Genomic DNA, 52,632 nt, shown 5'->3' on the forward strand with positions numbered 1-52,632 from the left:
CTGGACGCTGGACGCTCACGGCCACGAGGACGTGGGAATCTTCGCCAGCGGCGGTCTGGGACCGACGGAGCTGGCGCGGCTGTCCGGCGTCGTCGAGGGGTTCGGCGTCGGCGGGTACGTCAGCAACGCCGATCCGGTCGACTTCGCGCTGGACATCGTCGAGGTAGAGGGCGAGCCGGCCGCCAAGCGCGGGAAGCTCACGGGCACGAAGCAGGTGTACCGGACGCCCGACGGCGGCCACCACGTGGGGCTGGCCGACCGCGACGGCCCGGCTGGCGGGGCGGCACTGCTCGAACCGCTCGTGCGCGACGGGACCGTCGTCCGCGAGTTCGATCTGGACGCCGCCGCCCAGCGGGCGGCCGACGACGCCGACGCCGTCGGGTTCGAGCCCGTCGACGGCGGGACGAAGGCTTAATCACGCCCACCGGCTAGGTTCCGGTGGCAGAGGGAGACCGGCTTCCGTGAGCGCACACCGTGCGCGCATGAGGAAAGTCCCCCCACCCGCTGGGCGGGTGACCGGGCGCAAGCCCGGGGCGGGAGACCGTCGGCGCTGGAACAGAAACGAGACCCCTCCACCCGACCGATGAGGCGTGCGAACCCGGACCGACGCGGCGCGAGCCGATAAGGAATGGGGAGTTGACCCGCCGAGGGCCGGGCCGTTCCGCGAGGAACGGCCAACGGGCGAGCGGCAGACGCCGCTGGCCCGCCGCGTCGCGCTTTCCGGCGCGACGCAGACGGTGGAGAACGGATGGAACGGCGAATCCTCACCGGTGCAAGTCCGTGCCGACAGGTAGCCCGGCACCGCGCGAACGCGCTGGGCACGGACGCTGAGCCGAATGCCGAGAGAACAGAAGGGGGCTTACTCCCCTCAGCCACGAACTCGCCAGCGACGCCACCGGCCGCCGATCTGTTAGCCAGGTGTCTTATCTGCGAGCGGCATGTTACTACGAGACATGAAAGGGCTGCTCAACGAGTCGACGGCGACGGTCCACAAGTATGAGCCACAGCGTGACCGCGGCGTCACCGAGTGCGGTGCGACGACGACGGCCACCCACGATCAGATGCGGGTGCTACCGGTCGAACGGGCCATAGACGAGCGAGACGCGAGCAAGTGCGGTCGCTGCTTCGGCGACGGCGGCGGCTACTGACGGTGTGGGCGACCGAGTGTCCGGACGGGCGTGTCGTCGGAACCGAACGCGGACCGCCAGTACGTTCAAGACAGTCCAGACTAGAGGGCCGGTGTGGACAGACAGGCACTCGACGAAGCGCTGGCCGATCGCTACGACGCCGACGAGCGGAGCCGGCGGATCGTCTCGCGACAGGCCCAGGATCTCGCGGACTCGTGTCGGATCGCGCGGGACCTGGGCTATCCGCTCTCCGTCGAGGACGTGCTGGCGAACCTCGACGACGCGCCCGAGGAGCACACGCTCGTCGAGCGGTGGAACTGGTGGCTCGGGGCACTGGACCTCTCGCACGGCGGCTACGAACGGTTCCGCGTCCGCCCGGACGTTGCCGGGCTCGATCAATCCGAGTGAGACGCCGATCCACCGTCGGTCGGCGTCGCTCGTCGATTCGGCGTCGAAAAAAGCGGTATCGCTGCCAGCGACCTCAGAATACCGAGAGGCCGTGTGCTTCTCGCGCGTGTTCGAGAAGCGCGTCCGTGCTATCGAACTGCTCGCCACAGCTGCACGTGTGATACGTCGGCGTCGTGGTCGACTGGCGTGTCGCCATACCTACCCAATAGGGCGTATCCATAATGAATGTTTGTGGAGAATGTGTAACATACGCACGGGTGGCGCTACGTCGACACGCGCCGCTCGCCCGCCCAGTCACTCTGTCAGACGGTTGTAGTCGTCGGCCGTCAGCTCGATCGTCGAAGCGGCGACGTTCTGTTCGAGGTGGTCGACGCTCGACGTGCCGGGAATCGGAAGCGTCACGTCGGAGTGGGCCAGCAGCCACGCCAGTGCGATCTGGTACGGCGTCGCATCGTGTGCCTGGGCCACGTCCTCGACGACCGACCGCTTCTCGCCGAGGTCGCCGGCCCCGAGCGGGAACCACGGGACGAAACCGACGCCCTTCTGCTCGCAGGCTTCGAGGACCGCCTCGTCCTCGCGGTTGGCGACGTTGTACTCGTTTTGGACCGTCGCGATCTCGACGATCTCCTCTGCGAGTTCGAGTTGCTCGACGGTGACGTTCGAGAGCCCGACGTGGTCGATCATACGGAAAGTTGTAGGTCTTTACCAGATCGACCGCACGCTGTCGTGCGGTCGATCTGGTAAACGCCTACAACCGTCCGTATGAGCGTTCGTCTCACGACACCCATATTGTGGCCCCGAAGCGCGCGAACGCAACACGAACCACCGCGGAGAACTCGGCCGTACCGCTCGACAGTCAGTCGGCCGGGTTCACGTACGCGTCGAAGCGGTAGAACCGGTCGTCGTACTTCAGGTAGACACCGCTCTCGAACCGGGAGCGCTGGCGCTCGGGGTCGGCGTCCAGCAGGTCGTGGCGCTCCAGGGCCCGGAGCAGGCCGCGGTACTCCTCGGACAGCGGCGTCGTCTCTTCGTACTCGCCCGCGGAGGCCCGCTGGAACAGCCGCCGCTGCTCGTCCGGGAACTGTTCGTCGACGCGAACGTCGACCAGCGCGCCGTCGAGGGCCCGCTCGAAGGCCGCCTCTGTGTCGGCGATCTCGATCGCCATCGCCGTGTAGACCGGTTCTTCGAGGCGTCGGCGAGTGACCGACACCGCCAGGATCGTGTCGTGGACCGAGACGTACCGGTGGTCCGGGTCGGGAGCCAGCTCGCTCTCGCTGTCGTCGAGGAACCGGTAGACGTAGCCCCCCTCCTCGGCGATGTCGTGGGGGTAGCCGCCGCCGTGCTCGCGAGCGCGGGCGACCACGTACGCCGGGAAGACGGCGCGGGCGTCGATCGGCGGGAGGTCCTCGCGCTCGATCGCCGCGGGCGGATCGTCGAGTTCGTCGCGCCGGCCGCTCCACTCCAGTCGCAGGACCGACCGCTCGACCTCGCGCAGGTCGGTCGGCGTCGAGTGGAGTTCGTAGTAGGTGCCCTCGTGTTCCACGTAGGTCTGCTCGTCGGGGACCAGATCGTAGCCGACAGTGGTGTATCGCTCGCCGTCGACGACCGCGTCGTAGAGGCGGCGTTGCTCGGCCGCCCAGGGCGCGTCGCCGTCGTCGGGCGACCAGCCGACCCTGTCGAGCAGCGTCTCACCGATCTCGTCGACCGAGAGCGTGTAGGACAGCTGTGGAGCGTCGACGGTCGATTCGAGCGCGCCACAGCCGGCCAGCGAACCGACGCCAGCGAGACCGACGGCTGTCAGGAGGGACCGGCGGGACCAATGGGACATACGCGAGCCTGGCACGCCGACCGGCAAATGCGTTGTGACCGATCTCGGCCGGAGAATCTGGGCGTCCGAGTCGCGCTGCTCGCACGCCGGAGTGCGCCACCCTTAATTCGCCGAGGCACCCACTCTGGGGCAATGACTGTCATCGAGGGCGTTCACGAGGATCGCGGCGCGACGTTCCGGACGGTGGGCGGGAACCGCGTCGTCGCCAACTACGGTCGCCCCGAACGAGTCCACCGGGCGGTCCGGCAGGTCGTCGGCGTGATCGAGATGGGGTACGGCGTCGTCACGGTCAGCGGCGACGACCGGGTCGACTTCGTCGACAACGCCGTCTCGAACCGCGTCCCGACCGCCGACGGCGACGGGGTCTACTCGCTGCTGCTCGACCCGCAGGGCCACGTCGAGACCGAACTCTACGTCTACAACGCGGGCGAGCGACTGCTGCTTTTCGTCCCGCCGGCCCGCGCCGATCCCCTCGTCGAGGACTGGCGCGAGAAGACGTTCATCCAGGACGTGACGATCGCCGACGCGACCGACGAGTTCGCGGTCTTCGGGGTCCACGGCCCCAAGGCGACGGAGAAGATCGCGAGCGTGCTCAACAAGACCGCGACGCCCGAGACGCCCCTCTCGTTCGTCCGCGGGTCGATGGTCGACGCCGGAGTGACCGTCGTTCGCAGCGACGGGCTGGTCGGCGAGGAGGGGTTCGAGGTCGTCTGCAGCGCCGACGTTGCCCGCGACGTGTACGACACCCTGGAGAACCGCGGTCTCAACGCCGCTCCCTTCGGCTACGACACGTGGGACGCGCTGACCCTGGAGGCGGGGACGCCGCTGTTCGACACCGAGATCGAGGGCCAGATTCCGAACGTCGTCGGCCTCGCGAACGGCGTCGACTTCGAGAAGGGCTGTTTCGTCGGCCAGGAGGTCGTCTCGCGCGTCCACAACCGCGGCCGACCCTCGAAGCGACTCGTCGGCCTCACCTGTGGTGCCGTCCCCGAGTCGGGGGCCGCGGTCTTCGTCGACGACGCCAGCGTCGGCGCGGTGACGCGAGCCGTCGAAAGCCCGACCCGCGAGGAACCGATCGCCCTCGCACGGGTCGACTACGAACTCCCCGACGGGACGCTGTCGGTCCGGGTCGACGGCGGCGAAGTGGACGCCGAGCTGGCCGCCCTGCCCTTCGTCACCGGCTCGGACGAGTCCGCGCGGCTCCCGCGGTACGAGAGATAGGATAGGACCAGCGGACGACCGACTGGAGAGAGGAGATCAGTACGACTCGGTTTCGAGGGCAGAGACCCGCTCGAAGTGTTCGTCTCGCGTGACGAGCGACGCCCCGTTGTGTCGGCAGACGCCAGCGACGAGCGTGTCGCCGAGATTGATTCGCTCCCCGGCATCGAGGAGTTCGGCTTCGATCAGAGCGGCCTCTCTCGTCACTGGTTCGGACAACGGGAGCGGTTCGAGCCAGTCGAGCGCGGACGCAACGCGCTCGATCCCGTCGACACCGTCGGTTCGAGCGGCCCCGCGATACACCTCGAAGAGCGCCAGCGACGGCGCGAAGAGGGGCTTGTCTTCGTGGGCTTCGAGGTACGCCCCGGCAGCGTCGACGCCGTCGAGGTAATCCAGGAGAAAACAGGTGTCGAACGCGATCATCGCTCGGATCGTTCTCGGAGGTCGCCGTCCAGATCGTCACGCGTCGCCGTGACGGCTTCCCGAAAGCCGTCGACGCCGCTCATCGCCCCGAACCCCTTCATCACGTCGCGATCACTCCCGGTGAGACGGTTGATCACGTCGGTAAAACTCTCGTCCTCGCGTTTGTGTTCCCGTAATCGCTCGTACGCTTCGTCCGTGATCGTGAGACTCTTGGTACCCATAGACGTACGTGTGGGTGTACACCCAGTTATATTTTCCGCGCTCGCACGGCTGGGCAGGCGATGAAAACAGCGGCTCTCATACGGACGGTTGTAGGCGTTTACCCAGTCGACCGCACGACGGCGTGCGGTCGATCTGGTAAAGACCTACAACTTTCCGTATCATACGGTTTATTGTAGTTGCTTGCCGGTGATCGTCGCCACGGAGTAGACGATCACCGGTAAATCGCTACAATAATCCGTATCAGTCATGGAGCGCCTTCAGGACCGGGTCAGCAGCGCTTTCAGTTGTTCACGAGAGAACAGCGTCGACGGGCGATCCATGTGGACGCCGATCTCGCCCTCGAAGGCTTTCATGCCCGCCTTCTGGACCGCGCCGGGCAGCGAGTAGCCGGCGCGGACGAGGTGTCCCAGCCGGATGTCGGTCCGGAGGTCGTCGCGCCAGGCCCGCTCGTAGTCGCCCAGCGTCCCCGGCCTGTCGGGATCGATCTCGCGGGCCGCGTGGTCGGCGGCGGTCATGCCATAGAGGATGCCGCCACCGGTGAACGGCTTCGTCTGGGCCGCGGCGTCGCCGATCAGGAACGAGCGGCGGCCGGTCACGCGCTTCGGCGGCCCGATCGGGATGAGCCCCGAGCAGCGCCGGTCCGTGTCGACGCCGTAGTCCGCGGTGAACGCCTCGAAGCGCTCGCTCACGTCGTGGCCCGGCGGCGTCGCCAGCCCGTACTCGACGCCGGCCTCGCCGCGGGGAATGCGCCACGCGAAGAAGCGCGGCACGGAGAGGTGTACGTCGACGAACTGCTGGCGGTCGACCGCCTCGGTGAACCCGAGCACCCCGTGGAGGAGTTCGCCGGGTTCGGGCAGGTCGAGCGCGCGCCGGACGCGAGACTGCGGGCCGTCACACCCCGCGACCATCCGCGCGTCGTGGGTCTCCGTCCCGTCGGGACCGCGGACCTCGACGGTGACGTGGTCGGTGCGTTCGGTCACGTCGAGCACCGTGTGCTCCTCCCGCAGATCGACGCCGGCCTCGCGAGCGCAGTCGGCCAGTCGCCGATCCAGCCCGACGCGGTCGATGACGTTCGAGATCGCCTCGTCCTTGTAGAAACGGTGGGCCTCGCTGTCGGGGCCACCGCGATGGAACCGGGCACCGCGGATCTCGTTTTGAAAGAGGTCGTCGCGGGCGTCGTCGGGGACGAACTCCCAGATGTCGGTGCTGACGTGGCCCGAGCAGGCGAGTGGCTCGCCGACGGTCCCCTGCTCGAATGCGAGCACGTCGTGGCCGGCCTCACTCGCCCGCCGGGCGAACCGCGCGCCCGCCGGCCCGCAGCCAACGACGACGAAATCGTGCATACCGACAGGTCGGCCAGCCGAGACAAATAGCTTGTCAGTTGCCCTTTTACTGGTCCACTCCTGAAGGCCACACATGACAGGCTACCAGCCAGGCGTCTGTAACATCGGTCGGGACGAACGACGCAAGCGACGCGTCGCCGGGATCGCCGGCTTCCTCGGCGCGGCGGCCTACGTCGCGGCGGTGCTGTGGTTCGGACTGCCGGACCGCTACGTGCTCGGCAGCTTCGCCTTCCTCTTTGGCGGCTTCGTCGGCGTCTTCCAGGACTACTTTCGGTTCTGCGTCGCCTTCGGAGCCCTGGGACGGTACGACCTCTCCGGGTCGAGCGACGACGCCGGCAGCGTTGCCGACACCGACGCCGTCGCCCGCGACCGGAAACGCGCGGCCCAGCTCCTCACCTACGCCACCGTCTCGGCGACCGTCCTGACGGCGCTCGTCTACGCCGCCGTCACCGCCCTGTAGCGACGACCGAACGCCTCAAGAGAGTGCCTCGTCTGGGCGGTGTTCAGATAAGAGAGAGTAGCGTGATTCATACGGACGGTTGTAGGCGTTTACCCAGTCGACCGCACGACGGCGTGCGGTCGATCTGGTAAAGACCTACAACTTTCCGTATCAGGCACGGAAAGCCCTCGGCCCGCTATAGTAACAATTGAAATGGTTTACATACCGATCATACTGCTGTCGTGCGATCAGGTGTGCATTGACTTTCAATGGCTACTATAGCCCGATCTGTGGCGGATATTCTCTCTCCGGTCGAATAGTGTCGTCCCAGATCGGGCTACCGAACCTCGCTCTTCCATCCGCCAGGGCCCAGACTGTGGAGCTATCCACGAGCCTGGCGGATGAAAGGGCGAGCGACGCGAGGGCGTTCGGTGTCTGCAACTCATACTGCCGGCTGTAACTGTTTCAAGAGATTCGCGACCACGGAGTCGCGAAATTCTGTACAGACTTACAGCCGACAGTATCAGCCAGCGCGGTCGCTTCTCTGAACACTACCACCTGCGGGGCTCCCCGAACTGACAGCAGCGCTTCTGTTTCGCTTCGCTCGTCCGGACCGTCCGGATCAGACGGAGAACTCGAAGAGGTCGTCGCGCAACCATCTTTTGACTCGTCGGGTCGCTGGCGCGACCGCTCCTCGCAAAACATGGGTGAAAAGGCGGACTCGCTTCGCTCGTCCGTGACCGTCCGGATCAGACGGAGAACTCGAAGAGGTCGTCGCCCACGTGGTGGATCGACTCGACGACTTTCCCGCTGTCGCCGACCATCTCGTCGCCGCTCGCCTTCGCGCGCCCGACGGCGAGGAACTTCCCGTGTGATTCCTCGTTGATCGCGACGAGATCGCCCGCGGCGATGCCGTCGTCGGCCTCGGTGATGCCGGGCCGCATCACGTCTGCGCCGTCAGAGACGAACGAGATCGCGCCGCTGTCGACGGTGACCACGTGGTCTGTCGGCGGGTACGCGTTGAGTCCCTCGACGGTGAGGAACGGCTCGTCGTCGACGTACAGCACGAACGGGTCGCCGTCGACCAGCACCACGTCCCAGTCGCTGTCCTCGAACTCCACTTTCTCGAAGGTGTCGGCGTCCAGTTCCACGCCGAGGTTCGCGGCCACGGCCTCCTCGATGGCGTCGATCTCGTCGGCCCTGAGGTGGTGGCGCGACTTGACGTTCATGCCCGCATCGTCGTGGGGACCGGAGATAAATCGACCGTTCTCCGCCCGCGCCCTCGTCGGGCGGCGCTGTTCTGGCGGCACCGTCCCGGGTCCCGACAGCTGTGCTACAAAAAACCGCTTTGGCGAACAGTTTACTTCGTCGCTCTCGTCGGTCGGGTATGAGCAGGGCAGACGATCTTCGGGACTGTGAGGACTGTCTCGCGCCGGCCGACGCCTTCGCGATCGTCGGCGAGGAGACGCGCCTCTCGATCCTCGAAGCGCTGTGGCGACTCGACGAGCCGGCCGCTTTCTCCGAGATCCGAGCCGAGGTCGGGATGACCGACAGCGCGCAGTTCAACTACCACCTCGGGAAGCTGACCGACCAGTTCGTCCGCAAGACCGACGACGGGTACGAGCTCCGGACCGCGGGCGAGCGGATCGTCCAGGCCATCTTCGCCGGCTCGTTCACCCAGCATCCGGAACGCGAGATCGATATCGACGATCCGTGCGTCCGCTGTGGTGCGACGCTGTCGGCCAACTACGTCGACGAACAGCTGTCGATCACCTGCCCGGCGTGTGGGCACGGCCACGGCGAGTATCCGTTCCCGCCGGGGGGACTCCACGACCGGACCGACGCGGAGATCCTGTCCGCGTTCGACCAGCGCGTGCGCCACCTCCACTGTCTCGCCAAGGACGGCGTCTGTCCGGAGTGTAACGGCCGGATGGCGACGACGATCGGACGCGGCGAGGACTGCTGTCTGGGCGTCTCGGTGCGGGCGACCCACCGCTGTCGGCAGTGTGCCCACGAACTCTGTTCGGCGGTCGGGCTGGGACTCCTCGACCAGTCGCCCGTCGTGAGCTTCTACGAGGACCACGGCGTCGACCTCGCACAGACGCCCTACTGGCGACTCGACTGGTGCGTCGACGACCATCCGGTCACCGTCGTCGAGGACGATCCCTGGCGGCTCCGCGTCGACGTGACCCGCGACGGCGACCGACTCGCCGTCGTCGTCGACGGCGATCTCGAAATCGTCGAGACGCGCCGCGATCCGGCGACGCCCGCCGAGTGACGCCCCGTCCGTCGCTCGCGTGACACGTAGACCAACGCTGAAGGCGATCCCCTCTCACCTCTCTGTCAATGGCCAGTGCCATCCAGCTGTACACGCTCCGTGACATGGACTGTTCCGTCCCCGAACTCCTCGGTCGCGTCGCCGAGGCCGGCTTCGACGGCGTCGAGTACGCATACCGCGTCCCCGAGGCGGATCCCGAGGCCGTCCGGACGGCACTCGACGAGACCGGGCTCGCGGTGCCGGCCGCACACGTCCCCGTCGACGCCCTCGAAGACGATCTGGCGGCGACCGTCGAGCAGTACCGCTCGCTCCGGACCGAACGGCTCGTGGTTCCCTATCTCGACAGCGAGTCGTTCGGCACCGTCGAGCGCATCCGCGAGACGGCCCGCCGCCTCGACGGGCTCGCCGACCGGCTCGCGGATCACGACTACCCGCTCCTGTATCACAACCACGACGCCGAGTTCGCCGAGATCGACGGTCGGACGGCCTTCGACGTGCTCGTCGAGGCGACCGACAGCGTCGCCTTCGAACTCGACGCCGGGCTGGCGACCTACGCCGGTGTCGACGCCGCGGACGTGATCGACCGCCACGCCGACCGGATCGACCTGCTGCACTGCACGGACACGCACGTCGACGCCGCGGAGCCGGCCCACGCCGCCTTCGGCACGGGCGACGTGGACTACGACGCCGTCTTCGACGCCGCCGAACGGGCCGGCATCGAGTGGCGCATCTACGAGAACGGATCACAGGACGATCCCGTCGGCGAACTCGACCACGCGGCCGAGCGCTTCCTGTCCTGATCGCCGTCGAGGGCGACCGCGAGCGGCCGGAGAGTCGAAAAGTATAGACGTGCCGTCGGTGTAGCTGTCGCCGTGTTCTCCGACGGCTTGCTCGCCGCCTGTCGACGGATCGGGACAGGACTGACCGATCGCGTCACACGGGCGCGTGCGAACGCTACCGCCGCCGACTGGCTCCGGTTCGCGCTGCTGGCGACGATCTGCCTCTTGCTGGCGGTCGTCGCGGCCAACGTAGCGACGTCCGCGCCGGCAGACAACACCACTCTCCAGCGCGGGACGGTGACCCAGCCGGCCGACAACACGACGATCGTCAGCGTCCAGGGGTACACCTTCGAGGGCTCGGTCAACGACAAGAAGCCCGCTCGACTGATCGCGGCCGACGAACGCGCGGGCACGGACTGGACCTACCAGAGCCGCCAGGGGTCCGGTGCCTGGTTCTTCGACGTCGATCCGCTCGACGACGGGAACCTGCTCGTCGTCTCGCCTCGCAGCGGCGAGACGCTGATCTACGAGCTGAACCCCGAGACCAGGGAGCGCGTCTGGGAACGGCGCTTCCCCTTCGAAGACACCCACGACGCCGACATGCTCAGCGAGGACGAACTCGTGATCGGCCACATGCGGGCCTGGAACGAGACCAGCGAGGTCAGCAACGACGAGGTGGTGGTCTACAACCTGACGACCGACGAGATCACCTGGCGCTGGCGGCTCCGCGAGCACTTCGACAACGACACCGACGGCGGTATGAACGCCGACTGGAGCCACCTCAACGACGTGGACCAGGTCGGCGAGCATCGCTTGCTCCTGTCGCCGCGCAACTTCGATCAGGCGATCGTCGTCGATCGACGGTCCGGCGAGATCGTCCAGCGACTGGGTCGTGACGACGACTACTCGGTGCTCAACGAACAGCACAACCCCGACTACCTCGTCGGCGAGAACGGGACGCCGACGATGCTGGTCGCCGACAGCGGCAACGATCGGGTCGTCGAGTACGCTCGCCTGAACGGCTCGTGGGAACGGACCTGGGAGGTCGGGACGGGCTCGCTCAAGTGGCCCCGGGACGCCGACCGACTCCCGAACGGCAACACGCTGATCGTCGACAGCCTCAACCACCGCGTGATCGAGGTCACGCCGACCGGCGAGATCGTCTGGGAGTACTACGCCACCTGGGGACCGTACGACGCCGAGCGGCGGGGGACCGGCGACGAGTCCAACGGCCCGACGATCCGCCAGCAAAACGCCACCGGCAGCTACGAACTCTCGGGCAGTGCGGGTCTACGCCCCGGTACCGGCGATAACCTCGACTTCCCGTCCCGGCTCCAGGCGACGTTCTCGGGGACGCTGCTGTCCGGTCCCGCGAACGCCCTCGCACAGCTGTGGGGCCACTACATGCCGTGGTTCCGTCCGGTCTGGCTCTCCTCGTGGGACGCGGCCTTCCTCATTGGAGCGGGCCTGCTCGGGGTGAGCTGGGCCGGCGGCGAAGCGATCGTGCGGCGCAAGCGACTCGTCGGCGGGCTCCGGCGGCGACTCCCGTTCTGAGCGGACCCGCCGGTCGCCCTACTCTTCGCGCTCGACCTGTGCTCCTCGGACGTTCTGCTTGACGCTGTGTAGTCCCTGCTTGGCCTTCTGCTTCGAGGAGTACCCCTGTCCGCCGTCCGCGATGATGTTCCCGTTGTCGTGGACGAGCCGCCAGCGCCACTGGCCGGCGGTGTCCGCGAACAGCTCGAAGGTCGCGTCGCTCCCGCCGTTCTGGCTCTCGTCGTCCTTCGACTGGTCGATCACGTTCGCGCCCGGCGCGTTCGAGCGGACGCTCTCTACCCCCTGCTCTGCTTTCTGGGCCGAGGCGTATCCCTCGCCGCCGTCGGCGATGACGTTGCCGTTGTCGTGGACGAGCCGCCAGCGCCACTCCTCGGCGCTGTCCTCGTACAGCTCGAACGTCGCCTTGCTCGCGGCCGCGTCGGTGTCGACAGCGTCAGCGTCCTCGGTCCAGGCCACCTCGATCTCGAGGCTCAGCTCCTCGCCCTCGCGCTCGACTTCCGCCGCCAGATCGGCTTCTGCCGGTGCCGACACCGTCACCGTCTGTTCCTCGTCGGCCGGTGCGGGCTCGCCCGTGGCGAACCTGCGGGCGAGCCGCCGGAAGTACGACGCGATCCCGTTTCGACTGCGCGTCTCGCTGGACTCGTGGATGGTCTCTTCTGACATGCAATTTGATCGTCACGTGGCAAACACATAGTGGTGGCCCTCTCTTCGACGCCCCCTCGGTGCGTCGCGATCAGACGACGGCCAGCCCGCGGGGGAGCTGTCGATACTCGTCGGGCCAGGCCAGCCCCAGCGCCGACCACGCCCTCCCGTCGTCGCTCGCGAACAGCCCGTGGTTCGTCAGGGCGTAGAACTGTCCGTCGTGGGCGGCCAGCACCGCCCGCGCGAGCCCGTCGGGGTCCGGCAGTCCCGACATCGCCCGCTCCCAGCCGTCGTCGGTCCGCCGATAGACGGAGGACTCGCCCTCCGTGCTGTGTGCATCGCGGGCACCGGTGGCCGCCGACACCACGACGTCGTCTGGGTCCGCGCCGACTGCCAGTCCCCAGACGTAGCGGTGATCGAGTCCCGACTGGGGGAACGACCACGTATCGCCGCGGTCTCGCGACTCGGCGTAGCCGTCGCCGGCCGCCGTGTAGACGCGTTCGGGCGCGTCGGGGTGGGTCCCGAGCGTGTGGTTGTCTCGCCGCGCTCCGTCCGGGTGATCCTCCCAGCTCTCGCCCGCGTCGTCTGTCCGGACGAGCGCGCCCGCTTCGATGGCGACGTAGAGGCGGTCGGGATCGGCCGGGTCGACCGCGATCCAGCGTACGTGGTGGGTCTCGGGTCGCGGCGGGAACGACCACTGCGACGCCGAGGGGAGGGACTGCAACCCGGATCGCTCGCTCCAGGAGTCGCCGCCGTCGGTCGATCGGTACACCCGCGAGGGCTCGGTCCCGGCCCAGATCACGTCGGGATCGTGCAGGCTGACCGTCACGGCAGTCACCCGGTCATCAGTCGAAAGCGCCGTCGTCCAGCTGTCGCCGCCGTCGGTACTGCGGACCAGCCCCGACTCGACGGTCCCGACGAAGACCCGCTCGGGACGGGCTGGAGCGGCCGCGATGCACTCCAGCGAGTCCGCCACCGATCGCTCTCGAACGGTCCAGTCACCGTCCGCGATCACGAGCAGTCGGTCGTCAAGTGCAGCGTAGCAGGTGGTCATATCCTACCTTACGGCCCCACAGACAAACCGCTCTGGGTGTGGCGGAAAATCCGGCACGAGAGTCCTACTTTGCGAGATAGGCAACCATACCTGTGCCCAGCCCCGCGCCGATACTGGTCATGATCACGGTAATCGGTGGTTGATGGAGGACGAGGGTGTTGACAAACCAGAACAGGGTGCAGTAGCCGATGGTCGATAAAAGGAATATAAGCAACGGATTCAATAAAATTTGATTGGGCTCCATAATCGAGTATCGCTGCGATTTGTGTTTAACTTCGGTTAATATACCGGGTCATCATCCTCACAATTATTGTACAACTCGGCACATATTTGTTCAACGGTCCAGTCGGCTCCGCAGCCAGCCTTGCCAACTGTGTCGTTATATAGAACTACAAGACCACAGAATGCCGATACCACGGCGGCTGCCGCAACGCTCGCTGGAGCGGCGATAGGTGTTGAAGCAAGGATTACACCAGTTACGACTCCACAACCGAGAGTACAGATTACGTTTCCAACGCCCTTACAGAATTCACAGACTGAACTTCCCTGTATCTGCACTTCTGATCCAGCAGTTGCCGGGGTTAATAAAGTCTCTTCATCCAGAATGAGTTCGTTTTCGTTATTGAATACTTCGTGTCCCCCAGAACGGACGGCATTTGATTCCCCATCCGAAGCTACCCCTGTTTTTTGGTTTGTGGACTGAAATGTTTGAATTTCCTTGGTGAGGCCGTCTGTATTCAGACTTCTTATGGCTGCGAGTGCCTCAAGTGGATTACCATTATGCACTCTGACCGTCAGATCTCCTTTCATTAATGAGGCGCTACCACGAGATCGCCGTCCTCCGGTTGACCGTCTCTTTGACTTGCCATTCCCTTGAACTTTTAGCGGGAAACTTACAATTTGGAACTCATCAGAAGACGAATCAGGGCGTTCCTGTACGACGCTTTTGATCTCAGCCTCCTCAACTAAAATCTCAATGCGTTCCTCTTCTCGAACTTTTTCAGTCACATGCTTGAAAACATCAGAGGCTAAAACCAGCTTTTGCAAATCGGATTTGGACTTACCTTTGATCTCATCCACAGTAATCTGGGGAGGGTCTCCTGAATAGCCTGCTTGTGTTTTTGATGAAGCGTTCACAGCCCCGGCACCCGCCAAAGCCGTTGTACTAGCCGCGAGCGTCTGAAGTACCTGCCGTCGGTTCTTGTCAGACACCAATCTTAATATTGCACTATACTATCTTAAACATGATTATTAGTATACTAATATATGGATGTTTTATTAGAAATATAAATGTAGTATAATATGACCTTCACAATCCCCATCGCTATATATAATACGAAAATCATTTACCACAGGCAGACGCAGGCCCGGTCGCATGGTACACTGCCCTGAATGCCAGACGCCACTCGAAACGGCCGACGACATCGAGTTCGCCGAGACCGACGCGACGACCGGATTCATCAAAGCCTCCAAGCGGTTCTACACGGCCAACTGCGCCGCCTGCGGGCTGACGATCGGCAGTGGCGTCGCCGGTGCGAAGTCGAACGGAGGTGCGGTCTGATGGCCCACTGTCCCGAGTGCGAGACGACGCTCGACCAGCAAGACGACGTGGAGTTCGTCGACATGGACTCGACGACGGGCTTTTTCACCGCCTCCAAGCGGTTCTACCTCGTCGCCTGTGGCGAGTGTGGGGCCGCAATCGGCAGCGGCGTCGCCGGTGCGATGTGAACCACGGTCGGTCCGCTCGCTGACGGTCGCTTCTCTCTCTGGTGCAAATTCGCGTCTGCCATTCGCTGCTCACTGTCGTTCGCAGCAGAATGGGCCCGGGCGGATTTGAACCGAAGCGAGACTCACTCCGTTCGGTCTCGCAGGGCTCAAACCCGCCCTCGCTGTCACTACGCCGTGCTCACTGTCGTTCGCACAGAAGTTAGTGGGCCCGGGCGGATTTGAACCACCGGCCTCTTCCTTGTAAGGGAAGCGTCATAACCACTAGACCACGGGCCCGACACCGGCAGAGAAACGATGCGGGAAAATAACCCTTTCTCTCTGGAGGCGACAGCGTTACCCGGATCACACCCCAGGGGTCGAACATGGAGCGGTCGACAGCGGTCGTCGGGGGGACTATCGGGCTCCTCGTCGTCGGAGCGCTCGTCGTCTGGTCGGGCGTCTGGCTCCAGTTCGTCGATCCGGGGAGCGACGAGCGGACGACAGTGACGGTCGTCGACGAGGGCGGGACGGAACTCGGCGCGGTCGACGCCCGCATCGCCGACACGTGGCAGCAGCGACTCGTCGGGCTCAGCCGGACCGAGTCGCTGACCGTCGACGAGGGGATGGTGTTCGTCCACGACCGACAGGAGCGCCACGGCTACGTGATGCGCGAGATGTCGTTCCCGCTGGACATCGTCTTCGTGGCCGAGAACGGGACGATCACGCGGATCCACCACGCGCCAACGCCGGCCGACGGAGCCAGCGAGAGCGACCTCCAGGAGTACAGCGGCGAGGGCAAGTACGTCCTGGAAGTCAATCGCGGCTGGACCAACGAGACCGGCGTCTCCGTCGGCGACCGAGTGTCGATTCCCGGCGAGACGAGCGACGACGCGGTGAGCGGCGAGGGAGTCGACGATCAGCAGGCGACGGCATCCACGCCGGAGTGTCCCGCAGGGCCGACGAGGACGCCGTCGCCGGACAACGCGACCGTGACTGCACTGGACGACGACTGTGCGCCGCTGGGGACCGTCTCGGTGGCGATCGCAGACAACAGCAGCGAACGCATCACCGGGCTGAGCGACACCGACTCGCTGGCCGTCGACGAGGGGATGCTGTTCGTCTTTCCCGAAACCGGCGAGCACGCGTTCGTGATGCGAGAGATGTCGTTCCCGCTGGACATCGTCTACGTCGCCGCCAACGGGACGGTCACCCGGATCCACCACGCGCCGGTCCCCGAGGGCGAGTACGAGCGCCGGTATCCGGGTGAGGGCAAGTACGTCCTGGAGGTCAATCGCGGCTGGACCAACGAGACCGGCGTCTCCGTCGGCGACCGACTGCGGCTCCCGAACGTCACCGCCGCCTCGTGATCTGTGGGTCGGCGGTCGCTGTTGCCGTTCTCGAACCTATAGTAACAATTGAAACGATTTACACACCGATCGCACTGCCGTCGTGCGATCGGGTATGCATTGATTTTCAATGGCTACTATAGGTAGCGAGGTCAGATCTCGGCAATTCGACTGTGAACGCCGCTCCCCGAGGATCGTTGTCATCGATCCAGATATCGCCCCCGTACTGCTCGACGAGCGTTTCGACGAGGTACAGTCCGATACCGGTTCCGTCACTCTCCTTCCCCATCTCGTCTTTGTCGAAGACGCTTGGTTTGAACTCGTCCGAGATACCGGGACCGTTGTCCGCAACAGTCACGCGGGCAACGGTGTCCGTTACTGTCATGGTCACGGTGATATGTGGATCGTCCGTCTCGTTGTGATGGACTGCATTCGAGAGTAAGTTCCCGAACACCGCCTGAACCGCTCCGTTCGCCTCGATGGTGACGGTTGGAAGCGCCCCCTCTACACGGATGGTCGCGTCTTCGAACCTGCGCTGGGACTTGGTGACTTCGCTTGCGATCACGTCGGAGAGTTCGATCGGAGTGAAATCGACCGCGCCGCTCTCCTCCAGCGCATCGGTGAACGCACCGACGTTTGCCGTAAGCTCCGCGATGTGGTCACAGGTGTCCTGAATGCGTTCGAGATACTCGACACCGTCCTCGTCGACGTGGGGAGCGACGGCTCCTGCCCATCCCATGAGAAGCTGGACATCGTTGTTGATGTCGTGACGAACGAGGCGATTGATGAGTGCCAGCTCTTCGGTTTTCGTCTCCAGTTGCTGTTCGTGTCGCTTCTGCTGGGTGATATCTCTGGAGATGAACTGGACCGTTTCGTGATCGGCTGTCTCCCTGCGTGGTGTAACGATATTGTGAAACTGGCGGACGCCGATATTGTCCTGAAAGGTTACGGCGCTTCCGGCAGTGGTCGCGCGGCGGCCGTACTCCAGACGCTTGGCCGCCACGTCGGGATCGATGACCGACGACAGCCGCTCGCCGATCACCTGCTCCCGAGTCATTCCGTGTGAACTGGCCATCGACGTGTTCGCGGACAGGATCATTCCATCGGACGTGACTTCCACGATCTCGTCCGGCGTGTTGTCGACCAGTTGTTCGTACTTGCGGCGGGCCTCATACTGGGAGACGACGTTGTCGATTCGATTGGCGAGTAACTGGAGCTGTTCCCCGTCGATGATGCGGGTTTTTAACAGGTAATCGTCGATCCCGGCACCGATCGCTTCGCTCGCGACCGTCTCGTCACCCTGACCGGTGAGCAGGATGAACGGGACGTCGAACTCCGCGTCAATCGCCTTGTGGAGTTCCAGCCCGTCCATCGATGGCATCTCGTAATCGCTCACGACGCAGTCGATCTGCTGGTCGCGCATCACTGCTAACGCTTCCGATCCGGTACTCGCCGTCCGCGTGTTGAGGCCGTGTTTCTCTTCGAGCGTCTCCGACGTTATTTCGAGGAAGAAATCGCTATCGTCGACAACGAGAATCGTTGCGACGGGTGCCAAATTCATTACCCTTCGTTGTCCCAAGAGCAAGTTAACACGTTCCCTCACTCTATCTCGAATGATAACGGGCACACGACCGTGACACTGGTTTCTCCGCGTGACTGCCGTAGTGGCCCCTCACGTGCTTGCTGTGCCCGCTGTCTTTCTCCCATACGACGACCTTTTGAGGCCAGCACCATTGATAAGCGAGCATGGATGTCGACGCCGGGGACGACGACGCCTTCGAGGACGTTCGCGAAAACGTCGATCACCCGATGCGCCGGCTGTTCGCCGAATACGGCCGGGACAACACCGGCGCGTTCACGGTCGGCCTACTGAGTAGTATCGCCGCGCGACTGCTCGATTTGTTGCCGCCGGTGTTGCTCGGCGTCGCCGTCGACGCGATCTTTCGGAACGACCGCCCGTTCGCACTCGGTCCAGTCGATCTATCGGCGTACGCCTCTGATCCCGAGTCCCAGGTGATACTCGCGTCGAGCATCATCGCTGGCGCGTTCATCCTCGGCGCTGGCTTTCACTGGACCCGAAACTGGGGGTGGAACGCCTTCGCCCAGCGCATCCAACACGCCGTCCGGACCGACACCTACGACCGGATGCAGCGGCTCAACATGGACTTCTTCGCCGACAAGCAGACCGGCGAGATGATGTCGGTCCTCTCGAACGACGTGAACCGCCTCGAACGGTTCCTCAACGACGGGATGAACTCGGCGTTCCGGCTGTCGGTGATGGTCCTGGGGATCTCGGCGATCCTCTTTTACTACAACTGGCAGCTCGCACTCCTGACGCTGGTGATCGTCCCGGCCATCGCGTTCTTCACTTACCGATTCATCAAGGCGATCCAGCCCAAGTACGCCGACGTGCGCTCCTCTGTCGGCCAGCTCAACTCCCGGCTGGAGAACAACCTCGGCGGCGTGCAGGTCATCAAGACCTACAGCACCGAGAGCTACGAGTCCGATCGCGTCGAGGACACCTCCCGCGACTACTTCGACGCGAACTGGGGCGCGATCACGACCCGGATCAAGTTCTTCCCGGGACTGCGCGTCCTCGCTGGCGTGGGCTTCGTCATCACCTTCCTCGTCGGCGGGCTCTGGGTGTACAGCGGCGAGGGGCCGTGGATCTTCACCGGGACGCTCTCCGAGGGAGAGTTCGTCGTCTTCATCCTCCTCTCACAGCGGTTCATCTGGCCGATGGCGCAGTTCGGGCAGATCATCAACATGTACCAGCGGGCCTACGCATCGGCCGAGCGCATCTTCGGTCTGATGAACACGCCCAGCCTCATCGAGGAGACCGACGACGCCGAGGAGCTGGCGGTCACCGACGGGGAAGTCGAGTACGATGGGGTCACCTTCGGCTACGGGGAGACGCAGAGCGTCTCCGAACAGTCGAGCGGGGAGGGAACCGATCCCGCCGACGACGAGGTCATCCTCGACGACGTGTCTTTCACCGTCGACGGCGGCGACACGCTCGCACTCGTCGGGCCGACGGGCGCGGGCAAGTCGACCGTGATGAAGCTCCTGATGCGGATGTACGACGTGAACGACGGCGCGGTCAGGATCGACGGCCAGGACGTGTGCGACGTGACCATCCCGAGCCTGCGGGACGCGATCGGCTACGTCAGCCAGGAGACGTTCCTCTTTCACGGCACTGTCCGTGACAACATCGCCTACGGGAGCTTCGACGCCACCGACGAGGAGATCCGCGAGGCGGCCAAGGCCGCCGAGGCCCACGGCTACATCCAGAACCTCCCCGACGGCTACGAGACGATGGTCGGCGAACGCGGCGTCAAGCTCTCTGGGGGGCAGCGCCAGCGCGTCGCCATCGCCCGCGCGATCCTCAAAGACCCCGAGATTCTCGTCCTCGACGAGGCCACCAGCGACGTGGACACGGAGACGGAGATGCTGATCCAGCGCTCGCTGGACCGGCTCACCGCCGACCGAACCACCTTCACTATCGCTCACCGCCTCTCGACGGTCAAGGATGCCGACCAGATCGTCGTCCTCGAAGACGGCTCGGTCGTCGAACGCGGCTCCCACGACGACCTGCTCGCCGAGGACGGCCTGTACGCCAACCTCTGGGCCGTCCAGGCCGGCGAGATCGACGAACTCCCCGAAGAGTTCGTCCGGCGCGCCACCGAGCGCCGCTCGCAGGTGGATGCGGAGGTCGGGGACGACGACTGATCTCGCCGGTGCACCCGACGCTCGTTCATCGAGCGTCAACGCCAAAGCCGGCGCGGGCGACTAACGGCTCTCGCCGGCGCACCCGACGCTCGTTCATCGAGCGTCAACGCCAAAGCCGGCGCGGGCGACTAACGGCTCTCGTCGGCGCACCCGACGCCCGCTCGTCGGGCGAGATTTCCGCGACAGCTCATACTGCCGGCTGTAACTGTTTCAAGATATTCGCGACCACGGGGTCGCGAAATTCTGTACAGACTTACAGCCGGCAGTATCAGTCGAGAGGGATATCCTGCTCGAAAACGCCTGCTGGAGTGGCTTCGCCGCCCTGTTACAGCAGCCGATCTGAATCGACCGAATCGGGGAAGAGAGTCTGGCTGTTTGCCACTCTCGTCGATCAGCGAGATCGGAGAGCGAAGTACGCAATCACGACGAGACCAACGACCGGAGCAACTAAATCGACCGCAAATCGCGCGAGATTTCCCGTCATATAGACGAACGCGAGGCCGAGGATCAACGTCACGACGAGCAGGCCGGCGAAACCCCAGGCGTACCTCGGTAGCTTATTGTCGTCACGACGGTCGATATCTGAACCGGTCAGCGCACCCAGGGCGGCGACGACGCCGGACATCCCCCACAGCAGACCAATAGTCAGCTCCGGCACCCACGTAATCGCTGGTGAGTCTGCAATAGATTCGATCACCGGAAGGACCTGCATAAATAACATTGATCCTCCAACGGCAAGGAACGCCACCGCTTTCTGGGTGTGCTCGTTCATCGTATTACAGGTGTTCTTGCCCAGAGAGAGAATAGTTCTGGGCGGTTGAGGGATGCCCGTCTGGTCGAACTGCTATTGTCGAGAGACATTTGTTGTATAAATGTATACTTGTTGAAGGATATAAAACCAGAGCGTTGTAAATGGGTACATATAGGATGTGGGAAGTGGCTACTATGTCCACCAGCGTCGATCAACGAACTCCCCAAAGAATTCGTCCGGCGCACGACCGAACGCTCCCCGCAGGTCAACGCCGAGGTCGTGGAGGACGACTGATACGGTTTATTGTAGGTGCGTACCGGTGATCGTCTACCCCGTGGCGACGATCACCGGTACGCACCTACAATAATCCGTATAAAAGAGACTGCTGAGCGACATTCTGTGCGAACACGCTGCACCAACCGAAACAGAAGGGTAGGCGGAAGTTTGCTATAGTAGCCATTGAAAACCAATGCACACCCGATCGCACGACGACAGTGCGATCGGTGTGTAAATCGTTTCATACGGACGGTTGTAGGCGTTTACCCAGTTGACCGCACGACGGCGTGCGGTCGATCTGGTAAAGACCTACAACTTTCCGTATCAATTGTTACTATAGCACCCGGCCGTCACCGATATCGGTGGGCGAAGTACGTGATCAGAGCACCGATCGGAGCAACTAACTCAGCTCCGAATCGCAGGTAATCGTCCGTGAGATAGCCGAACCCGAGGCCGACGATGAAGATGGCGACGAACAGGCTAGCCCACCCCCAGACGTAACTTGGTAACTGATCACTGTCACGACCGTCAATACCCGAACCGCTCAGTTCACCCAGGGCACCGACGACACCTGTCGCTGCCCACAGCAGACCGAGAGTCACCTCCGGCACCCACGCGATAGCTGAGAGATGCGCGGCGGATTCGACCGTGGGAACGATCCGCAAAAATGACACTGATCCGCTAAGCCCAAGGAACGCCACCGCCTTGCTGGTGCGCTCGTTCATTATATTACGAACTCACTCATAGGAAATATAGATTTCCAGTGAGGATATAATTCCGCTGTCGATGTGATCCGTAACGACGAGGGAGTCGATCGCAGCGCTGTACTCGCCGTTCGGTGGCCGTGGCCGAGACGCCGATAGTCCGTAGCGTGCTCTTCCTGCTCGCCGTCCCGACGCAGTCAATCGATGCGTCGCGGCGCTGTCAGTCGTCGTAGGGCCAGTCGCCGACGATCTGCATACCCTCCGCGAGATCCTGCTCTTCGAGTGCCGTCGCGATCTCGGCGGTGTCTCTCCGTGGTAGCGACCGCTCCTCGTCGGCCAGTTCGACCGCCAGTTCCGTCAGGAGCACGGCCTGCTCGCGAAGCGTCCTGGGTTCGAGCTTGTCCAGCGTGTCGGCGTGGGTGTGGCCCCATCCCCGTCCCTCGTCGTCGGTCTCGCTCATGACGTGAATGCCGGGGACGCCCCACTGGACGAAGGGCCAGTGGTCGCTGTGGGGGTTCATCGTCGGCGAGGTCGTGATCGGGTGGTCGAGCCGGTCGGCGACGGCCTCGGTGGCGTCGATCAGACCGTCGAAGCCGTGGGTGTAACACTGGAGCGTCCGGCCGCGGACGACGCCGTCGAGGTTCAGGACCGCCTTCACGTCTTCCAGGTCGGTCTCGTCGGCCAGCCGGCTCGATCCCACGAGCCCGACCTCCTCGGCACCGAAGGCGACGAACTCCACGCGCGTGTCCAGCTCGCCCTCGCGAGCGGCGAGTGCCTTCGCGACCTCGACGACCGTCGCCGTCCCCGCGCCGTTGTCCATCGCCCCCTCCGCGATGTCGTGGGCGTCGACGTGGCTGGTCACGAGGACCGCCTCGTCGGTGTCGGGGCCGAGTTCGGCGTGGACGTTCTGGCTCGTCGCGTCCGGCGTCGCACAGTCGACGCTGACGGTCGCCGTCTCGCCCTCGTAGCGGCGTGCGAGGCGCGCGCCGGTCTCGCGAGCGACGCCGACGGCCGGTACGTCGCCGATCGGTTCCTCGGGCGTGCCGACGCTGCCGGTCGGCGGGAGCATCCCCTCGACGTGGTTGACGTAGACGAACGCTGCCGCCCCCGCCTCGACCGCGTGATAGTACTTCTCTCGGCGGTGGATGTAGCGGTCGTACCAGTCGGGCACGTCCGAGCGCGCGATCACCACCGCGTCCTCGCAGTCGACCTCGGCGAACTCCTCGGGCAGGCCGTGGCCGGCGTCGACCAGCCGACCGGTCACCGCACCGGCCGGCGAGCGCGGGAGCGCGATCACCGCCCGGTCGTCGCTGGCGACGGTCTCGCCGTCGGCCGTGATCGCACTCGCCTCGCGCTCCCAGCCCTGGATGTCGAACGTGGACAGCCCGGCGTCGCGGGCGTACTCTGCGAGGGCATCCCGCGTCGCCTCGGCGGCCGCCCGTTCCCCTTCACTGCCGGCCATCCGGGTGCCCGTATCGACCAGTTCGGTGAGGTGTCTCCAGCCCGCGTCGCTCGTGAACGTCTCGCCGATCCACTCGGTCATGTCCGTCTCTGGGTTCGGAAACGGTTTGAATCACGGGGTCCGATCCGTGGCGCGGAAAGATCACCTTTCTCACCTCGCGGTACCGGAAAGCGTCCGTTTCGTCCCGTACTGGGCATATAACTTACTCGCCGGCTTCGAACTGCTCGCTGTGATGACCGACTGTAGAACCGCGGGCACCGAAATCGTCACCGAGTTCCGACGGCCCGGGAACAGGACAGTCGTTACGGCCTCGGACTTCGAGTCCTATAGTAACAATTGAAACGATGTACACACCGATCGCACTGTGGTCGTGCGATCGAGTGTGCATTGATTTTCAATGGCTACTATAGCGTGCGGTCGTCACTCCTCTTGCCGGTCACCGTGACGAATCTTCGCCCACTCCGCTCGTGAAGACGCAGAAAACGGGTGGCGGGGACTGAGCGACATCCGAGACTTCGCGAGGGTCGGAAGACACGCAGTGTGTCCGGGGTTCGAACCGGAAAGAGCCGGTCGGCCTCACTACGTTCAGCCGCTGGGACTCTTAGAGTTCGCATCCCGCGCTGCCGCTTCGCTCACTGCGTTCGCTGCACGGGCGGCGGGGGATTCGAACCCCCGACCATCTGGTCCGGAACCAGGCGTTCTGTCCACTGAACTATAGTAGCCATTGAAAATCAATGCACACCCAATCGCACGACAGCAGTGCGATCGGTGTGTAAATCGTTTCAATTGTTACTATAGCCGCCCTCGGAGAAACGTTGCTCTCGACTCGGTTTGCATCGATCGATCGCGGAGAACAGCACCGCCTCGGTCAGGGCTGTTCGCCGGTCTCGATCGTGAACTCGTCGGTCGGGTAGGCGACGCAGGTCAGGCAGTAGCCCTCGTCCATGTCGTCGTCGAACAGCGACTCGTTCTGGCTGTGTCGGATGTAGTCGGTGGCGGGGCCGTCCTGAATCTGGCCGCCACAGGAGACACACTGGCCCTGTCGGCATGCATAGGGCAGGTCCCACCCCTCGTCCTCGCCAGCGTCCAGGATGGTCTCGTTGTTCGCGACCTCGATCGTCTCGCCTTCCTTGGCGAACTCGATCTCGTAGTACTCGACCTCGTCGTCGGCGATCTCGTCGGGGTCGAATCCGTCGTCTGCCTCCTCTGCGCCCTCTTCGAGCTCTGCGCCCTCTTCGCCCGCCGGGATCGCCGCTGCGCTGCCGCCACCGCCGATCGAGCGGTTGTACGGCTCTGGGAAGTCCGTCTCCGGCACCGTCGCCGCTCGTTTCTCGATCACGTTCTGGGAGATATCCTCGCTCGGTTCCCAGCCCGTGCCCGAGCTGTAGTGGACCGCGACGACGACGATGGTGAGCACGGCCCCAGCGGCGACACTCACTGGTTCTACCATGCGCGAAGCTTTGGAGCACTGGCTTATTTAGCTGTTGTTTTGGCTGGCCGCTGGTGCCCGTCTTCGGGACAACCACACGAGGTGAGAGGAGTTCGTACGACACTGAAGTGGCACGTCGGTCGATTCCCGACAGTAGCAAGCAGGCATAACGGCAAGGGAGACGTTAATCTGTTCAGCGGCGTCGCTGGCGTGGCGGCGCTGTCGCCCGCGTCGTTGCCGGCACTTGTGATTCCCTGAGCAGAGCTTCGGGCCCATTCGCTGATGGCCTTCCACAGACCGACGCAGCGGCTATTCATACTGCCGGCTGTAACTGTTTCAAGATATTCGCGACCACGGGGTCGCAATATTCTTTACAGACTTACAGCCGGCAGTATCAGCCCGCAGGGGCCCGCCACTACTAGTAACTTTTCTAATATTAGAGGGTAGAAAATGTTAGAAAGTGTTACCAAAAATATAATTAATAGACACGTCTGCGGAGACGCAATGCGAGATAGACGGAATTTCATTCGAATGGCAGCAGGATCGATCGCAGCTCTGAGTACCGTCGGAACCGCTAGCGCCGCCCGGCGTACACACGGACTCTCCAAACAGAAGGTCAATAAAGCGTTTCACCGGGGCATAATTCAGGACGGTGCTGCTGGTGCCCGGGCAAACCTGGAAGACCTCGGTATCGAGGATCCAACTGTCAAGTCGCACAACGACTTCAACGTACAGACCGATCCAGAGACGCTGACGGAGGAGGACGACGATGCAGGCCGCATCAGTCCTGAACACAAATACGGAGATCCGGAAAACACGGATTCCAAACTGTTCGTCAGTCAGCACAATGTCGACGGGAGTGACGACAAAGTGAGGGTTTCCGTCGGCATGGCCCTCCGTGACCCAACGATGACACTGGGGCATGCATACTGGTGTGATGACGCAATCGGTGTCGGATACAACAGTTCCGACTGGGCTCCTGTGGGAAATCCCGTCGTCAGGGCAAGCAAGGACCACAGCGCACGGTTTACATCAGATGACGTCGCAGATGATGCCCTCGCCGGTACCGTGAAGATTCATAACCACGACAAGGGAGCCTTGAACCCAGACCCGCTTCCGCGAGCCACAGCAACTCTTAGCGGCGTGTTCCGTCTGCGAGACGGTAAAGTACCGACGACTCTCTGGGGGTCCTACAATCACACCACCTCTGTCAGTCCCACGTCTGCAATTGAGAGCATTACTGGTGGAAAGGGAGGACTTTCCCTCCAAATTAGCCCCGAGGCCCAGAAAGTCTGGAGTATCGCAGACTCGGTCGACCCAAGGGAAGAACTCTGATAACGTCTTGAATCGAATTAGTTACAACATCTCAGAACCACATATAAACTAACAATGACGAAATCTGATGCGTCACTACAGGCTCACCTTCGGGCAATCCGGACCGCCGTCGCTGGCGTTGCTCTAGCAATTTTAGTGGCCGGAGCGAATGATATCGGGTCACTCGGATTCTGGCTGCTTGTCGTCACCGTCCTCGTCATCGCGTACTCGTTCGTTCCGACGGTACTCAACAGCTGAAACGGGTACCCCTCGGTGGGCTTGCGAGTCGGGAGCTCTTAAGCCCCCGACGCTACCAGCACCTCGCGTGAGGGGGAGCACTGCACCCCACTCCGACGGCCAGAGTCTCGACAATCTTGTGTGGCTCATCCTCTCGTGGTTGCCAGCTACTGTCAAAAAGCGGCTGAAACGCCGCTACAAGAAACAAAATTAAAATAGGAACTCTCGGGACCAACTGTATGGGAATACGCGAGTCGTGGAACGAACTCGGAACCGGCGGCAAGATACTGGTCGGGCTGGCCGTCGGCGTCGTCCTCTTGGCCGTGTTGCTCGTGGTGTTGGTCGTTCTCGCGGCGGTGCTCGCGTCGTTCGTCCTCGGCGTCGGGGACGAGGCCGCCCAGACGACACCCACGGTGTCGTTCGACTTCGACTACGACGACTCGACAACGACGACGACGATCCGTCACGAGATGGGCGATTCGATCCCGGCGAGCCAGCTCAGGGTCGTCGTCGGCGAGCGGCGCGTCGGTTGGGCCGACGGCGGCGGTGCCGTCAGCGGTGACGACGGCGAGGTGGTCGCCGGAGACTCGATCACCGTCGACACCCAGCCGGGCGACCGCATCAGCGTCGTCTACGACGGGCCGGACACGACTTCGACGCTGGCCGCCCACGAGATCCACGAGGTAACGGTCACGGCCTCGTAGCTCACCGCCTCTCGGTACACGACTGCACTGTCCCGGTCTTTACTCCTCGCGGCGGGGCACGTCGTGACGACCGAACCCGTAGCGGAGCCGGTTGGCCAGCCGGCGGGCGAAGCGACCGGGGTCGTCGCCGTCGGTCGATCGCGACGAGAACCGCTCGGCCAGCGCCTGGTAGATCAGCGGCGTCGGCACCTCCTGTTCGAGGGCCTCCTGGACGGTCCAGGTGCCGGTCGAGCCGCCCTCGACGCGGTCGGCCACGTCTCCGAGGTCGGTGCCCTCCTCGCGGAAGGCCTCCTCACAGAGTTCCAGTAGCCACGAGCGGATCACTGCGCCGTTGTTCCACGTGCGCGCGACCGATTCGAGATCGAGGTCGAAGCGTCCCTCCGCGAGCAGCTCGAACCCTTCGCCGTAGGCCTGCATCAGGGCGTACTCGACGCCGTTGTGGACCATCTTCACGTAGTGGCCGCTGCCGGTCGGACCCATGCGGTCGTGGCCCGCCGGTCCGGTCGCGACCGCGTCGAACACCGGTACCAGTGCCTCGTAGGCCCACTCTGGACCGCCGACCATCAGCGAGAACCCTTCTTCGGCGCTGGCGGGGCCACCGGAGGTGCCACAGTCGACGTAGGCGGCGTCGGTGCGCTCGGCGCGCCGGAGCGTGTCGTGGAAGTTCGAGTTACCGCCGTCGACGATCACGTCGTCGGCGTCGACCAGTCCGTCGAGTTCGTCCAGCGCGGCGTCGATCGGGTCGCCGGCCGGGACCATCAGCCAGATGCGCTTCTCCGCGCCGAGCTGGTCGGCCACGTCCGCGATCGAGTCGGCCGGCGTCGCGCCCGCCTCGGCCGCGTCGGCGACGGCCTCCTCGTCAATGTCGAACGCGACCACGTCGTGGCCGGCTGCGAGTGTCCTGTCGGCGACGATCCGTCCCATCCGTCCGAGTCCGATAACACCGAGTTCCATACCGGTAGCTCTCGGGGGCTGTGTGGTATGGATTGCGGTTTTCGGCTCCCTCGAACTCGCGCTCGGACGGACGACAGCGGCTGTCGTCGCGTCACGATAGTCGCCAGCCGGAATGGCGACGGTCGCCCCAGACTGGCGGCCGACAGTGTGAGAACGGTGTTTACTCTTCGTCGCGCATCTCGTCGAGGCGGCCGATCAGCTCGTCCTGGTCGGCGTCGGACTCGAAGCTGACGTCGCCGTCGTGGTCGTTGTTGTGGACGTTGACGGCCTCGTCCTCGTCGATGTCGTTGTCCTGATCCTTCTGTTCGGACTCGTCGTAGCTACCAAATCCCATGTGTAGACCCACATCGGTCAGCTACAAAAGCATCGTGGCTTGCTTGCGGCACGGCAGAGAGTCACGCTCGCAGCCCTCGCCCTCGGCGCTCGGACGACTCTGTCCGACTACCCCAGCGCGATGTCGAGGTACAGCATCACGACGACGCCGGCCATCGTCCCCAGCGTCGCGACGCGCTCGTGGCCTCGCGTGTGGGTCTCGGGGACGATCTCGTCGCTGATGACGAACAGCATCGCGCCCGCGGCAAAGCCCATCGCGTAGGGGAGCAGCGGTGCGACGACGCTGACCGCGACCGCTCCGATCACCGCAAGGGGGATCTCGACCGCGCCCGACCGGATCCCGGCGAAGACGGCGTAGGCGCGCCGGTCCAGCCCGGCGTTGATCGCGGCCACGGAGACGGCCAGCCCCTCCGGCACGTTCTGGATCCCGATCGCGATCATCAGCGGGATCGCCTCTTCGACGTTGCCCGAGCCAAAGCCCACGCCGACGGCCAGTCCCTCCGACATGTTGTGCAGCGTGATCGCCAGCACGAACAGGACGACCGCGCCGAGTCGCTCGTCGACGGCGGGGAGCCGATCAGTCGGGTCCGCGGCGTCGGTCCGGCGGCTGCCCGTCAGGAGGTAGTGGGCGTGGGGGACGAACCGGTCTGCCTGATCGAGAAAGAGGGCACCGAGGACGACGCCGGCCAGCGTCGGGAGCGGGTCCCCGCCGGAGTACTGCTCGATGCCGGGGATGATGAGGCTCGTGAACGCCGCCGCCAGCATGACGCCCGCGGCAAAGCCAAGCGCGCCGTCCAGCGCCCGCTCTGACGGATCGCGCCACACGAGCACGAGCGACGCTCCCAGGAGGTTCATCGCGGCGATGACGATCCCACCGACCAGTCCCTGGACCACCGGATCGGTCCCCACCACTCGGACGAACAGCTCCGGTATCGTCTGTAGCATACCTCACCCACTCCCGGGAGGATCTAACTGTTGTCGAATCCGTGGCGGAACGCTTTTGCTCGCGCTCCGCGCACGCCGATCCAATGGATCGCAGGGCTCGCGGACTCGCGCTCGTCGGCCTCGGCGTGCTGGTGATCGTCGGCACACTCGCCGTCGGTGCCGTGACCGCGCCCGACCGGAGCGTGACCGACGGCGACGAGCGACAGACGCTCGTCGGCTCACAGGGCGGTGGCACCGGGTGGCACGACCACGGCAGCGTCTATCTGGTCGACAGCGACGAGATCGCCTGGCGCGAGGACAGCGCCGACAGCTACTTCGACGTGACCATGCTCCCGAACGGGTCGGTGATGGCCGGGTTCATGCACTCTGGCTACGAGGACGGCTGTGGCCCCTACGAGACGCCCTGTACGAAGACCGGGTTCCGGGTCATCGATCCCGACGCCGACGGCGGTCCGACGGTCGTCTCGGAGCACGCCGTCCCGGTTCGCAGCCAGGGCAACAGCGAGGTCCACGACGTGGAACGACTGCCCTCGGGCGAGTACCTCATGACCGACATGGACGCCGAGCGCCTCGTCACCGTCCGGGACGGCGAGGTGACCTGGGAGTGGCGAGCCAGCGAGCTGTACACTGCCCCTGAGGACCCGACCCGTCGCGACTGGCTCCACATCAACGACGTGGACGTGATCAACGAGAGCCACTACCTCGTCTCGGTGCGCAACGCCAACCAGATCGTCGTCGTCGAGCGCGGCGCGGGTGCCGTCGAGGTGATCAACGCCGACCGCGGCGGCAGCGACGACAGCTGTCTCGTCCGGGGCGAACAGCTCGTTCCCGACGCCGACGGCGACGTGCGCTGTGGCGACCCCGACGTGTTGAACCACCAGCACAATCCCCAGTGGCTCGGCGACGGCGCGGTGCTGGTCGCCGACAGCGACAACGACCGCGTCGTCGAACTCCACCGGACCGAGAGCGGCGAGTGGGAGCCCGCCTGGACCCTGGAGCGAGCGGGCGGCATCCGGCTGGACTGGCCCCGAGACGCCGACCGGCTGTCGAACGGCAACACGCTGGTGACCGACACGCTCAACACCCGCATCTTCGAGATCGATCGGAACGGCACCGTCGTCTGGAGCAGGAAAACACCGGACACGTCCCAGATCCCCTACGAGGCCGAACGGCTCCCCGAGGGCGAGCGCGTCGGCGGGCAGCGCTACTCCGGCGGAGAGGCCGCGGGAGAGACAGACGGTCGGACGCCGACGGCGACGCCGGACGCACCGGGCGGGGACGTGCCCGGGCTCTCGCTGGGGATGACGGTGTTGCGCGCGGCCGTCCCGTCGACGCCCTTCTGGTTCGGAGAGGCCCACCTCGGATTCTCGCTGGTGGGTCTCGTGCTGGTCGTCGGTGGCGGGATCGACCGCTGGCGCGCGCCGTGACCCGCGGGCGTCCGACCCCTTACAGCGGCTCGCCCCGGCCGAGCACCTTCCGCATCTCCATCGCCGACGCGAAGTCCGCCCGCGAGACGACGCGGGTCCCCTCCGGGGTCGTGACGAACGCCTCGCTGGCCCGCGCCTGATCGAGTGCCACGAGCGCGTCGAAGGCCGGCATCGAGCCGTCGAAGGTCGGCAGGTCCGTCGCCATCAGGTCGGCGACGGTCGTCGTCTCGCGCTCCTCGGGCGCGACCGCCCGGAAGTCGTTGCCGCTGATGACCCCGACCACGTCCCCGTCCTCGACGACCGCGAACTCGGTGCGGCGGTCGGCGAACATGCGGGTCACCAGCTCCGAGACCGTGGCGTCGGCCTCGATGGTGGCGTCGGGCGCGGCCGCCATGTCGGTGACGGTCAGTCCCTCCAGTAGATCACCCAGCGCGACGGTTCGAGACTCGCTGCTCGCGGCCCCGTAGATGAACAGCGCCAGCAGGACGAGCATCGGATTGAACCCGCCCAGCAGTCCGGCGGCCCCGAAGAGGATCGCGAACAGCTTCCCGACGGTCGCCGCCGTTCGCGTCGCCCCGACGTAGGATCGATTCCGGGCCAGCAGCGCTCGCAGGACTCGGCCGCCGTCCATTGGGAACGCGGGGACCATGTTGAACACCGCGAGCACGACGTTGGTGACCGCGAGCCAGCCGACGACAAAGACGACTACCGGCTGGGTGGCCGGGATCACGAACAGCGCGCCGTAGCAGGCCAGTCCCGTGAGCACGCTGGTGGCCGGCCCCGCGACGGCGATCCAGAACTCCTTGTTCCACTCGCGGGGGATCGCGCTGAGGCTGGCGAGACCGCCCAGGATCCACAGCGTGATCGATTCGACTTCCAGGTCGTAGCGCAGCGCGGCCCAGGCGTGGCCCAGCTCGTGCAGGGCGACGCTGACGAACAGGCCGACGGCGGCGGCCGAGCCGATGATCCAGGGGATCGCGTCGTCGGCGGTGAGCGCGTCGGTGTCGAGCGGCACTCCGGTCAGTCCCTCGATGAGACCGGCGTACAGTTCGATCTGTTGACCGCTGTCCAGCAGCCACGCGAACAGCGGCAACACGACGAGCAACGAGATGTGGATCTTGATCGGGATTCCCCACACCTGAGCGACTTTGAACGAGCGCATACCGCTAGCTGTCGCTCCGCGGTGATACGTGTCAGGGTCGCGACAACGGGTCGCCCCGCTCCGTTCGTCGCTCGATCAGACGCCCGCGACGCCGAGCGCGCCGACGCCGCCCGGCAGCAGCGGGCTCACGAGGGTCAACACGAGGACCGACGCGAGCCACGCGATCAGCGCGATCCCGGCCGCGTCGATCCACCCGCCCGGATAGCGCCAGTTGATGACGCCCAGGTAGACGAGGAAGCCCAGCACCGTCCCCAAGAGCCCGCCCAGCAGCGGGATCCAGCCGACCAGCAGCGAGACGACGCCGACGCCGAGCGCGGCAAACAGCGCCGTCCACACCGCCCGCTCGAAGTCGCCGCCGCCGGTCATCACTCTCGCACCGACGTAGATGCCCAGCCCGCCGATCAGCAGGCTGACGATGAACGTTACCACCGATCCGACGAGACCAGCGAGTACCATGTCCGAACGTCCACGCCCACGACATACATACCTTCGGGCCAGTGGGTGGCGGTGTCCGATCCGCTATCGGCGCTTCCGTCTGGCCCAGGCTCCCGTCGGCAGCTACGTGATCACCAGCAACAGGAAGAACAGCGAGACGATCGACGCGACCGTCGTCGCGAAGACGTTGACCGAGGCAAATGCGGAGTCACCGCCCAGTTCCGTGGCGTAGACGTACGTGGAGACGGCGGTGGGGGCCCCGAACATGACGAGCGCGGCGTTGCGCGTCATCGCGTCGGCTCCGAGCCCGGAGAAGACGAGCCACGCGATCAGTGGCATCACCAGCACCTTCAGCCCGACCACCGTGGCGGTCCGGGTCAGCGGAATCTCGTGACCTCGCGGGTCGAGCGAGCCCCCGACCGCGAGCAGCGCGACCGGGAGCGCGAGCGTCGACAGCCAGTCGAGCCCGGTCCCGGCGGCCGTCGGTACGTCCAGTTGCAGCGTCGCGAAGGCGAGGCCGACGGCGAGTGTCAGCAAGATCGGGTTCGTCACGAGGTTCCGGAGTTCCCCCAGGAAGTCGGCCTCGGTCTCGTTGATCCGGACGAGGACGAGGATCGTCAGCGGAATCTGGAGCAGTGCCCCCAGTCCGAGGATGATGCTCGCGGTCGCCGCCGCGGTCGAGCCCAGCGTCCCCGCTACGACGGGCACGCCGAAGTACCCGAAGTTGCCGTGGTACGACTGGATCACGGCCACGCTGCGAACGTCGTCGTCGCCACCGCGGTTGCTCACCAGCGAGAGGGCAACCAGCGTCCCGATGACGACGACCAGTCCCGCCACGAGCGCGACCGAGAGCAGCTCGTCGAGTCGCTTGTCGTAGGTCGAGGAGAAGACGAGCGCGGGCAACAGGACGTAGAAGGCGATCTGTCCGAGCCGCTCGTTGCGAACGTCCGTGAGCACTCCGAGGCGGCGCGCGCCGAAGCCGACGGCCACCAGCGCGAGCATGTAGGCGAACCGTCCCAGCAGATCGAGGTCGACGCCGGCCGCGAGCGCCCACAGCGAGTCCATATCGAGCCCCAGCCGATTGCCACGTTTGACTCTTTATCTTCGGCCGCCGCGTCGCCCCTCGCCGGGGACAAACGAAAGCGGTGACTCCCCCCAGGTCGACGCCATCCACATGGACTACGGTGTCTACCTCGTCACGCAGGCCAGTCACTCCGCCGGGCGGTCGACCCCCGAGATCGTCTCGGCGGCGATCGACGGCGGCGTCGATGTCGTCCAGCTCCGACAAAAGGATCTCGCCGCGCGCGAGCGCCTCGCTGTCGGCCGTCGAGTTCGCGAACGGACTCGCGCTGCCGGCGTCCCGCTGATCGTCAACGACAGGATCGATCTGGCCCGGGCGATCGACGCCGACGGCGTCCATCTGGGCGACGACGACCTCCCGCTCTCGGTGGCCCGTGAGCTGCTCGGTGAGGACGCCGTCCTGGGTCGCTCGGTCTCGTTCGTCGAGGACGCCGTCGCCGCCGAGGCCGCCGGTGCGGACTACCTGGGCGTCGGCGCGGTGTACGCGACGGGGAGCAAGGGCGATATCGACGACGACGAGCACGCTATCGGCCCCGAGCGGATCGCGGCCATCGCGGACGCCGTCTCGATCCCGGTCGTCGGCATCGGCGGCATCACGGCCGACAACGCCGCTCCGGTGGTCGACGCGGGTGCCGACGGCGTCGCGGTCATCACGGCGATCACCGCCGCGGACGACCCCGCGGCGGCCACCCGTCGGCTGAGCGAGACCGTCGACGACGCCCGGGAGTGACGCTTCACTCCGTGACGCGACTCGCCAGCGGTGACGAGGGTCGCGACGGACAGCCACGACGGGGCGACGGAATCGTTCCGACGCCGTTTTACCCCCTGACTGGATAGTCAGTCAAACATGTCTACCGACGAACAGACGCCGTTCGATCGCTACCGGACGCGGATCGACCGACCGCTGGTGCGGTTGTTCGCAGACTACGGCACGTCGCGGACGCGCTGGCTCGTGCTCGGGCTCGTCGCGAACCTGCTGGCCCAGACGGCCTCGCTGTTGCCCCCGGTCGTGCTCGGGACCGCCATCGACGCGCTGTTCCGCGAGGAGACCACCGAGTACTCGCTGTTGTTCCTGCCACAGGCGTGGATCCCCCCGGGAGAGGTCGCACAGTTCTGGCTCTCGGTGGCGCTGATCGCCGGCTCCTTCCTCGCGACCGCCTTCTTCACCTGGATCTACGGCGTCTCGGCGAACTTCTTCGCCCACGGCGTGATGCACTCCGTGCGATCGGACAGCTTCGAGAAGATGCTCCGGCTGGACGCCGCCTTCTTCGACGACAAGCAGACCGGCGAGGTGATGTCGATTCTGAGCAACGACTCCCAGAACCTCGAACTGTTCCTCGACAACGCGCTGATGAACGGCGTGCGCCTGATCGTGATGGTGCTCGGGATCGCCGCGATCCTCTTCGCGCTCAACTGGCAACTCGCGCTGGTGACCCTCGTGGCGATCCCGCTGATCGGCGGCTTCACGGTCTGGTTCATGCGGGTGATCGAACCCCGCTACGAGGCACGCCAGTCCGCGATGGCCGACTTCAACACGCGCATCGAGAACGGGATCACGGGCGTGATCCTCGCGAAGGTGACCGGCAGCGAGGACTACGAGGTCGACCGGGTGCGTGACGCCTCCCACGGCGTCTTCGAGACGACGATGGACGTGCTGAAACTCTCCTATTTCTACCGGCCGGGGATGGAACTGCTCGCCGGCTTCTCCTTCGCCGCGACTTTCCTCGTCGGGGGCTACTGGATCCTCTTCGATGCGCCGGGCCCGCTGACGGGCGATCTGAGCGTCGGCGTCTTCGTCACCTTCGTGTTCATGACCCAGCGGTTCGTCGCGCCGCTGGCGGAGGTCTCGAACATCGTCGACCAGATCCAGAACGCGAAGGTCTCGGCGGCCCGCGTGTTCGGTCTGGCCGACATCCCGGTGCGGATCACCGACCGCGAGGACGCACAGCGTCTCGGCGACCCCGAGGGTCGGGTCACCTACGAGGACGTGTGCTTCTCCTATCCGGAGTTGCTGACCGACGACCACGGCCCGGCCGTCCCCGACGACGAGACCGAGACCGATGGCGGAGTCGCCGCGCTCGACGCCGACGAGGGAGACGACGACTCCGTCATCGAGCACGTCTCCTTCGAGGCCGAGCCCGGCGAGACCGTCGCCTTCGTCGGCTCGACCGGCGCTGGCAAGTCGACGCTCTGTCGGCTGCTCCTTCGCCTGTACGACGTCGACGAGGGCCGCGTCGCGGTCGACGGCACCGACATCAGGGACCTCGAACTCGCGAGCCTGCGCCAGCACGTCGGCTACGTCAGCCAGGACGCGTTCCTCTTCGACGGCACCATCGGCGAGAACATCCGCTACGGCCGCTTCGACGAGAGCGACGAAGCGGTCCGCGAGGCTGCCGAGGCCGCCGAGGCCCACGCGTTCATCCAGCGACTCCCCGACGGCTACGATACCCGCGTCGGCGAGCGCGGCGTCAAGCTCTCGGGCGGCCAGCGCCAGCGCATCGCCATCGCCCGCGTCGTCCTGCAGGACCCCGAGATCCTCGTCCTCGACGAGGCCACCAGCGACGTGGACACCGACACCGAACAGCGCATCCAGGCCAGCCTCGACGCGCTCACCGCGGACCGGACAACCTTCGTCGTCGCCCACCGCCTCTCGACGGTGATCGGCGCGGACACGATCCTCGTGCTGGAGGACGGCGCGGTCGTCGAACGGGGCGACCACGACACGCTCCGCCAGCGGGGCGGGCGCTACGCGGAGCTGTGGGGCGCGCAGACCGGATCGGAGTGATCTTGCCCATGCTCGAATCAGCGACCGCATTCTTCGTCGGCGCTCTCTGGGCCGTCGTGCTGGCCGGCTACGATACCGCGCGAGACGGCATCCCAGACGGCTCACTCGTTGCCGGTACGGATCTTTCGCTCCGGTCTGCCGTCGATGTCTGCTTCGTCGGTGGTGGGTCCGGAGCAGTGCTGTGGCTGACACACTACCGCCTCGGCGCACTCGCGTTCGGTGCCGCCGGTTATCTCCTCCTCATCGGTGTGCTGATCGTCACACTGTACCGGCCCTCTGACGGATTTCTCGAGCGGTAGCACCGAAAGACCGGTGCCGGCGACAGTCGACAGTTCGCACGCTCGTCGGTGTCGGCGCGCGCGGCGAATCTGCGAGAGAAGCGTTACTGAATGTGGCCTTCCGACCGCAGCTGGTCGGCGTCCTGACTGGTGTAGCGCCACTCGATGTTGGCCTTCTCGTCCTGCCAGTCCCACGGCTCCACCAGCACCACGTCGTCCGTCTCGATCCACGTCCGGAACTTCATGCGGCCGGGGATCCGGCCCATGCGCTCCTTGCCGTCCTCGCACTGCACGCGTACGTGATTGCCGCCGTTGTGCTCTGTCACTACGGCGAACAGCTCGTCGTCGTTGGGCATTCGAAGGTTTCGACGCCCGGAATTCTCGCTCACAACACAAAGATGCGCCCGAGACGGATAACTATTCGGCGAGACGAGGTAGCGTGTCACACGGGCCGTTGGCCGATCGACTCGACAGCGCCGTTTGGTACCACCTTTCTGTGTGGCGACCCGCTAGAGACAGTGATGACTGACTGGACAGCACGCGACATGCCGTCGTTGGACGACCGAACCGTCGTGGTCACTGGCGCGAACAGCGGGATCGGCTACGAGGCCACGAAGGCCTTCGCCCGCCGGGGCGCGACCGTCGTCATGGCCTGTCGGTCGACCGAGCGCGGGGAGCGCGCGGCGCGCGAGATCGACCGCAGCGTCGCCAACGCCGACCTCGACGTGCTGGCGTGTGACCTCGCCGACCTCGACGCCGTCGCCGACTTCGCCGAGGCGTTTACGTCTGCATACGACGAGCTACACGTGCTCTGTAACAACGCGGGCGTGATGGCGCTGCCCCGCGGTGAGACCGCCGACGGCTTCGAGCGGCAACTCGGGATCAACCACCTGGGTCACTTCGCGCTGACCGGCCACCTGCTGGAGGCGCTCGCCGCGACCGACGGCGCGCGCGTCGTCACCCAGTCCAGCGGTGCCCACCAGAACGGCGAGATCGACTTCGAAGACCTCCAGGGCGAGCGATCGTACGGTCGGTGGTCGGCCTACTCACAGAGCAAACTCGCGAACGTCCTCTTTGGCTACGAACTCGACCGACGTGCCGACGAGGCGGGAATCGACGTGACGAGTGCGGTCTGTCACCCCGGCTACGCCGACAGCGACCTCCAGCGACGGGCCGGCGAGGCGGGGGCGGGTGCGATCGGTGCTGTGATCGCACAGGCCGCCAACGCCCTCGTCGCCCAGTCGGCGGCCCGGGGGGCGCTCCCGATGCTGTACGCGGCGACCCACGACGGGATCTCCAGCGGCGAGTACGTCGGCCCCGGTGGACTGCTGAACATGCGCGGTGCGCCCGCGGTGCAGGATTCGAGCGCCCGTTCGTACAACGCGGCGACCGCGAGCAAACTCTGGCACGTCTCCGAGGACCTGACCGGCGTCGCGTACGACTTCCCAGCGGCGCTGGCGGCGGACTGACGAGATCGCCGGTCTCATACGGACGGTTGTAGGCGTTTACCCAGTCGACCGCACGACAGCGTGCGGTCGATCTGGTAAAGACCTACAACTTTCCGTATCAGAACTCGCCGTTGACGATGTCCGCGACGCGCTGGCGGTCGAACAGTTCCTCGTCGACGTCGTAGACCTGGTGGGCCGCTCGGTGAGCACGAGGTTCGTGATCGAACCCTGATACAGCGGACCACCGCGGTACACGTCGCCGTTCTCGACGGCGGCGAGCTGGCTGGCGACCTCGTGGTTCTCCATGTAGGCGAGGATGGTGTCCTCGAACGCCTCGCGGACGCCGAGGTCGCGCCACTGCTTGATACAGACGGTTGTAGGAATTTACCGGTGAGCGTCTACCCCGTGGCGACGCTCACCGGTAAGCAACTACAACTTTCCGTATGAAGCTCGTCGCCTGACCGAGGAGATACGGCGAGAACTCCGTGGGTTCGTCGCTGCCCGCCCACATAATAGCGACTTCGGGCCGTTCGCCCTCCGGCGGGACGACGTCGTCGATCGAGGACTGAAAGTCGTCGTGGAGCGCGCTGAATGCCTCGAAGCGGTCCCGCTGCTGGAACACGGCCGCGAGCTTCTCGAAGGCCTCGTACAGGCTGTAGTACTGGTAGTCCTCGTGCCAGGTGTAGCCCCCGGAGAAGATGCTGTTGCCGAAGAACGGCGCAACTGCGAGAGACGCTCGCCGACCCCATCCGGAGCCACCGGAGACCCACCCGAGTCTCACCGAGTGACGCCGTCGTCGCTACTCGCCGTCTCGCCCCGCAGCTCGCCTGCGCCAGCGGCGCTGTAGCCGTCGCTCGCTGACGTGTTGTTCGCCGTCGGCGAGGTCAGCCCGGATCGCCGCTTCGAGCGTCGCTACGTCGTCGACGAACCCGGTCCGGGCCGCGTCGACGAGTTCGTACGTCCACCGGTCGTCGACGAACCCCGCTGGGATGATCTCCTCTCGCAGCGCCTCGGCGTACGCCTCGTGGCCCGCCTCGGAGAGCAGTTCGCGGGCGGCCTCGAAGTGGTCCATCCCGTGGCCGATGCTGTGATGACAGGCCAGCAGCGACCCGTACCCTCGGTGGACGTGTTCGACACCCAGTTGTAGGCGGTGCAGCGCCGCTCGTTCGGTGTCTGTCAGCTCGGATCGGTCGACACTGTGTGACATGTGTTACCGTATGTACTCCGATGCCGAAACCGTTCCGACCGTCGAGGGGCGGTGTGGCCGGCGTCGCGTCACACGAACGCCCGACGGTCGTCTGACGAGGCTATTTATCCGCGGGGGTCGTCGCTCCCACCCGATGGACGAGGCGTACCTGGATCTGGAAGCCGTGGAGCTCGAACTGGACGAAGAGCTGCTCGACGCGATCGACGAGAAGGCCTTCGCCGAGCACCGCGACAACCGCGAGGCGGCGATCCGCGACCTCCTGGACGAGTGGCTCAAAGAGCGCGACGAGGAGTGACGCCGCCGGACGCGTCGCCCGGTTTAGGCGGTACGAAAAATATAAAAATTTTGAAAAGTTTGAAGTGGGTCGGGGACGAACGATCGGGTATGAGTCAGCAACAGTCGACCCGGAAGCAGGCCGGTACCGTCGAAGCCAGCGAAGCACTCCGACTCGAACAGGAGAAAGTCGAGCAGATCGTCGACGCGCTCAACGCCGACCTCGCGAACGTCTACGTGCTGTACCACCAGCTCCGAAAGCACCACTGGAACGTCGAGGGTGCCGAGTTCCGCGACCTGCATCTGTTCCTCGGCGAGGCCGCAGAAGAGGCCGAAGCGGCCGCCGACGAACTCGCAGAGCGCGTCCAGGCGCTGGGCGGTGTCCCGCACGCCAGCGCCGCGACGCTGGAATCCGAGGCGACCGTCGAGCCCGAGGACGAGGACGTGTACGACATCCGCACCTCGCTGGCCAACGACGTAGACGTGTACGGCGAGATCATCGAGTCCGCCCGGAGCCACATCGAGCTCACCGAGGGACTCGGCGACCACGCCAGCGCACAGATGCTCCGCGAGCAGCTGGTCGAGCTGGAGGACGCGGTCCACCACATCGAACACTACCTCGAAGACGACACGCTCGTCACCGAGAGCGCGATGCAGTAAGCGTTCGGCGACCGACACCACACTCTTTTAGGCGCGGCTAAACAAACGTCGAACAGCGACGCCACTCTCGCCTGCCGGCGGCGGCGATCACCCGAAGCTTTAATTTTAGGTGTACCTAAAATACGGGTATGGCAACGACGACTGCGCCCGACGACCGCGCGGGCGAGCCGGCGACAGACCGCCCGTCGATCGACGTGTGCGAGACCTGTCCCGGGTCGCGCACCTTCATCGAGTCGGACAACACGGAGGGGTGGATCGCGACGGACCTCGTCGTCGACGTGCGCCGCTGAGCGCGATGGAGCGCGTCGCTCAGTACCTGGTCGTCGTCTACGATCGAGAACTGACCGACGGATCGCCGGTCGAGCCGGGCACCGTGGCACGGGCGATGGGGCGCTCTCCGTCGGCGACCACGGAGATGCTCCAGCGCCTCGCAGACGACGGACTCGTGGACTACGAACCGTACGAGGGCGTCACGCTGACCGATCGCGGGCGCGAGCGAGCGACCGAGCTGTACGACACCTACCGGACGCTGTCGGCGTTCTTCGAGGAGGTGCTCGAACTGGAGTCGCCGGAGCGAGAGGCCCGCGCGGTCGTCGACACGGTCAGTCCCATCGTCGCCGACCGGCTCGACGCCCTCCTGCTGGAGGGCGAGGAGAGCGTTCCGTTTCAGTGACACGACGGCGGGTGCCGCCGGCAGGTATCGTGTCCGAACTCACGCTGACCGAGCGGCGGTCCCGCTCTGGCGGTCAGTCCTCGTCGGTGAACTCGACTGCCGCTTCCAGTTCGATCTCGATGCCGTCGCCTTCGAGGGTCGCCTCGTACTCGGTCGCGTCCTCGATCTCGGCTTCGAGTTCGGCCGTGTCCAGTTCCACTTCGACTTCCACGTCGACGGCGACATCTTCGGAATCCATACGTGATCGTCCGACCCGACGACACTACACCGTTACGGCGCTCCTGCCGATCGGCAATTTTTTAGGCCCACCGAATCGAGTGTGGGCGATGAGCGACCGGTTCCGCGTGACGGTCGAGCACGACGACGAGACCGAGACGGCGCTGTTCTCGGACGGCGAGTGTGCTCTCTCGGCCGGCGACGCCACCGTCCGATTCGACCTCGGTGAGAGCGCGTCCGACGACGGCCCGGTGGCCGGAGACGACCCCAAGCGGATCGTCGACCTCGGCGCGGTCCCGACGGACTCCACCGTTCGGTTCGAGGCCCGCGGCCCGTCCCACGGCGTCGACTGCATCTTGCGGCGGATCGACGACGCGGTCGTCGCCTGGCGCAACTCCTGTCCCCACCGACCGGCGGTCCCGCTCGACCCGGGGACCGGCGCGATCGTCCGCGGTGACGACCTCGTCTGTCACAAACACGGCGCACAGTTCTCCGGCGGCGAAGGGACGTGTACGCACGGTCCCTGTGCCGGCGACGCGCTCGACGCGGTCGCCGTCGCGGTCGGCGACGACGCGGTCTACCTGACCGACGATCGGTTCGAGTCGGCTCGCCTGCTCGGTCAGTAGCGCTCTTGGACCGACGAGCCGAGCACCTTCGCGGCCGTCAAGACGGGGTCCCAGACGGGCGAGAACGGCGGCGCGTAGGCCAGGTCGGACCGCTCTAGCTCTCCCACGGTCGCGTCCTGTTCCAGCGCCATCGCGACGATGTCGATCCGGATCGCCGCGCGATCGGTGCCGACGATAGTCCCGCCCAGCAGACGGCCGCTGTCCCGGTCGGCGACCAGCGTCACCGTCGTCTCGGCCCCGCCGGGGTAGTAGCCCGACCGCGAGCCGGCGGTGATCGTCTCGCTGACCGGATCGAAGCCGGCGTCGCTGGCCGCCTCGTGATCGACGAGGCCGGTCCGGCCACACTCCTGCTCGAAGGCCTTGACGACGGCGGTCCCCGCGATGTCGCCCACGGGCGTCGGGTCGCCAGCGACGGTCGCGCCGATCGCTCGCCCCGCCCGGTTCGCGGTCAGGCCGAGCGGCACCCAGTCGCGCTCGCCGGTGACCGCGTGGCGCATCGTCGCACAGTCGCCCGCCGCGTAGACGCCGTCGACGTTCGTCCGCCCGTAGCCGTCGACCGCGACGGCGTCGGCGACGCCGGTCTCGATCGGCGTGTCGGCGAGGAGGTCCGTGTTGGGACGGATCCCGATGCCCACGAGCGCCAGATCGACCGCCAGCGACGCGCCGCCGGCACAGACGAGGCGCTCGACTCGGCCATCGTCGCCGTCGAGGCGCTGGACCTCCTCGCCGAGGTGGAGCGTGACGCCCTCGGCGGCGAGCTCCGCCTCGACGACCTCGGCGACCGCTTCGCCGAAGGGCGGGAGGACGTGCTCGCCACGCTGGAAGAGGTGGACGTCCAGCCCGTGGGCGCTGAACGCCTCCGCCATCTCGACGCCGACGTAGCCGCCGCCGACGATCGCCACGGTCTCTGGCGGCTCGAACGCGGCGTGGCGCTCGACCAGCTCGCGGTCGACGAACCCCTCGCCGCCCACGTCTGCGACGGCGTCGACCGCCGGATCGAGCAGGTGAGCGCGGACGGCCGCGGCCGAGTCCAGCCCGTGCATCGTGTGAACCCCCGCGAGGTCACTCCCCTCGATCGGCGTCGTCACGGCGCGTGCGCCGGTCCCGATCAGGAGGTCGCCGTAGGGCTGTTCGAGACGCTCGCCCGCGCTCGTCTCGACAGTGAGGACGCGTGCGTCGCTGTCGATCGCCACGACCTCGTGCCCCCGGCGAAGGTCGATCCCCCGCTCCCGGATCTCCGCTGGCGACAGCGACAGCAGATCGTCCAGCCGGTCGACCTCTCCCTTCACGAAGTATGGCATCCCGCAGTGCGAATAGGACACCCACGACCCCTTTTCGAAGACGATCACGTCCCGCTCTGGCTGCTCGCGCTTGCACTTGCTGGCGGCGCTCAGGCCGGCCGCGTCGCCACCGATCGCGACAAACGGATCTGTCATGGTCCGGGGTTCGACCGCCACCATCTTAGTAACGGGGTGCGGTCGAGGAACGACCGGTGGCTCACCGATCGGACCGGGGCGGCGTGTAGACGTTGACCGTCCGCAGCGGCTCGTCGCCGTCGTTCTCGATCGCGTGGGCCTCGCCGGCCTCGATCAGGAGCAGGTCGCCGGCCTCGATTCGATTGTCCGCGCCGTCGACGGTCGCGACGCCCGTGCCCGCGACGACGTAGCACCACTGGTCGCTGTCGGCGTGGACGTTCTCCGGGCCACCGACGGTCCGGCCCGGCTCGACGGTCATCTCGGCGGCCTGGGCCTCATCGGTCTCCATCGCTACCGAAAAGTACTGCTCGAAGTCGAGGTGGGTCTGTCGCACGCACGCTCGTTGTCCCGGACGCCACGAATCGGTTTCGTCCCGTCGGTCACGCCTCGACTGCGAGTCGATCCGCGACGAACGCCGTCGCGGTCGGCACGACGCGGGCGTACCGGACGGCGTAGTCGAGTCTCGGTTGCAGTCGCTCGGGTGTCACTCTCGACCGAGAGGCATCGAGCCGTCGCCGCAGGCCAGAGACCACCTGGATGGCGGGCGTCGCCAGCGGGACGGCCAGCGGTTGGGGCGTCGCGGCGACGGCATCCTCGACTGCCGCCACGGCCGACGCGTGGGCGGACTGGATCGTCTCCTCGGTCAGTTCGGTCCGGTAGTCACCGCTCTCGATTTCGGCGACGATCCGATCCAGCGTCTCTGCCGCGACCAGCCCGCGGCCCAACTCGATCACGGTCGTCGCGTGGTCGTGGCGGTCTCGGGCCCGGGCCGCCCGCTCCGTACGCCAGTGGACACCGTCGGACGCCTGCCGAAACAGATGCCGAGTCGGCGGCTCTGTGGCGGCGTCGGCGTCCAGCACCGACGCCTCGGCGTCGACGTACTCTTCGACCCGATCGCGAGTCATCTGTAACGAGTGGCCGAGGTGATGACTGGTCGCCACCAGATGCGACCGCCAGGGGGTGTCGTCGGTGGCGTCGACGAAGGCGTCTCGCAGCCGACGCGCGTCGGCGGTCTCGATTCCGGCAGTCTCGACGGCCTCCCAGCGGTCTCCGACATCGAAGACGGCGGCGGCAGGCTCTTCGGGGAACGGCGACCGCGGGTCGAGCCGCCCGCGTGCCGTGTCGAGCAGCGACTCGATGGTCGCGAACCCGACCGTCGCAGCGACGGGCTCCGGGGCTCGATACTCCAGATCTGCCCCGACGGCCGCACGCTCGGCCCGAACCTCGTCGTACCGATCGCGATACGCCCCGCGGTCGGCGTCGCCACTCGCCGCTTCGTACGCTTGCCGGACGTTGACGGCGTCCCCACGCCGGTCGCGCCACGTCGCCAGGCGCTCTACGGGCGCTCCCTCGGCCGACGAATCCAGCGCGTCTGCGACCCGCGCCCGCTGCTCGCGTAGCTTCTCGGTCACCGCGCCGTTGGGCACGGACAGCTCCGGCGGCACGCGCTCCAGCGTCTCACGCGCCGCTGTCCGGTGGTCCTCGATCGCACTGCTCGGAACAGACAGCGGATTCGTGGCCGGGACCGACGGCGCTTCGCGTTCTCGAATCGCCCGCGCGATCGCGTCGTCGTCGAGCTCCGGTTCGTCGTCCCCGTTCGACGGGAGCGCCGAGCAGCCCGCCAGCGCGGTCGCTCCGGCCCCGATCGCCGTCAGGAACCGACGGCGACCGAGCCGGTTCATGGCGATCCCCCCGTGGGATCGAACGGCTCCGGGCGCGGTGGCCGACCGCAACTGCTGCTCATGCCCGCGCCGTGACCGGAGAACCGTTCGCCGGCAAACGGGAGCCTGATCGCGAACCCCGTCGTCTCGTAGGCCGTGGCCCGACACTTCACGTCGGCGGGTCGCAGCGTCCGGCAGAACTGCGCCGATGGCCCTGTCCCGTCGACTTCGACCCACTGGAGACGGACTTCGGAGCACGCTCGAACCGCCGTCGTGAAGAGGTACACCGACTCCTCGCCGTCGAGCGCCGTCGCCGCGGCGAACGACGCCAGCCGCTCGGCCTCGCTCGTCTCCGCGAACCGCACGTCGTCGCGGTCGTCGCCGCTGGTGAAATAGGTGTGCCTGTACACCGGCGGCCGCTCGTCGCTCTCTCTCGGCGTCGAGAGCGTCTCGCCTTCGGTGAACAGCGCTCTCTCGTCCGCGTGACGGACCGACGCCACCTCGTAGTCGGTCACTCGTCGCCGTTGCTCGCGCTCGTCGTCGCTCGGCTCCGCATTCCACTGGCAGCCAGCGAGGGCCGCCGCTGTTCCGCCTGCGATCGCCGCGAGACACTCGCGGCGGGAGGGCTCGACCATGTTCTCTTCTCCGACCACACCTCACAAACGTCTTGGGGATACCCACTCGGCGGTGTTCAGTTTAGCAACTGTGTTTGCAGAGCCGCAGACACCGAAAGCCCTCAGTACGCTCGGCGGTTCTGTAGCGGATATTCTCCTTCCAGTCGAATAGTGCCGCTGCAGAACCGCCGACCGCGCCTCGCCCTTTCATACGGACGGTTGTAGGCGTTTACCCAGTCGACCGCACGACGGCGTGCGGTCGATCTGGTAAAGACCTACAACTTTCCGTATCAGTGCCTCCACAATGCCACTCTCGATCTCTTCTCTGAACACTACTGCCCACTCTGGACTGCGCTGGTCGTCGTCTCACCGGCGGTATCAGGACAGCCTCACCGTCTCGCCCAGCGTCGGCGCACTGGCGTCGTGGCCGTCGGCCCGCAGCTCCCGGGCGAACGACTCGCAGCGGTCCCCGTGGTTGATCAGCAGCCGGCTGTCTCGGTACGCGTCGAGAAACGACAGGACCCCCTCGCGGTCGGCGTGAGCAGAGAAGTCGTACGCCTCGACCTGTGCGCTGACGGGCATCACGCGACCGTCGATCTCGGCACTGCCAGTTTCGAGGAGGTCCCTGCCCGGTGTCCCCTCGACCTGGTAGCCGGTCATGGCGATCGTGTTGACCGGCCGGTCGGCGATCGCCGGGACGTAGGTCATCGCCGGCCCGCCCGAGAGCATCGTTCGAGGAGCTACAACTAGTACGACAAAACCGACTCGTGAGATTCTGAGAGTCGAGATTAACTCTACGCACTCGCGCATTTAACTAGGGAGTGATCTCCTCGTTCGAGGGCTAGTATGGGTCTGCTGGGTTCGCTGATTTACGATCGGCTCGACCCGACGCACTATACGATGTGCCCGAGACGTTTTATCCTGAGAAGGTCTATACGTCCATATGCCCTTCAGCGTCACGTGGCACACTCTTCTCGACGAACTCGACGAACTGGGAGAGGGGGCAGAACTCATTATGCCGCTGTCTCACGATCGGTTCCACATCACTGACGTCCAAGAGTACCGGGTCGTCGTCCAGTACAGCGACTCCGACGAGACGCGACCACTTCAGCGCGACCAGTTCGAGACGCTGTACCAGCGGATTCAGGACACGACTGGCGGGTTCGACTTGAGTCGGTTGCCACCCGACGCCGATCCCTATCCAGCAGTGCTGAGCCTGCACCCGCGCTTCGAGATCGACGAGGATGCAGGCGTGATTACGGAAACGGACGGCACGACGGCGACTCAACTCGTCGACGGCGAGCAGGAGACCGAGAGCAGCGAGCGAACCGAGCCCGACGGCATCGACGTCTACTCGGACGCACTCTTGCTCGTCGATGCGCTCGAACGCCACGACGCCACCGACCTCAGTCAGTTAGACACGCCCGCGCTGGTGAACCTCTACACGCTCCTCTCGGACGTCCAACGCAACGCCAACGAATTTCGACGGGACGTCGCCGACGTCCTGCTCGATCGACTCCACCACGACCAGCCCGTTCACGGCCAGTACGGGTCGGTTCAGCGAACCGCCCGTCGCAATCGCTCGCTCAAAGACGACGACGAGGTCGTCGCGGTACTGGAAGACGCTGGCATCGACTCCGAACGCGTCATGAGCGTCGACCGCGAGAAAGTCGACGAGGCACTCGACGTGACTGGCCTGCCCGAGTCAGCCGTATACGACGTCGACGAGAGCGAGTACGTGCGCAAAGCCGAGGTTGACGAGGAGGTGAAGGAGTCGCGTCTTCAGGGGCTGAAAGATCGTCTAGCAGCGAGCGACGAGGCCGAGACTGACGAACTCAGACAGGAGATTGAGGAACTGGAAGACCGGATCGACGACCTCACGAGCTTCCGCACGGGGAGGGAGATGCAGGGATGACGGCCTACCGGTTTCGCGTCAAGTTCGACACAGACCCGACCTCGTTGTGGCGCGACATCGTCGTCGGTTCCGACCGCACGCTCGACGAGTTTCAGGCGACCATCAACGCTGCAATGGGACTCGATCAGGACCACCTCTGGTTCTTCGGCGTCGACGAGGACTACTGGGACAGCGACGTAAAGTACCAGCGCCCGGAAGAACACGAGGGTCTCCCGAGCAGCCAGCCGATGCGGTTCGGCGAGGAGACGTACAACGCGGGCGAGACCACGGTTGGCGCGATGGTCGAACAGCTGGGGCTCGATCAGTACGACCGCATCTGCTACCTGTTCGACTACGGCGACGAGTGGCGCTTCTACGCGATTCTCAAGGAAGTCCTCGACGATGAACCCGACGACAAAGACCCCGACGTCGTCAAGGAAAAAGGTGAACAAGTCGACCAGTACGCACCCACAGGGGCCGAGGAGGAGCCTCCTCTTCCAGATCGCCTCCGAGAACTCGACCTTCCCGATACTGCGATACCGATTGCCGACCTGCGCGCACTCGAACATCGTGACGACATCGAGCACGTCATCGTTCTCCTGAGCATCGAAACTGGATTCGGCGCGGTCTCCGAGCGGTTCGTGATCCAGTTCGACGACGTCGGATACCTGCTCGAAAATTTCCCTCACGGCTGGGAAGTCATCGAGGAGGTCGACGACGGGGACAAGACCGAGGAGGAACTCTTGACGGCCCTCGCGGACGCCGCTCGAGAGTGGCACACCGAGATTGCCGACATGGCCTCGGCCACGTCGGGCCAATACTTCGACGAACAGACGGTCGAGGCGATGAACATCGAACTGAACCAGGAACTCGAACGGAAAGGATACGGCCACCTGTGAGTGAATCCCCGATCAGAAGTCGTCGAGCAGGTCGTCCAGCATCGGAGCGAGCTTGTACTTGCGACTGTGACGGTCGCGAAGCGTTTCGACGTACTCACACCAGTCGTCGAGTTTCCCAGCTTCTCGGGCCGCTTCGCCGGCCTTTTCGAGCCAGCGAACGGCGTGACGGTACTGGTCTGATTTCCCCTCTTCGATGATCGGTTCCGCCTGTGCTTTGCAGGCCTCGATCGCCCACCGGGGTCGGTCCTCGATGGCCGCGTCGACCACTGGCTCGACGACCGAGTGGTGCTCGAATCGGTCTGCGATGCTGATGGCCTCGTCGAGCCGGTTCTCGTAGAGGAACACTTCGACGTGATCTCGCGCGGACGAGGGTCGTTCCGGACGTCGTCGGTCGAGAGACGCAAGGAGCTCCTCGCGAGTTGCTGGCCAGCGGTCACCGGCCACATCTTCGGCAGCCTGATACGCCGTCAGCGAGGGGTCGGCGTCGAATGCGGTAATCGCCGCTTGGACTGCACTTTCCTGGCCACCGTGGCTATCGGCGAACTCCCGAAGCCACGCGGCCAGTTCCGTCTTCCTCGGTCCCTCGCACGAGAGCCCTTCTCGGGCAACACGGATCGCATCGTCCGGGCGGTCGCGCTTTCTGAGTGTCTGCGCCACAGTGAACGCGGTGTCCGGCGTCGAGAGGTTCTCTACTGCGTATTCAACGGCTTCCTCGACGCGTCCCAACTCGATCAGCTTCGTCACGTACTGCTCGATCTGCCCTGCCGCCTTCGCAAACCTCAGGTATTCCTCCGTGCGGTCGTCGCGTTCGAGGACGTCAAGGTACGCGACCGCGACGTCATCGGCGTACCACGGTCGCTCATCCTCCCACAGGCGCGGCGTCTCCTCCGCACCACCGAGGACGCGCTGAATCTGATTATCGTCCCACCCGCGGTCGGCCGCGATAGCTCCGGCCCGAAATGGGGGTTCGCGCGTATAGCTCGCAAGTTCGTCAGCCCACGTGTCGAGTTGTGCTATCCATGTCTCGCGTTCCTCGCTCGTGAGATCGGCCGTGAGAACCGCCTCAGTACACGCGGCTCCCAACTCGTCGAGACATTCGAAGATCGCGCCCGAGTCGTCGTAGGACAGGCGGAGCCACTCTTCACCCAGCAATTCCTCGGTGATCGCTTCGAGGACGTCCAGCGCGGCGTCGCCGTCACCGGCCTCGACGAGCGCCCACGCGTCGTCAACGAGGTCAGAAAGGTCGTCGACTCGCCGTTCCATGTCTGCACGGGGATCGGACACCCCGCTGGAACGTGAGAAGTCCAGGAGGTCGCGGACGCGGCTCCGTACCGTCTCAGGGTCCAGTGACGCCCGAACTGCTGCTGATTCAGCCTCGCTCTCCACGGTCGCGGGCGCCCCTTCCTCGGCGAGTCGCTGTTCGACCTCGGCGGCGAGTTCAGGTCGGTCGTCGAGGACGTCGACGAGAACGTCGTACAGCGTCTCTCGGTCGCAGTCGGCCAAGAGTTCCGAGACGGGCGGGTGAGTGGTGACCGTCTCGGAGTCGCGGAGATAGGTGAGCAACACGGCGACGCGGTGTTTGCAGATCCCGCCGTGGTCGTACGGACACGAGCACTCGGTGTTGGCGACTCCCGAGTCGCCGAGTTCGACCGTCACCTGATAGGGCTCGTACTGACTGCCTTCGACCTCGGCACGCAGCGTCTCTGCCCGCTTCGTGACATTCAGCACTGCGCCCTGTTCGTAGTAGTTCTCACCCCGGTCGTACGACTGTGACCGCGCGAGCTGTCGCACCGTCGCCTCGGTGATCGGTGCGTCTCGTTCCATTCCTCTCACTGGCACCGAGGATACGCGACGAGAAAAGGGTGGTCATACGCCATCTAGTCGCCTACGAGCGGAGCATCGAAACCATCGACTCGATCTCGCTCTCGGTCGGTTCCCCCTCGAACTCGTGGACTCGATCGTCCGTCCAGAACGCGAAGCGACGGTAGGGGACGTCGACATGTATCCCACACTCGACGTCGACCTCAGTGGTGGTGTACTCGTCTTCGCCCGTGTTCTCGCCTCGCTTCAGGACGTCCAGTAGGTAATCCTCGATAGACCGAGCGCCCGCAATGCGCAAGAGGTGGTCCCCGGCGACGTGTTCGAGTACGTCGGCCGGCGTGCCATGGCCCTGGCCGACGAGATAGAACTCGTCGTCGTACTCGTGTGCCTGGAAACCGATGGTGAGTGCGTACGTCTGTGTCATTCGTCGAGGAATCGTTGGAAGTCGCGAGCGGGAGAACGAAAGCCCGCTTCGTCGATCCAGCGTTTCAGGTACGTATCCGCTGTATCGGCCGTAATTCGGTCTTTTTCGACAAACCGAACTAACAGACCGATCGACCCGGTTAGCCTGATGCCACGCTGGTTGGCAATTGTCCGTGCATCACCATCGTCGGTCACGACCATCCCCTCAGCCTCCTCTGCAACGGCCAACGCCTGTGCCTCACCTGAGTCCAGGGTCTCCAGAAGTGTCTCTTCCAGTTTTTGTGCTGGCGAAGACGGTGTAACCACGGGAATATCGTCTTCGAACACGTCCAGAGCTCCTTCGAGGTAGTGATGGGTTTCACTCCCCTCGGCGAGTTCGGTCTGTACGGCGTCGACCGTCACGAGCCGGGGTAACTCCAGCAATAACTCGACGTTATCCACGTGAGCGAAGTTCGAGAGGACAGTGGTGTTCAGGACCGTCGCGTTTTCCGGTGCCTCTGTCATTCGAGATTCCGGGCGGCTTCGATCTCGTCTCGCGCGGCGGCCATGTCCTCGGGCCCGAGGCGTAGTTCGACGCCCTCCTCTCGAAGAATGTCCCGCATCTCGAACCGGTTGACGTCAGCGAGCCGAGCGGCGGTTCCCAGCGTGATTTTCTCGTCTTTGTACAGCGAAACCGCCGCCGCGATTCGGGCGTTCTCGTTCTCCTCGAAATACTCGCGGAGGACGTGTCGGATGGCGTCGCTCTTGTTCTCGAAGATACCCGCTTCGACAGCGCCCTCCATGAGATCGGTGAGATCGTCGGGGATGGTGGCGGTGGTTCGGGACATGTCTCGGTCCAAGCTATGGTTTCATACATCATATGAATTGTGCCGCCACAGTTGGATGGGCTGTTAGTAGTTCGCCACTCCTATGCACCCTTTCCTCGCTCTGGCGCCGCCATCGCCAAACAACCTCAGAATAGGCTAATTCAGAATTGGCTATTCCGAGTCGGGATCCCTCCCGGAACGGTGTTCAGGTAGCAGCGACTGCTAGCGAATCTTCGTTTCCGAGCATCCGCTCGTGGTGACGACGGCGGCGTTCTGGTCGGCGATCCGTCGGCGCTGACCGTCGCGGCCGTCGACGAAGCGGGCGTTCGAGACCGCGCCGCGGAAGGCGTCGGCGTCTCGGAGGAACGCGGGGTGGTGGCGTAACTGCTCGGTGACTCGCTGTCCCATTCCGTCGACGTAACAGTCGATGTCGTGGGCCGCACAGACGAGCATGATCTCCTGTGTCCGGCCGATGGCGAAGGCCGGGACGACGACGGTCCCGCCCTGCCAGACGGTCGTGCGCAGCGTCTCGACGAAGGACGCCTCCACGTCGCCCCGGTCCTCGTGGCTCACGTCCGAGTACGTGGACTCACAGATCACGGCGTCGGCATCGGGGCGGTCGCTCGTCGCCGGGACGAGGCGCTGATCGTCCGTGTGGAAGTCCCCGGTATAGAGGAGCCGCGTCTCGCCGTCGCTGACGAGGACGTGAGCGCTTCCGGGGATGTGGCCGGCGTTGTAGAACGTCACCTCGTAGCCGGCCGCCTCGAACGGCTCGCGGTAGCCGTGGGTCGCCGAGACCTCCCCGATCCGGCGCACGTCGTTCTCGGTGAAGGGACAGCGCGGGCTCCCGCCGTGGAGTTTGAGCGTGTCTTCGGCCAGCGTCAGCGCGAGTTCTCGGGTCGGCGGCGTCCAGTGGACGGTGGGCTGTTCGGTCCCCGAGAGCAGCGCCGGCACCGCGCCGACGTGGTCGAGGTGCCCGTGGGAGACGACGACGGCGTCCGGGTCCACGTCGTCGACGGGGTACTGCGGGGGCAACTCGCTGGCCATCCCGTAGTCCAGCAAGAGCGATCCGTCGATCAGGACAGCACTGCGACCGATCTCGCCGGCTCCGCCCAGAAACTCGACCTGCATCGATCTCTCTTCACACCGCTGGCGCTTTCCGTCCATCGATTCGTGCGCCGGTCTCCCGCGGGACCGCTCAGATGCTCCGCTCGCCCGTGGGCTGTCGCTCGGTCTCGACGAGGCCTTCGACCTCGCTCGCCGAGATCGTCGGCAGCGGGCCGGGGACGGTCCGGGTCAGCGCGGCGGCGGCGGTCCCGTAGGCAAGCGCCTGTTCCGTCGGGGCGTCCTCGTACAGCTGGTGGAGATACCCGCCGAGGAACCCGGCGTGCGTGCCGCTGGCGTCGATCACCTCGGTCTCGATGGCGTCCTGTTCGTGGACGACGTTGTCGTCCCAGGCGACGGCCCCGCGCTCGCTGCGGGTGATCACGACCTGCTCGAAGTCGCCCTCGGAGGCGATCGAGTGGGCCAGCTGGCGGGCCTTGCCCGAGCGGTCGAACACCG

Annotated in this window: 59 protein-coding genes, 2 tRNA genes, 1 other RNA gene and 5 pseudogenes (2 of these 67 only partly in view); 28 read left to right on the forward strand and 39 right to left on the reverse strand. The window is 65.4% G+C overall.

Features of this window, described 5'->3' with window-relative positions:
* The 4 genes from HALKA_RS0102325 to HALKA_RS0102335 all read left to right on the forward strand — a co-directional run.
* Window positions 1–415, forward strand: the final stretch of a protein-coding gene (locus HALKA_RS0102325) for a nicotinate phosphoribosyltransferase (protein ID WP_018256483.1). Its footprint begins 755 nt before the window's first position; only the last 415 of its 1,170 coding nucleotides appear in the window; its start codon lies beyond the left edge, outside the window; the stop codon is at window positions 413–415.
* 25 nt (window positions 416–440) lie between these two features.
* Window positions 441–874: RNase P RNA component (gene rnpB / locus HALKA_RS19995), an RNA gene on the forward strand.
* 64 nt (window positions 875–938) lie between these two features.
* Window positions 939–1,148: a hypothetical protein gene (locus tag HALKA_RS0102330; RefSeq protein WP_211206013.1), complete on the forward strand. Its 210-nt coding sequence runs from the start codon at window positions 939–941 to the stop codon at window positions 1,146–1,148.
* A 93-nt stretch (window positions 1,149–1,241) separates the two neighbouring features.
* Complete coding sequence (locus HALKA_RS0102335; RefSeq protein ID WP_018256485.1) at window positions 1,242–1,535, forward strand: WNWW family protein; 294 nt, start codon at window positions 1,242–1,244, stop codon at window positions 1,533–1,535.
* A gap of 73 nt (window positions 1,536–1,608) precedes the next feature.
* Here HALKA_RS0102335 and HALKA_RS22085 read toward each other — a convergent pair whose 3' ends face one another.
* The 3 genes and pseudogenes from HALKA_RS22085 to HALKA_RS0102350 form a co-directional block, all read right to left on the reverse strand.
* Complete coding sequence (locus HALKA_RS22085) at window positions 1,609–1,731, reverse strand: hypothetical protein (protein ID WP_018256486.1); 123 nt, start codon at window positions 1,729–1,731, stop codon at window positions 1,609–1,611.
* Between the two features lie 98 nt (window positions 1,732–1,829).
* A pseudogene (locus HALKA_RS18985) lies at window positions 1,830–2,219 on the reverse strand (aldo/keto reductase); the annotation flags it as partial.
* A gap of 172 nt (window positions 2,220–2,391) precedes the next feature.
* Window positions 2,392–3,363, reverse strand: coding sequence for a hypothetical protein (locus HALKA_RS0102350; protein ID WP_018256488.1), 972 nt, complete (start codon window positions 3,361–3,363; stop codon window positions 2,392–2,394).
* Window positions 3,364–3,495: 132 nt separating this feature from the next.
* Between HALKA_RS0102350 and ygfZ the strand changes: the two genes are divergently transcribed.
* The gene (gene ygfZ / locus HALKA_RS0102355; protein WP_018256489.1) at window positions 3,496–4,584 is read left to right on the forward strand and encodes a CAF17-like 4Fe-4S cluster assembly/insertion protein YgfZ; all 1,089 of its coding nucleotides are present in this window, start codon (window positions 3,496–3,498) and stop codon (window positions 4,582–4,584) included.
* 36 nt (window positions 4,585–4,620) lie between these two features.
* Here the strand turns inward: ygfZ and HALKA_RS0102360 are convergent, their stop codons facing one another.
* From HALKA_RS0102360 to HALKA_RS0102370, 3 genes are all read right to left on the reverse strand, one after another.
* Window positions 4,621–5,004, reverse strand: a complete 384-nt coding sequence (locus tag HALKA_RS0102360) for a type II toxin-antitoxin system VapC family toxin (protein WP_018256490.1) — start codon at window positions 5,002–5,004, stop codon at window positions 4,621–4,623.
* Window positions 5,001–5,225 (reverse strand): antitoxin VapB family protein, encoded by a 225-nt coding sequence (locus tag HALKA_RS0102365; RefSeq protein ID WP_012807798.1) that lies wholly within the window; start codon window positions 5,223–5,225, stop codon window positions 5,001–5,003. Before HALKA_RS0102365 ends, HALKA_RS0102360 begins: the two co-directional genes overlap by 4 nt.
* Before the next feature lie 258 nt (window positions 5,226–5,483).
* Complete coding sequence (locus tag HALKA_RS0102370) at window positions 5,484–6,569, reverse strand: geranylgeranyl reductase family protein (RefSeq protein WP_018256491.1); 1,086 nt, start codon at window positions 6,567–6,569, stop codon at window positions 5,484–5,486.
* A gap of 73 nt (window positions 6,570–6,642) precedes the next feature.
* On the opposite strand from HALKA_RS0102370, the gene HALKA_RS0102375 reads away from it, so the two are divergent.
* Window positions 6,643–7,029, forward strand: coding sequence for a hypothetical protein (locus HALKA_RS0102375; protein WP_018256492.1), 387 nt, complete (start codon window positions 6,643–6,645; stop codon window positions 7,027–7,029).
* Between the two features lie 728 nt (window positions 7,030–7,757).
* Here HALKA_RS0102375 and HALKA_RS0102380 read toward each other — a convergent pair.
* On the reverse strand, window positions 7,758–8,237 hold the full coding sequence (locus HALKA_RS0102380) for an RNA-binding protein (protein ID WP_018256493.1): 480 nt from the start codon (window positions 8,235–8,237) through the stop codon (window positions 7,758–7,760).
* Window positions 8,238–8,395: 158 nt separating this feature from the next.
* Here HALKA_RS0102380 and HALKA_RS0102385 point away from each other — a divergent pair, with 158 nt between their 5' ends.
* From HALKA_RS0102385 to HALKA_RS0102395, 3 genes are all read left to right on the forward strand, one after another.
* Window positions 8,396–9,286 carry a winged helix-turn-helix domain-containing protein gene (locus tag HALKA_RS0102385; RefSeq protein WP_018256494.1) on the forward strand — a complete coding sequence of 297 codons (891 nt, stop codon included), beginning with the start codon at window positions 8,396–8,398 and terminating at the stop codon, window positions 9,284–9,286.
* 68 nt (window positions 9,287–9,354) lie between these two features.
* Window positions 9,355–10,086: a sugar phosphate isomerase/epimerase family protein gene (locus tag HALKA_RS0102390; RefSeq protein ID WP_018256495.1), complete on the forward strand. Its 732-nt coding sequence runs from the start codon at window positions 9,355–9,357 to the stop codon at window positions 10,084–10,086.
* 72 nt (window positions 10,087–10,158) lie between these two features.
* Window positions 10,159–11,619: an aryl-sulfate sulfotransferase gene (locus HALKA_RS0102395; protein ID WP_018256496.1), complete on the forward strand. Its 1,461-nt coding sequence runs from the start codon at window positions 10,159–10,161 to the stop codon at window positions 11,617–11,619.
* 18 nt (window positions 11,620–11,637) lie between these two features.
* Here the strand turns inward: HALKA_RS0102395 and HALKA_RS0102400 are convergent, their stop codons facing one another.
* The 4 genes from HALKA_RS0102400 to HALKA_RS20715 form a co-directional block, all read right to left on the reverse strand.
* Window positions 11,638–12,282 (reverse strand): HVO_2922 family protein, encoded by a 645-nt coding sequence (locus HALKA_RS0102400; RefSeq protein WP_018256497.1) that lies wholly within the window; start codon window positions 12,280–12,282, stop codon window positions 11,638–11,640.
* A 70-nt stretch (window positions 12,283–12,352) separates the two neighbouring features.
* Window positions 12,353–13,315, reverse strand: a complete 963-nt coding sequence (locus tag HALKA_RS0102405) for a beta propeller repeat protein (protein ID WP_018256498.1) — start codon at window positions 13,313–13,315, stop codon at window positions 12,353–12,355.
* Between the two features lie 64 nt (window positions 13,316–13,379).
* Window positions 13,380–13,559, reverse strand: coding sequence for a hypothetical protein (locus HALKA_RS0102410; protein WP_018256499.1), 180 nt, complete (start codon window positions 13,557–13,559; stop codon window positions 13,380–13,382).
* 35 nt (window positions 13,560–13,594) lie between these two features.
* Window positions 13,595–14,527 carry a hypothetical protein gene (locus HALKA_RS20715; RefSeq protein WP_155119351.1) on the reverse strand — a complete coding sequence of 311 codons (933 nt, stop codon included), beginning with the start codon at window positions 14,525–14,527 and terminating at the stop codon, window positions 13,595–13,597.
* Window positions 14,528–14,690: 163 nt separating this feature from the next.
* On the opposite strand from HALKA_RS20715, the gene HALKA_RS0102415 reads away from it, so the two are divergent.
* Both HALKA_RS0102415 and HALKA_RS21250 read left to right on the forward strand, forming a co-directional pair.
* The gene (locus tag HALKA_RS0102415; protein ID WP_012807948.1) at window positions 14,691–14,876 is read left to right on the forward strand and encodes a hypothetical protein; all 186 of its coding nucleotides are present in this window, start codon (window positions 14,691–14,693) and stop codon (window positions 14,874–14,876) included.
* Entirely contained in the window at window positions 14,876–15,043 is a 168-nt protein-coding gene (locus HALKA_RS21250; RefSeq protein WP_018256500.1) for a hypothetical protein, read from the forward strand. Before HALKA_RS0102415 ends, HALKA_RS21250 begins: the two co-directional genes overlap by 1 nt.
* A 203-nt stretch (window positions 15,044–15,246) precedes the next feature.
* On the opposite strand, the gene HALKA_RS0102425 is transcribed toward HALKA_RS21250, so the two are convergent.
* Window positions 15,247–15,319, reverse strand: a tRNA-Val gene (locus HALKA_RS0102425).
* An 86-nt stretch (window positions 15,320–15,405) separates the two neighbouring features.
* On the opposite strand from HALKA_RS0102425, the pseudogene HALKA_RS22325 reads away from it, so the two are divergent.
* Together HALKA_RS22325 and HALKA_RS22330 are read left to right on the forward strand one after the other, a co-directional pair.
* Window positions 15,406–15,891 (forward strand): annotated as a pseudogene (locus tag HALKA_RS22325) (DUF192 domain-containing protein); the annotation flags it as partial.
* 165 nt (window positions 15,892–16,056) lie between these two features.
* Window positions 16,057–16,389, forward strand: coding sequence for a DUF192 domain-containing protein (locus tag HALKA_RS22330; protein WP_245545414.1), 333 nt, complete (start codon window positions 16,057–16,059; stop codon window positions 16,387–16,389).
* Between the two features lie 106 nt (window positions 16,390–16,495).
* Here HALKA_RS22330 and HALKA_RS0102435 read toward each other — a convergent pair whose 3' ends face one another.
* Window positions 16,496–17,929: a response regulator gene (locus tag HALKA_RS0102435; protein WP_018256502.1), complete on the reverse strand. Its 1,434-nt coding sequence runs from the start codon at window positions 17,927–17,929 to the stop codon at window positions 16,496–16,498.
* A 185-nt stretch (window positions 17,930–18,114) separates the two neighbouring features.
* On the opposite strand from HALKA_RS0102435, the gene HALKA_RS0102440 reads away from it, so the two are divergent.
* Window positions 18,115–20,097, forward strand: a complete 1,983-nt coding sequence (locus tag HALKA_RS0102440; protein ID WP_018256503.1) for an ABC transporter ATP-binding protein — start codon at window positions 18,115–18,117, stop codon at window positions 20,095–20,097.
* Window positions 20,098–20,488: 391 nt separating this feature from the next.
* On the opposite strand, the gene HALKA_RS0102445 is transcribed toward HALKA_RS0102440, so the two are convergent.
* From HALKA_RS0102445 to HALKA_RS0102465, 5 genes are all read right to left on the reverse strand, one after another.
* Complete coding sequence (locus tag HALKA_RS0102445; protein WP_018256504.1) at window positions 20,489–20,869, reverse strand: hypothetical protein; 381 nt, start codon at window positions 20,867–20,869, stop codon at window positions 20,489–20,491.
* A gap of 605 nt (window positions 20,870–21,474) precedes the next feature.
* A complete protein-coding gene (locus tag HALKA_RS0102450) occupies window positions 21,475–21,849 on the reverse strand; it encodes a hypothetical protein (RefSeq protein WP_018256505.1) in 375 nt (124 codons plus the stop codon).
* A gap of 199 nt (window positions 21,850–22,048) precedes the next feature.
* Window positions 22,049–23,371, reverse strand: a complete 1,323-nt coding sequence (locus HALKA_RS0102455) for a M28 family peptidase (protein WP_018256506.1) — start codon at window positions 23,369–23,371, stop codon at window positions 22,049–22,051.
* 572 nt (window positions 23,372–23,943) lie between these two features.
* Window positions 23,944–24,013, reverse strand: a tRNA-Arg gene (locus tag HALKA_RS0102460).
* A 145-nt stretch (window positions 24,014–24,158) separates the two neighbouring features.
* On the reverse strand, window positions 24,159–24,740 hold the full coding sequence (locus HALKA_RS0102465; protein ID WP_018256508.1) for a 2Fe-2S iron-sulfur cluster-binding protein: 582 nt from the start codon (window positions 24,738–24,740) through the stop codon (window positions 24,159–24,161).
* A gap of 510 nt (window positions 24,741–25,250) precedes the next feature.
* Between HALKA_RS0102465 and HALKA_RS20720 the strand changes: the two genes are divergently transcribed.
* Both HALKA_RS20720 and HALKA_RS0102480 read left to right on the forward strand, forming a co-directional pair.
* The gene (locus HALKA_RS20720; RefSeq protein WP_155119352.1) at window positions 25,251–26,054 is read left to right on the forward strand and encodes a hypothetical protein; all 804 of its coding nucleotides are present in this window, start codon (window positions 25,251–25,253) and stop codon (window positions 26,052–26,054) included.
* 455 nt (window positions 26,055–26,509) lie between these two features.
* A complete protein-coding gene (locus HALKA_RS0102480; protein WP_018256511.1) occupies window positions 26,510–26,974 on the forward strand; it encodes a type IV pilin domain-containing protein in 465 nt (154 codons plus the stop codon).
* Between the two features lie 39 nt (window positions 26,975–27,013).
* Here the strand turns inward: HALKA_RS0102480 and HALKA_RS0102485 are convergent, their stop codons facing one another.
* The 3 genes from HALKA_RS0102485 to HALKA_RS0102495 all read right to left on the reverse strand — a co-directional run bounded on the left by HALKA_RS0102485 (window position 27,014) and on the right by HALKA_RS0102495 (window position 29,206).
* A complete protein-coding gene (locus HALKA_RS0102485; protein ID WP_342661899.1) occupies window positions 27,014–27,961 on the reverse strand; it encodes a decarboxylating 6-phosphogluconate dehydrogenase in 948 nt (315 codons plus the stop codon).
* Between the two features lie 127 nt (window positions 27,962–28,088).
* Window positions 28,089–28,262 (reverse strand): DUF5786 family protein, encoded by a 174-nt coding sequence (locus tag HALKA_RS0102490; protein ID WP_012807936.1) that lies wholly within the window; start codon window positions 28,260–28,262, stop codon window positions 28,089–28,091.
* A gap of 107 nt (window positions 28,263–28,369) precedes the next feature.
* Window positions 28,370–29,206, reverse strand: a complete 837-nt coding sequence (locus HALKA_RS0102495; protein WP_018256513.1) for a ZIP family metal transporter — start codon at window positions 29,204–29,206, stop codon at window positions 28,370–28,372.
* Window positions 29,207–29,289: 83 nt separating this feature from the next.
* Between HALKA_RS0102495 and HALKA_RS0102500 the strand changes: the two genes are divergently transcribed.
* Entirely contained in the window at window positions 29,290–30,633 is a 1,344-nt protein-coding gene (locus tag HALKA_RS0102500) for an aryl-sulfate sulfotransferase (protein WP_018256514.1), read from the forward strand.
* A gap of 19 nt (window positions 30,634–30,652) precedes the next feature.
* On the opposite strand, the gene HALKA_RS0102505 is transcribed toward HALKA_RS0102500, so the two are convergent.
* From HALKA_RS0102505 to HALKA_RS0102515, 3 genes are all read right to left on the reverse strand, one after another.
* Complete coding sequence (locus tag HALKA_RS0102505) at window positions 30,653–31,795, reverse strand: site-2 protease family protein (RefSeq protein ID WP_018256515.1); 1,143 nt, start codon at window positions 31,793–31,795, stop codon at window positions 30,653–30,655.
* A gap of 75 nt (window positions 31,796–31,870) precedes the next feature.
* Complete coding sequence (locus HALKA_RS0102510; protein WP_018256516.1) at window positions 31,871–32,251, reverse strand: hypothetical protein; 381 nt, start codon at window positions 32,249–32,251, stop codon at window positions 31,871–31,873.
* A 102-nt stretch (window positions 32,252–32,353) separates the two neighbouring features.
* Entirely contained in the window at window positions 32,354–33,295 is a 942-nt protein-coding gene (locus HALKA_RS0102515; protein WP_018256517.1) for an AEC family transporter, read from the reverse strand.
* Between the two features lie 109 nt (window positions 33,296–33,404).
* On the opposite strand from HALKA_RS0102515, the gene thiE reads away from it, so the two are divergent.
* The 3 genes from thiE (at window position 33,405) to HALKA_RS0102530 (ending at window position 36,394) form a co-directional block, all read left to right on the forward strand.
* Window positions 33,405–34,040 carry a thiamine phosphate synthase gene (gene thiE / locus HALKA_RS0102520; protein ID WP_018256518.1) on the forward strand — a complete coding sequence of 212 codons (636 nt, stop codon included), beginning with the start codon at window positions 33,405–33,407 and terminating at the stop codon, window positions 34,038–34,040.
* A 117-nt stretch (window positions 34,041–34,157) separates the two neighbouring features.
* Window positions 34,158–36,095, forward strand: a complete 1,938-nt coding sequence (locus HALKA_RS0102525; RefSeq protein WP_018256519.1) for an ABC transporter ATP-binding protein — start codon at window positions 34,158–34,160, stop codon at window positions 36,093–36,095.
* Between the two features lie 8 nt (window positions 36,096–36,103).
* The gene (locus tag HALKA_RS0102530) at window positions 36,104–36,394 is read left to right on the forward strand and encodes a hypothetical protein (protein WP_018256520.1); all 291 of its coding nucleotides are present in this window, start codon (window positions 36,104–36,106) and stop codon (window positions 36,392–36,394) included.
* 83 nt (window positions 36,395–36,477) lie between these two features.
* On the opposite strand, the gene HALKA_RS0102535 is transcribed toward HALKA_RS0102530, so the two are convergent.
* Window positions 36,478–36,762, reverse strand: coding sequence for a translation initiation factor eIF-1A (locus tag HALKA_RS0102535; RefSeq protein ID WP_079979638.1), 285 nt, complete (start codon window positions 36,760–36,762; stop codon window positions 36,478–36,480).
* 132 nt (window positions 36,763–36,894) lie between these two features.
* Here HALKA_RS0102535 and HALKA_RS0102540 point away from each other — a divergent pair, with 132 nt between their 5' ends.
* Window positions 36,895–37,842, forward strand: a complete 948-nt coding sequence (locus tag HALKA_RS0102540; RefSeq protein WP_018256521.1) for an oxidoreductase — start codon at window positions 36,895–36,897, stop codon at window positions 37,840–37,842.
* Between the two features lie 97 nt (window positions 37,843–37,939).
* On the opposite strand, the pseudogene HALKA_RS21775 reads toward HALKA_RS0102540, so the two are convergent.
* Window positions 37,940–38,545 (reverse strand): annotated as a pseudogene (locus HALKA_RS21775) (ABC transporter substrate-binding protein); the annotation flags it as partial.
* A gap of 75 nt (window positions 38,546–38,620) precedes the next feature.
* Window positions 38,621–39,028: a hypothetical protein gene (locus HALKA_RS0102550; RefSeq protein WP_018256523.1), complete on the reverse strand. Its 408-nt coding sequence runs from the start codon at window positions 39,026–39,028 to the stop codon at window positions 38,621–38,623.
* A gap of 133 nt (window positions 39,029–39,161) precedes the next feature.
* Here HALKA_RS0102550 and HALKA_RS20160 point away from each other — a divergent pair, with 133 nt between their 5' ends.
* The 4 genes from HALKA_RS20160 to HALKA_RS0102570 all read left to right on the forward strand — a co-directional run bounded on the left by HALKA_RS20160 (window position 39,162) and on the right by HALKA_RS0102570 (window position 40,634).
* Window positions 39,162–39,323, forward strand: coding sequence for a ribbon-helix-helix protein, CopG family (locus tag HALKA_RS20160; protein WP_012807919.1), 162 nt, complete (start codon window positions 39,162–39,164; stop codon window positions 39,321–39,323).
* An 89-nt stretch (window positions 39,324–39,412) separates the two neighbouring features.
* The gene (gene dpsA / locus HALKA_RS0102560; RefSeq protein WP_018256524.1) at window positions 39,413–39,961 is read left to right on the forward strand and encodes a DNA starvation/stationary phase protection protein DpsA; all 549 of its coding nucleotides are present in this window, start codon (window positions 39,413–39,415) and stop codon (window positions 39,959–39,961) included.
* Window positions 39,962–40,089: 128 nt separating this feature from the next.
* Window positions 40,090–40,251: a hypothetical protein gene (locus HALKA_RS21255; protein WP_012807917.1), complete on the forward strand. Its 162-nt coding sequence runs from the start codon at window positions 40,090–40,092 to the stop codon at window positions 40,249–40,251.
* A gap of 5 nt (window positions 40,252–40,256) precedes the next feature.
* The gene (locus HALKA_RS0102570; RefSeq protein WP_018256525.1) at window positions 40,257–40,634 is read left to right on the forward strand and encodes a metal-dependent transcriptional regulator; all 378 of its coding nucleotides are present in this window, start codon (window positions 40,257–40,259) and stop codon (window positions 40,632–40,634) included.
* 73 nt (window positions 40,635–40,707) lie between these two features.
* Here HALKA_RS0102570 and HALKA_RS21260 read toward each other — a convergent pair whose 3' ends face one another.
* The gene (locus tag HALKA_RS21260; protein ID WP_012807915.1) at window positions 40,708–40,872 is read right to left on the reverse strand and encodes a hypothetical protein; all 165 of its coding nucleotides are present in this window, start codon (window positions 40,870–40,872) and stop codon (window positions 40,708–40,710) included.
* A gap of 88 nt (window positions 40,873–40,960) precedes the next feature.
* Between HALKA_RS21260 and HALKA_RS0102580 the strand changes: the two genes are divergently transcribed.
* Window positions 40,961–41,476: a Rieske (2Fe-2S) protein gene (locus HALKA_RS0102580; protein WP_018256526.1), complete on the forward strand. Its 516-nt coding sequence runs from the start codon at window positions 40,961–40,963 to the stop codon at window positions 41,474–41,476.
* On the opposite strand, the gene HALKA_RS0102585 is transcribed toward HALKA_RS0102580, so the two are convergent.
* The 5 genes and pseudogenes from HALKA_RS0102585 to HALKA_RS0102605 form a co-directional block, all read right to left on the reverse strand.
* Window positions 41,470–42,912, reverse strand: a complete 1,443-nt coding sequence (locus tag HALKA_RS0102585) for an FAD-dependent oxidoreductase (RefSeq protein WP_026190122.1) — start codon at window positions 42,910–42,912, stop codon at window positions 41,470–41,472. The genes HALKA_RS0102580 and HALKA_RS0102585 overlap by 7 nt on opposite strands.
* Window positions 42,913–42,973: 61 nt before the next feature.
* Entirely contained in the window at window positions 42,974–43,285 is a 312-nt protein-coding gene (locus HALKA_RS0102590) for a cupin domain-containing protein (protein WP_018256528.1), read from the reverse strand.
* Window positions 43,286–43,331: 46 nt separating this feature from the next.
* Window positions 43,332–44,633: a hypothetical protein gene (locus HALKA_RS0102595; protein WP_018256529.1), complete on the reverse strand. Its 1,302-nt coding sequence runs from the start codon at window positions 44,631–44,633 to the stop codon at window positions 43,332–43,334.
* Window positions 44,630–45,247 carry a hypothetical protein gene (locus HALKA_RS0102600; protein ID WP_018256530.1) on the reverse strand — a complete coding sequence of 206 codons (618 nt, stop codon included), beginning with the start codon at window positions 45,245–45,247 and terminating at the stop codon, window positions 44,630–44,632. Before HALKA_RS0102600 ends, HALKA_RS0102595 begins: the two co-directional genes overlap by 4 nt.
* Window positions 45,248–45,604: 357 nt before the next feature.
* Window positions 45,605–45,961 (reverse strand): annotated as a pseudogene (locus tag HALKA_RS0102605) (MBL fold metallo-hydrolase RNA specificity domain-containing protein); the annotation flags it as partial.
* A gap of 208 nt (window positions 45,962–46,169) precedes the next feature.
* On the opposite strand from HALKA_RS0102605, the gene HALKA_RS0102610 reads away from it, so the two are divergent.
* The gene (locus HALKA_RS0102610; RefSeq protein WP_018256532.1) at window positions 46,170–47,141 is read left to right on the forward strand and encodes a DUF7983 family protein; all 972 of its coding nucleotides are present in this window, start codon (window positions 46,170–46,172) and stop codon (window positions 47,139–47,141) included.
* Window positions 47,138–48,019 (forward strand): IS1096 element passenger TnpR family protein, encoded by an 882-nt coding sequence (locus tag HALKA_RS0102615; protein ID WP_018256533.1) that lies wholly within the window; start codon window positions 47,138–47,140, stop codon window positions 48,017–48,019. The genes HALKA_RS0102610 and HALKA_RS0102615 overlap by 4 nt, the downstream gene beginning before the upstream one ends.
* Window positions 48,020–48,031: 12 nt before the next feature.
* Here HALKA_RS0102615 and HALKA_RS0102620 read toward each other — a convergent pair whose 3' ends face one another.
* From HALKA_RS0102620 to HALKA_RS0102645, 6 genes and pseudogenes are all read right to left on the reverse strand, one after another.
* Window positions 48,032–49,843, reverse strand: a complete 1,812-nt coding sequence (locus HALKA_RS0102620) for an SWIM zinc finger family protein (RefSeq protein WP_018256534.1) — start codon at window positions 49,841–49,843, stop codon at window positions 48,032–48,034.
* Window positions 49,844–49,904: 61 nt separating this feature from the next.
* Entirely contained in the window at window positions 49,905–50,264 is a 360-nt protein-coding gene (locus HALKA_RS0102625) for a hypothetical protein (protein ID WP_018256535.1), read from the reverse strand.
* Complete coding sequence (locus HALKA_RS0102630) at window positions 50,261–50,767, reverse strand: PIN domain-containing protein (RefSeq protein WP_018256536.1); 507 nt, start codon at window positions 50,765–50,767, stop codon at window positions 50,261–50,263. The genes HALKA_RS0102625 and HALKA_RS0102630 overlap by 4 nt, the downstream gene beginning before the upstream one ends.
* Complete coding sequence (locus HALKA_RS0102635) at window positions 50,764–51,090, reverse strand: UPF0175 family protein (protein ID WP_018256537.1); 327 nt, start codon at window positions 51,088–51,090, stop codon at window positions 50,764–50,766. Before HALKA_RS0102635 ends, HALKA_RS0102630 begins: the two co-directional genes overlap by 4 nt.
* Window positions 51,091–51,315: 225 nt before the next feature.
* Window positions 51,316–52,200: pseudogene (locus tag HALKA_RS19000) on the reverse strand (MBL fold metallo-hydrolase); the annotation flags it as partial.
* Between the two features lie 67 nt (window positions 52,201–52,267).
* A protein-coding gene (locus tag HALKA_RS0102645; RefSeq protein WP_018256539.1) for a sugar kinase crosses the window boundary here: on the reverse strand, window positions 52,268–52,632 show its final stretch. 595 nt of this gene lie beyond the right edge of the window; 365 of the gene's 960 nt are visible here — the last part of the coding sequence; the start codon falls outside the window, past its right edge; its stop codon occupies window positions 52,268–52,270.

Source organism: Halomicrobium katesii DSM 19301 (assembly GCF_000379085.1).
GTDB lineage: Archaea > Halobacteriota > Halobacteria > Halobacteriales > Haloarculaceae > Halomicrobium > Halomicrobium katesii.

What these genes read in the sequence shown, in the direction of transcription:
- HALKA_RS0102330 (WP_211206013.1), top strand. Translation starts at nt 939, where the DNA reads ATGTTACTACGAGACATGAAAGGGCTGCTCAACGAGTCGACGGCGACG.
- HALKA_RS22085 (WP_018256486.1), bottom strand. Translation starts at nt 1,731, where the DNA reads ATGGCGACACGCCAGTCGACCACGACGCCGACGTATCACACGTGCAGC.
- HALKA_RS0102350 (WP_018256488.1), bottom strand. Translation starts at nt 3,363, where the DNA reads ATGTCCCATTGGTCCCGCCGGTCCCTCCTGACAGCCGTCGGTCTCGCT.
- ygfZ (WP_018256489.1), top strand. Translation starts at nt 3,496, where the DNA reads ATGACTGTCATCGAGGGCGTTCACGAGGATCGCGGCGCGACGTTCCGG.
- HALKA_RS0102360 (WP_018256490.1), bottom strand. Translation starts at nt 5,004, where the DNA reads ATGATCGCGTTCGACACCTGTTTTCTCCTGGATTACCTCGACGGCGTC.
- HALKA_RS0102365 (WP_012807798.1), bottom strand. Translation starts at nt 5,225, where the DNA reads ATGGGTACCAAGAGTCTCACGATCACGGACGAAGCGTACGAGCGATTA.
- HALKA_RS0102370 (WP_018256491.1), bottom strand. Translation starts at nt 6,569, where the DNA reads ATGCACGATTTCGTCGTCGTTGGCTGCGGGCCGGCGGGCGCGCGGTTC.
- HALKA_RS0102375 (WP_018256492.1), top strand. Translation starts at nt 6,643, where the DNA reads ATGACAGGCTACCAGCCAGGCGTCTGTAACATCGGTCGGGACGAACGA.
- HALKA_RS0102380 (WP_018256493.1), bottom strand. Translation starts at nt 8,237, where the DNA reads ATGAACGTCAAGTCGCGCCACCACCTCAGGGCCGACGAGATCGACGCC.
- HALKA_RS0102385 (WP_018256494.1), top strand. Translation starts at nt 8,396, where the DNA reads ATGAGCAGGGCAGACGATCTTCGGGACTGTGAGGACTGTCTCGCGCCG.
- HALKA_RS0102390 (WP_018256495.1), top strand. Translation starts at nt 9,355, where the DNA reads ATGGCCAGTGCCATCCAGCTGTACACGCTCCGTGACATGGACTGTTCC.
- HALKA_RS0102400 (WP_018256497.1), bottom strand. Translation starts at nt 12,282, where the DNA reads ATGTCAGAAGAGACCATCCACGAGTCCAGCGAGACGCGCAGTCGAAAC.
- HALKA_RS0102405 (WP_018256498.1), bottom strand. Translation starts at nt 13,315, where the DNA reads ATGACCACCTGCTACGCTGCACTTGACGACCGACTGCTCGTGATCGCG.
- HALKA_RS0102410 (WP_018256499.1), bottom strand. Translation starts at nt 13,559, where the DNA reads ATGGAGCCCAATCAAATTTTATTGAATCCGTTGCTTATATTCCTTTTA.
- HALKA_RS0102415 (WP_012807948.1), top strand. Translation starts at nt 14,691, where the DNA reads ATGGTACACTGCCCTGAATGCCAGACGCCACTCGAAACGGCCGACGAC.
- HALKA_RS21250 (WP_018256500.1), top strand. Translation starts at nt 14,876, where the DNA reads ATGGCCCACTGTCCCGAGTGCGAGACGACGCTCGACCAGCAAGACGAC.
- HALKA_RS0102435 (WP_018256502.1), bottom strand. Translation starts at nt 17,929, where the DNA reads ATGAATTTGGCACCCGTCGCAACGATTCTCGTTGTCGACGATAGCGAT.
- HALKA_RS0102440 (WP_018256503.1), top strand. Translation starts at nt 18,115, where the DNA reads ATGGATGTCGACGCCGGGGACGACGACGCCTTCGAGGACGTTCGCGAA.
- HALKA_RS0102445 (WP_018256504.1), bottom strand. Translation starts at nt 20,869, where the DNA reads ATGAACGAGCACACCCAGAAAGCGGTGGCGTTCCTTGCCGTTGGAGGA.
- HALKA_RS0102450 (WP_018256505.1), bottom strand. Translation starts at nt 21,849, where the DNA reads ATGAACGAGCGCACCAGCAAGGCGGTGGCGTTCCTTGGGCTTAGCGGA.
- HALKA_RS0102455 (WP_018256506.1), bottom strand. Translation starts at nt 23,371, where the DNA reads ATGACCGAGTGGATCGGCGAGACGTTCACGAGCGACGCGGGCTGGAGA.
- HALKA_RS0102465 (WP_018256508.1), bottom strand. Translation starts at nt 24,740, where the DNA reads ATGGTAGAACCAGTGAGTGTCGCCGCTGGGGCCGTGCTCACCATCGTC.
- HALKA_RS20720 (WP_155119352.1), top strand. Translation starts at nt 25,251, where the DNA reads ATGGCAGCAGGATCGATCGCAGCTCTGAGTACCGTCGGAACCGCTAGC.
- HALKA_RS0102480 (WP_018256511.1), top strand. Translation starts at nt 26,510, where the DNA reads ATGGGAATACGCGAGTCGTGGAACGAACTCGGAACCGGCGGCAAGATA.
- HALKA_RS0102490 (WP_012807936.1), bottom strand. Translation starts at nt 28,262, where the DNA reads ATGGGATTTGGTAGCTACGACGAGTCCGAACAGAAGGATCAGGACAAC.
- HALKA_RS0102495 (WP_018256513.1), bottom strand. Translation starts at nt 29,206, where the DNA reads ATGCTACAGACGATACCGGAGCTGTTCGTCCGAGTGGTGGGGACCGAT.
- HALKA_RS0102500 (WP_018256514.1), top strand. Translation starts at nt 29,290, where the DNA reads ATGGATCGCAGGGCTCGCGGACTCGCGCTCGTCGGCCTCGGCGTGCTG.
- HALKA_RS0102505 (WP_018256515.1), bottom strand. Translation starts at nt 31,795, where the DNA reads ATGCGCTCGTTCAAAGTCGCTCAGGTGTGGGGAATCCCGATCAAGATC.
- HALKA_RS0102510 (WP_018256516.1), bottom strand. Translation starts at nt 32,251, where the DNA reads ATGGTACTCGCTGGTCTCGTCGGATCGGTGGTAACGTTCATCGTCAGC.
- HALKA_RS0102515 (WP_018256517.1), bottom strand. Translation starts at nt 33,295, where the DNA reads ATGGACTCGCTGTGGGCGCTCGCGGCCGGCGTCGACCTCGATCTGCTG.
- thiE (WP_018256518.1), top strand. Translation starts at nt 33,405, where the DNA reads ATGGACTACGGTGTCTACCTCGTCACGCAGGCCAGTCACTCCGCCGGG.
- HALKA_RS0102525 (WP_018256519.1), top strand. Translation starts at nt 34,158, where the DNA reads ATGTCTACCGACGAACAGACGCCGTTCGATCGCTACCGGACGCGGATC.
- HALKA_RS0102530 (WP_018256520.1), top strand. Translation starts at nt 36,104, where the DNA reads ATGCTCGAATCAGCGACCGCATTCTTCGTCGGCGCTCTCTGGGCCGTC.
- HALKA_RS0102540 (WP_018256521.1), top strand. Translation starts at nt 36,895, where the DNA reads ATGACTGACTGGACAGCACGCGACATGCCGTCGTTGGACGACCGAACC.
- HALKA_RS0102550 (WP_018256523.1), bottom strand. Translation starts at nt 39,028, where the DNA reads ATGTCACACAGTGTCGACCGATCCGAGCTGACAGACACCGAACGAGCG.
- HALKA_RS20160 (WP_012807919.1), top strand. Translation starts at nt 39,162, where the DNA reads ATGGACGAGGCGTACCTGGATCTGGAAGCCGTGGAGCTCGAACTGGAC.
- dpsA (WP_018256524.1), top strand. Translation starts at nt 39,413, where the DNA reads ATGAGTCAGCAACAGTCGACCCGGAAGCAGGCCGGTACCGTCGAAGCC.
- HALKA_RS21255 (WP_012807917.1), top strand. Translation starts at nt 40,090, where the DNA reads ATGGCAACGACGACTGCGCCCGACGACCGCGCGGGCGAGCCGGCGACA.
- HALKA_RS0102570 (WP_018256525.1), top strand. Translation starts at nt 40,257, where the DNA reads ATGGAGCGCGTCGCTCAGTACCTGGTCGTCGTCTACGATCGAGAACTG.
- HALKA_RS21260 (WP_012807915.1), bottom strand. Translation starts at nt 40,872, where the DNA reads ATGGATTCCGAAGATGTCGCCGTCGACGTGGAAGTCGAAGTGGAACTG.
- HALKA_RS0102580 (WP_018256526.1), top strand. Translation starts at nt 40,961, where the DNA reads ATGAGCGACCGGTTCCGCGTGACGGTCGAGCACGACGACGAGACCGAG.
- HALKA_RS0102585 (WP_026190122.1), bottom strand. Translation starts at nt 42,912, where the DNA reads ATGACAGATCCGTTTGTCGCGATCGGTGGCGACGCGGCCGGCCTGAGC.
- HALKA_RS0102595 (WP_018256529.1), bottom strand. Translation starts at nt 44,633, where the DNA reads ATGAACCGGCTCGGTCGCCGTCGGTTCCTGACGGCGATCGGGGCCGGA.
- HALKA_RS0102600 (WP_018256530.1), bottom strand. Translation starts at nt 45,247, where the DNA reads ATGGTCGAGCCCTCCCGCCGCGAGTGTCTCGCGGCGATCGCAGGCGGA.
- HALKA_RS0102610 (WP_018256532.1), top strand. Translation starts at nt 46,170, where the DNA reads ATGCCCTTCAGCGTCACGTGGCACACTCTTCTCGACGAACTCGACGAA.
- HALKA_RS0102615 (WP_018256533.1), top strand. Translation starts at nt 47,138, where the DNA reads ATGACGGCCTACCGGTTTCGCGTCAAGTTCGACACAGACCCGACCTCG.
- HALKA_RS0102620 (WP_018256534.1), bottom strand. Translation starts at nt 49,843, where the DNA reads ATGGAACGAGACGCACCGATCACCGAGGCGACGGTGCGACAGCTCGCG.
- HALKA_RS0102625 (WP_018256535.1), bottom strand. Translation starts at nt 50,264, where the DNA reads ATGACACAGACGTACGCACTCACCATCGGTTTCCAGGCACACGAGTAC.
- HALKA_RS0102630 (WP_018256536.1), bottom strand. Translation starts at nt 50,767, where the DNA reads ATGACAGAGGCACCGGAAAACGCGACGGTCCTGAACACCACTGTCCTC.
- HALKA_RS0102635 (WP_018256537.1), bottom strand. Translation starts at nt 51,090, where the DNA reads ATGTCCCGAACCACCGCCACCATCCCCGACGATCTCACCGATCTCATG.